Annotated in this window: 41 protein-coding genes, 2 tRNA genes and 1 pseudogene (1 of these 44 cut by a window edge); 22 read left to right on the forward strand and 22 right to left on the reverse strand. The window is 69.5% G+C overall.

Annotated features, from left to right (window positions below; genetic code table 11):
* Nucleotides 1-116: the final stretch of a PLP-dependent aminotransferase family protein gene (locus MKL20_RS12530; RefSeq protein WP_244036924.1), read on the forward strand. Its footprint begins 1276 nt before the window's first position; the window shows 116 of its 1392 coding nt (coding positions 1277-1392); the start codon falls outside the window, past its left edge; the stop codon is at nt 114-116.
* A 3-nt stretch (nt 117-119) separates the two neighbouring features.
* Here the strand turns inward: MKL20_RS12530 and MKL20_RS12535 are convergent, their stop codons facing one another.
* Entirely contained in the window at nt 120-1457 is a 1338-nt protein-coding gene (locus MKL20_RS12535; protein WP_244036925.1) for a sensor histidine kinase, read from the reverse strand.
* Nucleotides 1457-2122 carry a response regulator transcription factor gene (locus tag MKL20_RS12540; protein ID WP_244036926.1) on the reverse strand — a complete coding sequence of 222 codons (666 nt, stop codon included), beginning with the start codon at nt 2120-2122 and terminating at the stop codon, nt 1457-1459. The genes MKL20_RS12535 and MKL20_RS12540 overlap by 1 nt, the downstream gene beginning before the upstream one ends.
* A 255-nt stretch (nt 2123-2377) precedes the next feature.
* Here MKL20_RS12540 and MKL20_RS12545 point away from each other — a divergent pair, with 255 nt between their 5' ends.
* From MKL20_RS12545 to MKL20_RS12555, 3 genes are all read left to right on the forward strand, one after another.
* Nucleotides 2378-3058 (forward strand): DNA-binding protein, encoded by a 681-nt coding sequence (locus tag MKL20_RS12545; protein WP_244036927.1) that lies wholly within the window; start codon nt 2378-2380, stop codon nt 3056-3058.
* A 94-nt stretch (nt 3059-3152) separates the two neighbouring features.
* Nucleotides 3153-3434 carry a hypothetical protein gene (locus MKL20_RS12550; RefSeq protein ID WP_313902719.1) on the forward strand — a complete coding sequence of 94 codons (282 nt, stop codon included), beginning with the start codon at nt 3153-3155 and terminating at the stop codon, nt 3432-3434.
* Between the two features lie 301 nt (nt 3435-3735).
* The gene (locus MKL20_RS12555) at nt 3736-5487 is read left to right on the forward strand and encodes an ABC transporter ATP-binding protein (protein WP_244036928.1); all 1752 of its coding nucleotides are present in this window, start codon (nt 3736-3738) and stop codon (nt 5485-5487) included.
* A gap of 21 nt (nt 5488-5508) precedes the next feature.
* Here MKL20_RS12555 and MKL20_RS12560 read toward each other — a convergent pair whose 3' ends face one another.
* Nucleotides 5509-5982: a DUF4279 domain-containing protein gene (locus MKL20_RS12560; protein ID WP_313902720.1), complete on the reverse strand. Its 474-nt coding sequence runs from the start codon at nt 5980-5982 to the stop codon at nt 5509-5511.
* Entirely contained in the window at nt 5969-6196 is a 228-nt protein-coding gene (locus MKL20_RS12565; RefSeq protein WP_244036929.1) for a hypothetical protein, read from the reverse strand. The genes MKL20_RS12560 and MKL20_RS12565 overlap by 14 nt, the downstream gene beginning before the upstream one ends.
* Before the next feature lie 187 nt (nt 6197-6383).
* Between MKL20_RS12565 and MKL20_RS12570 the strand changes: the two genes are divergently transcribed.
* The 7 genes from MKL20_RS12570 to MKL20_RS12600 all read left to right on the forward strand — a co-directional run bounded on the left by MKL20_RS12570 (nt 6384) and on the right by MKL20_RS12600 (nt 13241).
* The gene (locus MKL20_RS12570; RefSeq protein ID WP_244036930.1) at nt 6384-7259 is read left to right on the forward strand and encodes an aldose 1-epimerase family protein; all 876 of its coding nucleotides are present in this window, start codon (nt 6384-6386) and stop codon (nt 7257-7259) included.
* Between the two features lie 3 nt (nt 7260-7262).
* Nucleotides 7263-7985, forward strand: a complete 723-nt coding sequence (locus MKL20_RS12575) for a uroporphyrinogen-III synthase (RefSeq protein WP_244036931.1) — start codon at nt 7263-7265, stop codon at nt 7983-7985.
* Between the two features lie 95 nt (nt 7986-8080).
* Nucleotides 8081-10312 (forward strand): translation initiation factor 2, encoded by a 2232-nt coding sequence (locus MKL20_RS12580; RefSeq protein WP_244036932.1) that lies wholly within the window; start codon nt 8081-8083, stop codon nt 10310-10312.
* A gap of 120 nt (nt 10313-10432) precedes the next feature.
* A complete protein-coding gene (locus tag MKL20_RS12585) occupies nt 10433-11929 on the forward strand; it encodes a heme biosynthesis protein HemY (RefSeq protein WP_244036933.1) in 1497 nt (498 codons plus the stop codon).
* Nucleotides 11930-12170: 241 nt separating this feature from the next.
* Nucleotides 12171-12626, forward strand: a complete 456-nt coding sequence (locus MKL20_RS12590) for an NUDIX hydrolase (protein ID WP_243963098.1) — start codon at nt 12171-12173, stop codon at nt 12624-12626.
* A gap of 85 nt (nt 12627-12711) precedes the next feature.
* Nucleotides 12712-12786, forward strand: a tRNA-Thr gene (locus MKL20_RS12595).
* A 179-nt stretch (nt 12787-12965) separates the two neighbouring features.
* The gene (locus tag MKL20_RS12600) at nt 12966-13241 is read left to right on the forward strand and encodes a hypothetical protein (RefSeq protein WP_243963099.1); all 276 of its coding nucleotides are present in this window, start codon (nt 12966-12968) and stop codon (nt 13239-13241) included.
* A 51-nt stretch (nt 13242-13292) separates the two neighbouring features.
* On the opposite strand, the gene MKL20_RS12605 is transcribed toward MKL20_RS12600, so the two are convergent.
* Complete coding sequence (locus tag MKL20_RS12605; RefSeq protein WP_243963100.1) at nt 13293-13538, reverse strand: hypothetical protein; 246 nt, start codon at nt 13536-13538, stop codon at nt 13293-13295.
* Nucleotides 13539-13972: 434 nt separating this feature from the next.
* On the opposite strand from MKL20_RS12605, the gene MKL20_RS12610 reads away from it, so the two are divergent.
* Together MKL20_RS12610 and MKL20_RS12615 are read left to right on the forward strand one after the other, a co-directional pair.
* Nucleotides 13973-14353, forward strand: a complete 381-nt coding sequence (locus MKL20_RS12610; RefSeq protein ID WP_244036934.1) for an energy transducer TonB — start codon at nt 13973-13975, stop codon at nt 14351-14353.
* Nucleotides 14354-14491: 138 nt separating this feature from the next.
* Nucleotides 14492-14632 (forward strand): hypothetical protein, encoded by a 141-nt coding sequence (locus MKL20_RS12615; protein WP_243963102.1) that lies wholly within the window; start codon nt 14492-14494, stop codon nt 14630-14632.
* 6 nt (nt 14633-14638) lie between these two features.
* On the opposite strand, the gene MKL20_RS12620 is transcribed toward MKL20_RS12615, so the two are convergent.
* From MKL20_RS12620 to MKL20_RS12630, 3 genes are all read right to left on the reverse strand, one after another.
* A complete protein-coding gene (locus tag MKL20_RS12620) occupies nt 14639-14875 on the reverse strand; it encodes a hypothetical protein (RefSeq protein WP_244036935.1) in 237 nt (78 codons plus the stop codon).
* A 164-nt stretch (nt 14876-15039) separates the two neighbouring features.
* Nucleotides 15040-16029 carry an inorganic phosphate transporter gene (locus tag MKL20_RS12625; RefSeq protein ID WP_244036936.1) on the reverse strand — a complete coding sequence of 330 codons (990 nt, stop codon included), beginning with the start codon at nt 16027-16029 and terminating at the stop codon, nt 15040-15042.
* Nucleotides 16030-16038: 9 nt separating this feature from the next.
* Entirely contained in the window at nt 16039-16680 is a 642-nt protein-coding gene (locus MKL20_RS12630; RefSeq protein ID WP_244036937.1) for a DUF47 domain-containing protein, read from the reverse strand.
* A gap of 275 nt (nt 16681-16955) precedes the next feature.
* Here MKL20_RS12630 and MKL20_RS12635 point away from each other — a divergent pair, with 275 nt between their 5' ends.
* The gene (locus MKL20_RS12635; RefSeq protein WP_244036938.1) at nt 16956-17180 is read left to right on the forward strand and encodes a hypothetical protein; all 225 of its coding nucleotides are present in this window, start codon (nt 16956-16958) and stop codon (nt 17178-17180) included.
* Between the two features lie 90 nt (nt 17181-17270).
* Here the strand turns inward: MKL20_RS12635 and MKL20_RS12640 are convergent, their stop codons facing one another.
* Nucleotides 17271-17984, reverse strand: coding sequence for a Crp/Fnr family transcriptional regulator (locus MKL20_RS12640; protein ID WP_244036939.1), 714 nt, complete (start codon nt 17982-17984; stop codon nt 17271-17273).
* 241 nt (nt 17985-18225) lie between these two features.
* Here MKL20_RS12640 and MKL20_RS12645 point away from each other — a divergent pair, with 241 nt between their 5' ends.
* The 3 genes and pseudogenes from MKL20_RS12645 to MKL20_RS12655 all read left to right on the forward strand — a co-directional run.
* On the forward strand, nt 18226-18936 hold the full coding sequence (locus tag MKL20_RS12645; protein ID WP_244036940.1) for a Crp/Fnr family transcriptional regulator: 711 nt from the start codon (nt 18226-18228) through the stop codon (nt 18934-18936).
* Nucleotides 18937-19540: 604 nt separating this feature from the next.
* Nucleotides 19541-21778 carry a glycoside hydrolase family 16 protein gene (locus MKL20_RS12650; RefSeq protein WP_244036941.1) on the forward strand — a complete coding sequence of 746 codons (2238 nt, stop codon included), beginning with the start codon at nt 19541-19543 and terminating at the stop codon, nt 21776-21778.
* 322 nt (nt 21779-22100) lie between these two features.
* Nucleotides 22101-22581, forward strand: a pseudogene (locus tag MKL20_RS12655) (transposase); the annotation flags it as partial.
* A gap of 185 nt (nt 22582-22766) precedes the next feature.
* On the opposite strand, the gene MKL20_RS12660 reads toward MKL20_RS12655, so the two are convergent.
* From MKL20_RS12660 to MKL20_RS12675, 4 genes are all read right to left on the reverse strand, one after another.
* Nucleotides 22767-22841 (reverse strand) — tRNA-Gln (locus MKL20_RS12660).
* Nucleotides 22842-22971: 130 nt separating this feature from the next.
* Complete coding sequence (locus MKL20_RS12665; RefSeq protein ID WP_244036942.1) at nt 22972-24549, reverse strand: aldehyde dehydrogenase (NADP(+)); 1578 nt, start codon at nt 24547-24549, stop codon at nt 22972-22974.
* Between the two features lie 59 nt (nt 24550-24608).
* Nucleotides 24609-26279, reverse strand: a complete 1671-nt coding sequence (locus tag MKL20_RS12670; RefSeq protein ID WP_244036943.1) for a thiamine pyrophosphate-binding protein — start codon at nt 26277-26279, stop codon at nt 24609-24611.
* A 151-nt stretch (nt 26280-26430) separates the two neighbouring features.
* A complete protein-coding gene (locus MKL20_RS12675; protein WP_244036944.1) occupies nt 26431-27123 on the reverse strand; it encodes a GntR family transcriptional regulator in 693 nt (230 codons plus the stop codon).
* Nucleotides 27124-27311: 188 nt separating this feature from the next.
* Here MKL20_RS12675 and MKL20_RS12680 point away from each other — a divergent pair, with 188 nt between their 5' ends.
* From MKL20_RS12680 to MKL20_RS12695, 4 genes are all read left to right on the forward strand, one after another.
* The gene (locus MKL20_RS12680; RefSeq protein ID WP_244036945.1) at nt 27312-28031 is read left to right on the forward strand and encodes a ribonuclease activity regulator RraA; all 720 of its coding nucleotides are present in this window, start codon (nt 27312-27314) and stop codon (nt 28029-28031) included.
* A 61-nt stretch (nt 28032-28092) separates the two neighbouring features.
* Nucleotides 28093-29460, forward strand: a complete 1368-nt coding sequence (locus MKL20_RS12685; RefSeq protein WP_244036946.1) for an MFS transporter — start codon at nt 28093-28095, stop codon at nt 29458-29460.
* On the forward strand, nt 29460-31190 hold the full coding sequence (gene araD / locus MKL20_RS12690; RefSeq protein WP_244036947.1) for an L-arabinonate dehydratase: 1731 nt from the start codon (nt 29460-29462) through the stop codon (nt 31188-31190). Before MKL20_RS12685 ends, araD begins: the two co-directional genes overlap by 1 nt.
* A 105-nt stretch (nt 31191-31295) precedes the next feature.
* Nucleotides 31296-32300, forward strand: a complete 1005-nt coding sequence (locus MKL20_RS12695) for an SMP-30/gluconolactonase/LRE family protein (RefSeq protein ID WP_244036948.1) — start codon at nt 31296-31298, stop codon at nt 32298-32300.
* Between the two features lie 238 nt (nt 32301-32538).
* Here MKL20_RS12695 and metH read toward each other — a convergent pair whose 3' ends face one another.
* From metH to MKL20_RS12715, 4 genes are all read right to left on the reverse strand, one after another.
* Nucleotides 32539-36291: a methionine synthase gene (metH, locus tag MKL20_RS12700; RefSeq protein ID WP_244036949.1), complete on the reverse strand. Its 3753-nt coding sequence runs from the start codon at nt 36289-36291 to the stop codon at nt 32539-32541.
* 178 nt (nt 36292-36469) lie between these two features.
* A complete protein-coding gene (locus tag MKL20_RS12705) occupies nt 36470-36721 on the reverse strand; it encodes a hypothetical protein (protein ID WP_244036950.1) in 252 nt (83 codons plus the stop codon).
* A gap of 39 nt (nt 36722-36760) precedes the next feature.
* Complete coding sequence (gene metF, locus MKL20_RS12710; protein ID WP_244024995.1) at nt 36761-37681, reverse strand: methylenetetrahydrofolate reductase [NAD(P)H]; 921 nt, start codon at nt 37679-37681, stop codon at nt 36761-36763.
* A gap of 75 nt (nt 37682-37756) precedes the next feature.
* Nucleotides 37757-38782, reverse strand: coding sequence for an ArsR/SmtB family transcription factor (locus tag MKL20_RS12715; RefSeq protein ID WP_244036951.1), 1026 nt, complete (start codon nt 38780-38782; stop codon nt 37757-37759).
* A 138-nt stretch (nt 38783-38920) separates the two neighbouring features.
* On the opposite strand from MKL20_RS12715, the gene MKL20_RS12720 reads away from it, so the two are divergent.
* Nucleotides 38921-39532, forward strand: a complete 612-nt coding sequence (locus MKL20_RS12720; RefSeq protein WP_244036952.1) for a histidine phosphatase family protein — start codon at nt 38921-38923, stop codon at nt 39530-39532.
* On the opposite strand, the gene MKL20_RS12725 is transcribed toward MKL20_RS12720, so the two are convergent.
* The 5 genes from MKL20_RS12725 to MKL20_RS12745 all read right to left on the reverse strand — a co-directional run bounded on the left by MKL20_RS12725 (nt 39533) and on the right by MKL20_RS12745 (nt 45471).
* Nucleotides 39533-39892, reverse strand: a complete 360-nt coding sequence (locus tag MKL20_RS12725; protein WP_244036953.1) for a hypothetical protein — start codon at nt 39890-39892, stop codon at nt 39533-39535.
* A gap of 110 nt (nt 39893-40002) precedes the next feature.
* Nucleotides 40003-40899 carry a bestrophin family protein gene (locus MKL20_RS12730; RefSeq protein ID WP_244036954.1) on the reverse strand — a complete coding sequence of 299 codons (897 nt, stop codon included), beginning with the start codon at nt 40897-40899 and terminating at the stop codon, nt 40003-40005.
* A 142-nt stretch (nt 40900-41041) separates the two neighbouring features.
* Nucleotides 41042-42790, reverse strand: a complete 1749-nt coding sequence (locus MKL20_RS12735) for an enoyl-CoA hydratase-related protein (protein ID WP_244036955.1) — start codon at nt 42788-42790, stop codon at nt 41042-41044.
* A 378-nt stretch (nt 42791-43168) separates the two neighbouring features.
* A complete protein-coding gene (locus tag MKL20_RS12740) occupies nt 43169-44089 on the reverse strand; it encodes an ROK family protein (RefSeq protein ID WP_244036956.1) in 921 nt (306 codons plus the stop codon).
* On the reverse strand, nt 44089-45471 hold the full coding sequence (locus MKL20_RS12745; RefSeq protein ID WP_244036957.1) for a dicarboxylate/amino acid:cation symporter: 1383 nt from the start codon (nt 45469-45471) through the stop codon (nt 44089-44091). The genes MKL20_RS12740 and MKL20_RS12745 overlap by 1 nt, the downstream gene beginning before the upstream one ends.
* Between the last annotated feature and the right edge of the window lie 362 nt (nt 45472-45833).

Genomic DNA, 45833 nt, shown 5'->3' on the forward strand with positions numbered 1-45833 from the left:
TGGCCCCGGGCACGGCGTTCAGCCTGTCCGACGACTGGAACGGCTACATGCGCTTCAACGTCGCCCACTGCATCGACCCGCGCATCCGGCCGATCTTGAGGGCGGCGCTTGCGTGACTCTCACGCCGGCAAGGTCAGCTCCGCCTTCAGGCCTCCGAGATCCGAGCGCCCGAGGGTGAGGCCGCCGCCGTAGAGCTCGGCGAGTTCGAGGGTGATCGGCAGCCCGAAGCCGTGGCCCGGCACGCCCTCGTCGAGGCGGCGCCCGCGGGCCATGACCGCTTCGGCGGCCGCGCCGTCCAGGCCCGGCCCGTCATCCTCGACCCGCACCCCGATTCCACCCGCCTGGCCGGAGGCCGCGACCCGGACCCGGGTGCGGCACCAGCGGCAGGCATTGTCGACCAGATTGCCGAGCATCTCGTCCAGATCCTGCCCCTCGCAGGGCACCGACAGGTCGTCCGGCACGGCGAGCTCGATCGCCACACCCTTCTCGGCATAAAGGCGCACCAGCGCGTCGCGCAGGTCCGAGACCCGGGGGGCCAGGGGCGTGCGCGTCCGGGCCGAACCGGCGAGCGCCGCCGCCCGGGCCCGGCGCAGGTGGTGGCGGACCCGCCGGTCCATGTCGTCGACCTGGAGGCGCAGCGCCCCGCCGGGGTCGCGGGCCGGGTCGGCCAGGGCCATCGACAGGGTCGCGAGCGGCGTCTTGAGGGCGTGGGCCAGGTTGGCGACGTGGCCGCGGGCGCGCTCCAGGTTCTGGGCGTTCTGGTCGAGCAGCGCGTTGAGCTCCGTGACCAACGGCTTGATCTCGGCGGGCTGCTCCTCCGGCACCCGCTCTCGGCGCCCGGCGCGCACGGCCGCGAGGTCGGCCCGCAGGCGTCGCAAAGGCGCCAGGCCGAGGCGGACCTGCAGCGCCAGACCGGCGATCAGGCAGAGGCCGAGCACGCCGAGCGCCAGGGCTAGGCTGGTCAGGGCTTCGCGCAGGGGGCCGTACAGGGCCGCCCGGGGCGCCGCCGCGACGATCGTGGCAGGGGGCGTCCCCGGCACGTCGAGGATGCGCAGGATCAGCCGCTCCCCCCGCGGCCCGGTGCCGTCCGCGGGGTGCGGGTGGTCGGGATCGTCGTCGGGGCCCGGCTCGGTGACGGTGATGTGGCCGCCCCGCAGGGAGCCCGAGCCGAAGGTCTCGGACCCCCGGCGCACCTCCCAGGCCCAGCCGGGGCCGTCCCGGTCGAAGGGCGGCGCGTCGCGGTTCTGGGACAGCAGCCCCGCCTCCAGACCGGCCCGGAGGGCGACGATCTGGGCGTCGAGATGCCCCTCGATCTGCCCGCGGACGAAGCGGTGCAGGATCACCCCGATGGCGAGGCCGGCCACCACCAGGGCGGCAAGCACCAGTACCACGGCGGCGGCCAGCAGGCGGGTCCGCAGGGAGCGGCGGAGCGGTGGTCTTTTCTTCGGCGGCGGCATCAGGCCGGATCCGCGTGCAGGCGGTAGCCGTGGCCGCGCACGCTCTCGATCCGGGCCGGGGCAATCTTCCGGCGCAGGCGGGTGATGATCACCTCCACGGAGTTCGAATCGACATCCGCGTCGCCCTCGTAGACCCGCTCGATCAGGTGCGGGCGCGGCACCACCGCGTCGCGGTTGAGCATCAGGCAGGACAGGACCCGCCATTCGAGGCCCGTGAGCTTGAGCGGCAGGCCCTCGTGCTCGAAGGCGCCGAGCCCCGTGTCGAAGCTCAGGGGGCCGCAGGCGATCCGGCTCGCTCCGCCGCCCTGCGACCGGCGCACCAGGGCGCGCAGGCGGATCACCAGTTCCTCCACCCGGACCGGCTTGACCAGGTAATCGTCCGCCCCCGCCTTGAAGGCCGCGACCTTGTCGCTCCAGCCGTCCCGGGCGGTGAGCACCAGCACCGGCAGGGTCCGCCCCGCCGCCCGCCAGGCCAGCAGCACCGAGACGCCGTCGCCCTTGGGCAGGCCGAGATCGAGCACCACCGCGTCGTAGCCCTCGGTCTCGCCGAGATGCTGGGCGTCCTCGCCGGTGGCGGCCCGGTCGAGGACGAAGTTCTCCGCCCGCAGGACCTTGGCTAGGGCGTCGGCGAGCGCCGCGTCGTCCTCCACCAGCAGGATTTTCAAGAGTTCGCCCTCCCCGTGCCTCGGCCGCCGGACATCACAACGCTGCGGGAAGTTAGGGCCGTCTTCTGACGCTGCCCATCAATCCGGCCTCCCGGATCGGCTGGCGCCGCCAAGTCCTTGATCGCCCGCGCGTCTCGGCCATAGGCGGGCGGGTTTAACCGGGTCTGAACCGGGCGGTTCAGACCGGATTTGAGGGCGCGCCTTAGGAAGGGGCCACGGACCGATCGGGTCCCGAACCTTCAAAGGACGACACCGATGAGCGACGACAACACCATCGACGGCACCGCCCGCGAGATCCGCGAGCCGGCCCCCGCCAAGACAGCCAAAAAGATCCCGGCGCGGAGCTGGGTGGTGGCCGCGATCGCCGCGCCCCTGGCGCTCGGCGCCGCCGGCCTGTCCCTGGCGCAGGGCAATGCGTTCCAGCCGACGCCGGTGGATCCGGTGGCGATCCAGGCGCTCGCCCCGTCGAGCGCCACCGCCATCAAGGGCGAGGTCGCCGAGATTTTTGGCAACAAGTTCGTGGTCCAGGACCCCACCGGCCGGGCGCTGGTCGAGACCGGTCCCGCCGGCGAGGGCGGCAACCTCGTCGCCAAGGGCGAGGCCGTGACCGTGCAGGGCCGCTTCGAGACCGGGTTCCTGCATGCCAGCGTCCTGACCCATGGCGACGGCCGCAAGGTGGTGATCGGCCCGGCCGGCGGGCCGCCGACCGGCAGCCTCGACTGGGCCAAGGACAAGCTCGGCCTCGGGCCCACCCCGGACGTGCCGGCGCTGACCGCCGCCGTCCAGGCCGCCGGCTACGGCGACGTGCGGGTGACCGGCCGCGGCCCGCGCCACCTCGAGGTGGCAGCCAAGGACCGCGACGGGCGCGAGCATCAGCTCCATGTCGGCTTCGACGGCCAAGTCCGCGAGCGGCCGGTCCCGGGCGCCCGGCTCTGACGGCGTGATGCAACCGTTTCGGCCCTGCCGCGTCCTCCTTGTCACTCACCCGGACAGGAGGCGCGCCTTGGAACCGATGAAGCCGATGGAACCCATGAAGCCCATGGAACCGATGAAGCCGATGAAGGGTATGGAGCCCTTCTGGCCCAAGGACCTGGGCGACCCCTCGACCAGCGGCTCCCAGAACGGGATGAAATACGCGTTCTTCCCGGACAAGCACCGGCTCCTGATCGAGCGCGACGGCCAGGTCTCGACCTACGACAGCGGCGACCACCGGATCGGCGGCGTCTCGCAGTCGGACGGCAGCACGAAGTCGCTGACCTTCTCCAGCCAGAACGGCCACGTGGATCTGGGCTCGCTGAAGAAGCTCGACTGACGATCGGGCTGGGCGCCCGCTCTCCCACCCACCCCCCTCATCCTGAGGTGACCGGCGATCGAAGATCGCTGGGCCTTGAAGGAGGGCTCCAGGGATCGCGCGGCCGGCTGGAGGGCTCCTTCGAGCCCTCCGCTTCGCTCCGTCGCCTTAGGATGAGGGAGTGGGTGGGAGGCCGGTGTTCCCGAAGCACCGGAGCGGATCCGCACCGCCCCCTCCTACCCCCAACCACCTTCCCCTCCGGCGCCGAGCCCTCTAAGCCCGGCCCTGCCATGCGAGCCCTCCCGCCGATCCGTCCCGAACCATGCGCGCGCTGATCGAGCTCGTGCGCATCATGCGCGCGCGCGACCGGCGGCGGCTCGCCTTGATCGCGCTGGGGCTGGCGGTCGCGGCCCTGCTGGAGGTGGTCGGCGTCGCCTCGGTGATCCCGTTCCTGACCTTGGTCGGCGATCCGTCGGCGGCGACCCGGGTGCCGTATCTGGCCCAGGCTCGCGAAGCCCTCGGCCTCGCCGACGAGCGCAGTTTCTTGCTGGTCACCGGTGGGGCGGCGCTGCTCGCGATCCTGACCACTGCGGTTGTCAATGCCGGGCTGACCTACGCGCAACTGCTGTTCACGCATCTGGCCGGCTACGGCTTCAGCCGGCGGCTGCTGTTCCGCTATCTCGACCGCGAGCGGCTGTTCTTCGCCCAGGCCAATAGCGCGGAACTCGCCAAGAACGTCCTGTCCGAGACCGACCGGCTGGTGGTCGGCGTGCTGACCCCGGCCACCGTCCTGGCCTCCCGGGCGACCTCCGCGCTCGCGGTGATCGTCTTCCTGCTGGCCTACGCGCCGCAACTCGCCCTGATCCTCGGGGGTGGGTTCGGCGGCCTCTATGTCGGGATCTACCTGATCATGCGGGCCCGGCTCGCCCGGCTGGGCGGCCGCTCGGTGGCCGACAACGAGGCCCGGTTCCGGATCGTGCAGGAGACCTTCGGCGCACTCACCGAACTGAAGCTCTACGGTCGGGCCGAGGCTTTTGCCGGCCGGTTCGACGCCCCGGCCAGGGCCTACGCGGTCGCGACCGCGGCGAGCCTGCTCACCGGCCAGATGCCCCGCTTCGTCATTGAGGCCCTGGCCTTCGGCGGGGTGATCGTGGTGGTGCTGTTCGCCCTGGCCCAGGGGCTCGACGTCGCCGGGATCCTGCCGCTGCTCGGCCTGTTCGCCTTCGCGGGCTACCGGATGCTGCCGGCCTTCCAGAACATTTTCACCTCGCTCTCGCTGATGCGCTTCTACCGGCCGGTGGTGCAGGTGATCGTCGACGAGCTCGCCGACGAGCGCAGCCCCGTGGCCCGCACGTCCGAGCGTCTCCCCTTCGCGCACAAAATCCGGCTGGAGGGGATCGGCTTCGATTACGGCACCGGCCGGCCGGCGCTGGCCGGCATCGACCTGACCATCCCGGTCAACACCACGGTGGGGCTCGCCGGCCGCACCGGCTCGGGCAAGTCGACCCTGGCGGGCCTGCTGCTGGGGGTGCTCACCCCGGGCACGGGCCGGATCACCGTGGACGGGCGGGTGCTCGACGCAAGCACCCTCCCCGCCTGGCAGAACCGCATCGGCTACGTCCCGCAGGATGTCTTTCTCGTGGACGGCACGGTGGCCGAGAACATCGCGCTCGGCCTCGACGCGCCGGACCTCGCGGCCGTCGAGCGCGCGGCCCGGCTCGCCGGCGCCCACGATTTCGTGGCCGCCCTGCCCCGGGGCTACGGCGAACGGGTCGGCGAGCGCGGGGCGCGGCTCTCCGGCGGCCAGCGCCAGCGCGTCGGCATCGCCCGGGCGCTCTATCACGACCCGGACGTGATCGTGTTCGACGAGGCGACCTCGGCGCTCGACGATGAGACGCAAGGAGCGGTGATGCGCGCCCTGCGGGCGCTCTCGGGCCGGCGCACCCTGATCCTGATCGCCCACCGCCTGTCTACCCTGGAGAGCGCCGACGCGGTCCATGTGCTGGAGGCGGGCCGGCTCGTCGCCTCCGGGCCGCCGGAGACCATCCTGCCGGAGCTGGGAACGGTGGCGTGAGGAGTGCGCGACTGGATCGTATCAGGCGGCCCGACCTTCGACCGCTCCGGGGTCACGGCCTTTAGTCGAGAAGTCGGTCTCGATGCCCCCCCGCAGGCTGCCGATCAGATTTTCGAGACGCGAATTCAACGGCGGAGGCGTCGCACCGGCCTGCCCGAACCAGAACAGCGTGAGCAGTGTGCACAAGGCTTCCATCTCGACGACCGCCTTCAGGCGATCGAACCGGGACGCCTCCCCGGCCAGCCTCTCGATGAGAAAATTGGCGTGGTCGTTCAGATCGTGCGTCCCGACCAGGCCCTTGGTGTTCAGGAACCAGTAGCCGGTCTGGCCAACCTTCTCCAATCCCCTCTTGCCCAGCTTGAACAACTCGCCCTTCCTGTAGGCGAGGGTGGGGGGAACCTGCAGGATGTCCGTGACAGCGGATGGGTCGAGCGCGTCGCCCTCGAAGCGGAGCGTTGCGAAGGCTCGGAGCGGGGATGCTTCAGTCCTCATCATAGATGTTGCCGATCTCCTCGCCACGTGCGTCGGTTACGTCCCCGTTGTCATAGATGATGATGCTGTCCGCTCCGCGTAGCCCGGCCGCCGCCTTTATGGCGTGGATGGCGCCGCCGACCGTCTCCTCATCCAGATTCAGCTTCTCACTGACATAGGAAACTGGGCTTCCACCCCTGTTCCAGATGACCCGTCGCCGCGTGTGCTCCTGGATCATCGTGGGGACGTGAACTCCTTCCGGAATTCGTCGACTCGTTCGATCCGGCGTCCGGAAGCGCCGAGTTTATCCCGGACCTGTGAGTTGGCAACCTGAGGCAACGCGCCGCCTATCCGATACACGCGCCCCTTGCGTCCCGGCCCGCGTTCGTTACCTCGGCTGTCCGAGGATCGCCCGGGAGGCCCGCTTGAGCACGCGCATCGACCTGACCGCGCCGGACGGCACCACGGCCACGCTGTCCACCCACGGGGCCGAGCCGGTCTCCTGGCGGGTCGGCGGGACCGAGTATCTGTGGAGCGGCGACCCGGCGCATTGGAACCGGCACGCCCCCTGGCTCTTCCCGGTGGTCGGCGCCTCGGCCGGCGGAAAGGTGAAGGTCGGGTCCGAGAGCTACCCGATGGCCCAGCACGGCTTCGCGCGGGACCTGCCCTTCGCGGTGGTGGAGCGCAGCGCCGACGCGGTGATTCTGCGGCTGACCGACGGGCCGGAGACCCGGGTGCATTACCCCTTCGCCTTCCGGCTCGACATCGCCGCCAGGGTTCGCTTAGCGGGCCTCGACCTCGACGTCACCGTGGCCAACACCGGCGACGCGCCCCTGCCCTACGCGCTCGGGTTCCACCCGGCCTTCCCATGGCCCTTCGCGGGCGGCACGCGGGCCAAGGATGGTGGCTACGCAGTCGAATTCGAGCAGGCAGAGCGTCCGTTCGCGCCCCAGGTCGGCCCCGGCGGCCTGCTGCTGCGCGAGGAGCAGCCGATCCCGATCACGGGCCATACGCTGCCCCTCGACCCAAGCATCTTCACCGAAGCGTTCGTGTTCCGGAACGCGAAGAGCCGCCGGATGCGCTTCACCGGACCCGACAAGGCGATCCGCATGGAGATGGCCGATTTCCCCCATCTCGCCGTCTGGACGAAGCCGACCGCGCCGTTCCTGTCGCTGGAATGCTGGACCGGCTACGCCGACTGGGCGGATTTTTCCGGGCCCCTCGTGGCGCGCGATTCGCAGCGCCTGCTGCCGCCGGGGGCGCAGGCACGTCACGGCGTCCGCCTGACCCTGGAAGCCTAGCGCTTGCGCGTCTGGGTCGCCCGGCCCGAGCCGGGGGCCGCCCGGACCGGTGCGGCCCTTGCGGCGCGCGGGCATACGGCCCTCGTCGCCCCCGTGCTGGCGGTGCGGCCGACCGGTGCGGCGGTGCCCGAGGGACCCTTCGACGGGCTGCTGCTCACCAGCACCAACGCGGTGCCGGCGCTGCGGGACGCGGCCGTCTTGCTGCGCGGCCTGCCGGTCTTCGCGGTCGGGGCCCGAACCGCCGCGCTCGCTCGCGCGGCCGGCCTCGGGCCGGTCCGGGAGGGGCCGGGCGACGCGGCCGGGCTCGCCGCCCTGGTCGCGGCGGCGCTGCCCGCCGGTGGCCGCCTGCTCCACGCCACCGGGACCGCGCGCAAACCCGAGCCTGCAGCGAGCCTGACGGCCGCCGGATTCGCGGTCGTGATCGTCGAGATCTACGCGGCGGCGCCCGTTCTCACCCTGCCCGCTTCCGTGGGCGACGCGCTCGCGGGCGGGGGCCTCGATGCCGTGCTGCACTATTCCCGCCGCAGTGCGGCTGTCGCGCTCGCGCTCGCGGACGGATCGGGACACGGCGGAGCTTTCCGCCGCCTGAGGCATTACTGCCTGTCGGCTGATGTCGCGTTCCCCCTGGAAGCCGCCGGGATCCCGGTCCATGTCGTGGCGGCACGACCGCGAGAAACGGACCTGCTCGATGCCCTCGCGCCGCGCCTCGGTGACGGCGCGCGGTGACAGCGGGACAGAGCCGCCGTATCTCGCCCTCGCGCCCGGTGCCGCCGCGGTGCTACGGGGGCGCGGCGACCGCCGAAGAGTTGGAGGACTTGCCCGTGACGCCACCACCCAGCGACGCCGACAAGCCCGGAACCGGCGGTCCGAAGCCGGGCGGCGCCCCGTCCACGCCCGTGCAGCCCGATCCCGGCCGGACCGAGTCCCGGCCCGGCGCCAAGTCGCCCGCTCCCACGGTGGGCGGCGCCAGGCCTGCGCAGGCCCCTGCGAATCAGCCGGCGACGCCCGGCACGGGATCCCCGTCGGCCAACCCGCCTAATCCGGCGACCGATCCGGTCTCGGCCGCCAAGCCGGGCACGCCCGGTCCGGCCGACGGTAAGCCCGAAGCCGGCAAACCAGTCGGTCCCACGGATCAGTCCAAGCCTTCCGCCGCTGCGCCGGGCCGCCCTGGTGACGGACAGCCTGCGGCGTCGCAGCCCGGCGCGACGGCGTCGTCCGGTCCCGAGGCCGCCAAGCTGGCTTCGGGTGTTGCTGGGACGAAGCCCGAGCCCGGGAAGCCCGAGCCGGGCAAGCCTGACTTCGGCAAGCCTGACGCCGGCAAGACCGAAGCCGGCAAGACCGAGTCGGCCAAGCCGGATCCCACGAAGCCAGATTCCATGAAGCCGGATCCCGCCAAGCCCGGCCAGCCGGGCGCGGGGGCGCAGGCGGGCGGCGGTCCCCGTCCCGGCGCTGCGGCCTCGGGCGCCGCGGCCGCCGCGATGACGGCCGGACCGATCCTCGACCTAAAGGCCAAGCGCATTCCCGATCCGCCGGCGTCCGGCCAGGACGCCGCGAAGGACGCATCCAAGGATGGCGCGAAGGACGCCGCCAAGGAAGCGTCGAAGGGACCCGCGAAGGGACCGGTCCCGACCTCGACGGCCTTGACGGGCGCGACCCCGCCAGGCGGCCGTGCCCGGGCCGGCTTCGGATCCCTGGCGGCGGCCGGACTGCTCGGCGGCCTGATCGGCGCGGGCGCGCTGTTCGGTGCCGAGCGCGCCGGCCTCGGCGGCGGTCTGCGACCGAACGCACCCGACTCGACCCTGTCCGGCCAAGTCGCGTCCCTCGACAAGCGCGTGGATGGGCTCGCCCCGCGCGACGCCGTCACCGATCTCGACAAGCGGGTCGCCGCCGCCGAGGCCGCGGCGCGTCAGGCGTTGGAGAAGGCTCCGGCGCCCGGCGCCGCTGCGCCAGACGGGCAGGCCCCCGCGGCGGCCTCGGCCGTGCCGGCCGATCTCGCGGCGCGCCTCGACAGCCTCGATCAGCGGGTGGCCGCGCTGCAAGAGGAGCCCGGGCGGGATCAGGGGAGCGATTCGAAGCTCGGCGTGGCCCAGGCCGGCGATCCCAAGCCGATCGCCGATCTCGACGCGCGGGTGAAGGCGCTTGAGGCCGATCAGCCCAACAAGGGCGAGGTCGCCGAGGCGTCGAAAAAAGTCGCCGCCCTACAGGGCGAGGTCGAGCAGCGGACAAAGGCCAATGCCGAGGCCGACGCCGCCCTGGGCCAGCGCCTCGACACCCTGCAGCAGGCCCTCGACGCCCGGGTGAAGGCTGCCACCGAGGCGGTCCAGGCGGCCACGCAGGCGAGCCGCACCGCCGCCGAGGCCGGGCAGGCCCAGGCGGCCGAAGCCACGAAGGCGGTCGATCGCCGCCTGCAGGAGCAGGCCGACAAGATCGCCGCCCTGGACAAAGGCCTGGCCCAGCGGGCCGAGGTCTCGACCGTCCAGGCGGCCCTGCGGGTCGTGGTGGCCGATCGCGTCGCCTCGGCGCTGGCGGCCGGCATGCCCTACGCTGAGCCGCTGGCGACCCTGCGCAAGCTCGACCCGGGCGCGGAGTCCCAGGCCGCGGCGCTCGCGCCCTTCGCCGAAAAGGGCGCGCCGACCACGGCCCAACTCGCCAACGCGTTCCGGCCGGTCGCCGAGCAGATCGCCGCCAAGCGCCGGTCGCAGCGGGCCAAGAGCGCGGCCGAGACCGGCGATTTCCGCACCAAGCTCCTGAGCATGGCCGACGGACTGGTGCAGGTGCGCAAGGTCGACGCTGCCGCCCCGGCCCCGGAGGAATCCGACGAACCGGAGGCCAAGGTCCAGGCGGCGCTCGACCGCGGCGACCTGCCGGCGGCGTCTGCGGCCTTCGCGGCCCTGCCGGCCGAGGCGCGGGACCAGGCGGGCGATTTCGCCGCCAAGCTCAAGGCCCGGGCCGCCGCCGAGGAGGCCGTGCGGACGCTGCTCGCCGGCGCCTTCAAGGCCTTGCCGACGGATGCGGCCCCCGGTGCCGCGCCGGCGGCTCCGGCCGCCCGATAGTGACGGCGCCAATCCGCGCATCGCGCGGCTGCATCCCCTCCGGCCGGGCGCCTGGGCGCCCCGCCTCTCCCGCACCCAGCGGCGGCCGCCCGGCGGCCGTCGACAGGAGACACTGACCCCATGTGGCGCGCCCTCGCCTTCCTGGCCCTGCTCGCACTCGCCGCCTTCGGGGCGGTCTGGATCGCCGACCGGCCCGGCACCGTCACCGTCGTCTGGAACGGCTACCAGATCGGCACCAGCCTCGCCGTCGCCCTGGTCGGCGTGATCGCAGCCGCGATCGTCCTCGGCCTGCTCTGGGCGATCGTGCGCGGCGTGATCGGCCTGCCGGACGCGCTGGTGCGCGGCTCGGCCGAGCGTCGCCGGGCGAAGGGCTTCTCGGCCCTGTCGCGCGGGATGGTGGCGGTCGGCTCCGGCGATCCCCTCGCGGCCCGGCGCTACGCCGGGGATGCCGAGCGTCTGCTCGGGCCCGAGCCCTTGACCCTGCTGCTGAAGGCCCAGGCGGCCCAGATCTCCGGCGACCGCGACGCCGCCGAGAGCGCCTTCCAGCGCATGGTCGACGACCCCGAGACCCGGGTGCTCGGCCTGCGCGGCCTGTTCGTGGAGGCGCGCCGCCGCGAGGACGAGACCGCCGCCCGCGCCTACGCGGTCGAGGCGGCCCGCCTCGCCCCGAGCGTCACCTGGGCCAACGAGGCGGTGCTCGAGGCACACTCGGCCGATGGCGACTGGGCCTCGGCCCTGGAGGCCGTCGAGCGGCGCTCCTCGCTCGGGCTCATCGACAAGGCCACCGCCCGGCGCCAGCGGGCCGTGCTGCTGACCGCGATCGCCGGCGAGCGCGAGGCCGGCGAGCCCGAACTCGCCGCGGAGCGGGTGCTGCAGGCGGTGAAACTCGCCCCCGACCTCGTTCCGGCGGCCTGCATCGCGGGGCGGCTGCTCGGCCGCCGGGGTGATCTGCGCAAGGCCGCCAAGGTCGTCGAGGCGGCGTGGAAGGCCAATCCCCATCCCGACTTGGCCACGGTCTATCTCGGCCTGCGGACCGGCGATTCGGTCCGCGACCGCCTGGCCCGGGCCGAGACCCTGGCCAAGCTGTCCTCCTGGGATCCGGAATCCCGTCTCGCCGTGGCGCAGGCGGCCCTCGATGCGCGCGATTACGGCCGAGCCCGTGAGGCCCTGAAGCCGCTGCTCGCCGACCGCCCGACTGTCCGCTCCAGCCTGATGATGGCGGCGATCGAGGAGGCCGAGCACGGCGCGGCGTCGGGCCAGGCCCGAGAGTGGCTGTCCCGGGCGGCCCGGGCGCCGCGCGATCCGGTCTGGATCGCCGACGGCATCGCCTCCGATACCTGGGCGCCGGTCTCGCCGATCACGGGACGTCTCGACGCCTTCGCGTGGCGCGAGCCGCCGAACACGCTGGCGCCGTCCGTGCCCGCGGTGGAGCCGGAGGAACCCGAGGCACCGCAGCACGTTCTGGTCCCGGCCGGTCCGAAACCGCTCGCCCCCCTCCCGACCATCATGCCCACTGGAAACACGCCGCCTGCTCCGGGAGCCGACGCGGTCTCCGCCGGGATGGCTGCCGCCGCGGCGCCGGTCTCCGGGGAGCGTGCGGTGCGGCGGATCGGATGACCGGACGACGGATCCGGCTTTAGCCGAGCAACTAATAGGAGGTGCGGAGATATCAGTCTTGTGTCGAACTTTTCCTTGGCCCGTGCGGTTATGTTGACGGCAGTTGCTGATACTGCGTATTTTGTTGCTGATGCAGCGTTATGCCGACCGAGGATCCGACCATCTGTGCTCCGTTCCACCCCCCTGCCGCGCCGATGATCCGGCGGGGCGCGACCAGGGTTTCGACCCGGCCGGTGCAGCCGTGACGGCCGCGATCCAAGACGAGCCCGAGCCGCGCCGGCAGGTTGGCGTCCTGCCGTTCCAGCAAGGGCGCGACGGCGAGGATCGGATTCTCCTGGTGACCTCGCGCGAGAGCCGGCGCTGGGTGATCCCGAAGGGCTGGCCCATGAAGGGCCGCAAGCCGTTCGAGGCGGCGGCGCGCGAAGCCTACGAGGAGGCCGGCCTGCGCGGCGATGTCGGCAAGCGCCCACTCGGCTACTATGTCTACCAGAAGCGCCTGAAGAACCTCGATGCGGTCCTGTGCCAGGTCAAGGTGTTCCCGCTCAAGGTCCGCAAGCAGCTCAAGACCTTCCCCGAGGTGAACCAGCGCGAGCTGCGCTGGTTCACGCCGGCCGAGGCCGCCGAGGCCGTGTCCGAACCCGGCCTCGCCGCGATCATTCGCGCCACCTGCCGGCAGGTAAAGGCAGCGGACGCGTAACTCACCGTTGCCAAGCCGCCGCCGATCCGTTATTGCCCCCCTCAGCCGGACGGACACGCCCCCGAGCGGGGTCGCCACGGCGCTTGCTGCGGTAGCTCAGTGGTAGAGCACTTCATTGGTAATGAAGAGGTCGACAGTTCAATCCTGTCTCGCAGCACCAGATATCTCGACGCCAGCGTAATCGGATCCAGACTTTCTAGCGCTCTCGCGTGAAGTCTCGTGCTGAGCGTCGATCGTGCGCATCGGATCGCGAGAAAGCCGGTCCCCACGGGTGAGCCTTCCGTCCTGCGCATGACGGCGTGCCGATGCATCCGATGAGGGGATGATGCGGACGTGAATATGACGGCGCTTTTCACGATGCTCGGCATCGTGCTCGGCTGGGCCGTCCTGGCCGGGATCGCGCTGTTTTCCGGTCGGATCGCCAGTTTCGCGTTCCTGGTCCTGACGGTGGTGGCGCTGTTTCTCTACGTTCCCTGGGTCAGGCTCCGCGCTAGCGGGATCGAGGGCTCCAGCCGTCCGGTGCGGTTCTGGACGAATGTCGCGATGCTGGCGGTCAGCCTCGCGGCCTGCCTGGCCTTCGGCGTGATGCTGGCCCGGCGCACGGGTTTCTTGTAGCGAGGGCCGCGCGGCAGCCGCGTGCCCACTCTCCGAGAAACCGCCGCGCGTTCAGTGCTTCGTGAGGCTGTCCACGGTCTCGTTCTGCCCGAGCGTGTCCGAGAACCGCCCGAGGCGGCTGAGGCTCGGTTCGTTCAGGCCGCCGGCATTGGCGAAGGTGGCCAGCGCGACACCTACCAGGAAGCTGGCTTCCTCCGCGGTGACGGCGCGACCGCTCAGGGTGCTGGCCGCGCCGCGCACCGCGAGTACGGCCTGCTGGAACGCCGGGTCGCTCTGCAGCTCGGCCAATCGGGTCATGGGGGCTCTTTCCTGGATCGGGGTGGATGCCGTGGGTCTCGCCGAAGCTTCGAGGCGCCCGCGCAAGGATCTTTCCAGCGCTGCCGCTGCAGCGCCCTGTATGCGGGCGGAAGCCGGCGATCATTCTTTGGGGTCGAAGTCCGACAATCGACCACCATACGCATCAAGCTAGGCGGTTTTCGCATCATGGATCAAGTTTTCCATCCGCTCGCCCCTCGGTCCGGGTGGCGGCGAGAATGCCCCGTCGGGGTCATCCCCGTCATGCGCGAGCGCGCGATCTCGAGGGTGGGCGCCCAGGCATCCAGGCCGCCCCAGCGCCGGTCCGCATCATCCCGGGCGACGCCTCGCCGCAGCCCGGCTTTCGGGTGACGGCCGGTAAACCCTTCGGCGTAAGGATGGATGCGTTCATTCCGCCGTAGGGTCGTTGTTCCAGCATGTCGTCGCGCCTGTTGACCCACGGAACCGTCCTGCTCGGCCTTTTGCTGGCACCCTGGCCGGCGCAGGCGCGGGCGGGCGTCACGCCCGCGGTGCGCAGCTGGCTGTCCGCCCTCGTCATGCGGATCGACGCGGTCGACCGGACCGACCGGCGCGGGAAGACCCGCGGGGCGGCCGGCACCGTGGTGGTGCGCGTCGCGATCGCCCCCGACGGATCGGTGCGGCAGGCCGAGATCGAGAGCAGCTCCGGCTCCCCCGGCCTCGACCAGCGGGCGCTCCGGGCGGTCCGGGGCGCCAGCCCGTTCAAGCCGCCCCCGGCCGAGCTGCTGGCCGAGACCGGTGTGGCCGACCTCAGCGTGCCGGTGGAGTTCGGCCCCTGAGTTGCAACATCCGCGATGGGTGCATTGCCCAAGCCGTCGCCTTCTCAGCGATCTGGCTTGGCGTATCTGCAACCTGAAACTTTCTCCTGAACGTCTCCGTTGAGGCCCGCGGCGCAGGTTGCGCCCGGGAGGCTGCGCGTGAAGGACGCATTCGTGAGACTGCGCCGGGTGGATGGCAGGAAGCCGCCCCTCCCGGTGGTCGTGGCGTCGCTGATCGTCTCGATCGGGATCTGGGTGGTGATCTGTCACTCTGCCGGCCGGATCGTCTGGACCTGGTGAGCGGCTTCACCGGTCGGGATGCGGGCCGGCGCTGAGATAGGCCCCCACCAGGAAGCCGGATTGATGTGCCGCCAGATAGGCGAGCAGAACCAGCACCTTCCCGGCGTCGAGCGTGGCGGCGAGCGCCCAGAGCGGCAGGCAGACCAGGGCGATGAGCATTGAGCTCGCCACCACCATCGGGGCCCGGTAGCGCCAGCCTTCCAAAACCCCGAGCGCGAACAAGAGGGCCGCGATAAGCAACAAGCAGGACCCTATTGGATTAAATAGTAAGGATTACGCTCCAATCCTATACGAGCTGCAATATTAAGAAACCAAAATTTGATGATCTGCGGCGGTTGTGATGTCTGCTCCGCGCCGGCAGGGCCGGGCCGACGGTGTCCCGCCCTGCCCTTCCGACGCCGAACCGGTCACGGCAGCACGAAGCCCGAGACGCCGTAGACCAGGGCCGCCACCAGGGCTGCGGCCGGCATGGTGATCACCCAAGCGACCACGATCCCCTGGGCGACGTTCCAGCGCACCGCCGACACGCGCTTGGCCGCGCCGACGCCGATGATCGCCCCGGTGATCGTGTGGGTTGTCGAGACCGGGATCCCGAACGCAGTGGCGGCGAACAGGGTCACGGCCCCGCCGGTCTCGGCGCAGAAGCCCTGCATGGGCGAGAGCCGGGTGATCTTCGAGCCCATCGTGTGGACGATGCGCCAGCCGCCGAGCAGCGTGCCGAGCGCCATGGCGGTCTGGCAGGAGAGCACCACCCAGAGCGGCACATGGAACGCGCCGCCCCCCTCCCCGTGGGCGTAGAGCAGCACCGCGATGATGCCCATGGTCTTCTGCGCATCGTTGCCGCCATGGCCGAGGGAGTAGAGCGAGGCCGAGACGAACTGCATCCCCCGGAACAGCCGGTCCACGGCGTGGGGTGTCGAGCGCACGAAGATCCACGACACCGCCAGCATCAGCAGCAACCCGAGGCCGAAGCCCAGGGCGGGCGAGAGCACGATGGCGGCGCTGGTGGCGATCACGCCCGGCCAGACGATCGCGCCGAGGCCCGCCTTGGCGATGCCGGCCCCGAGCAGGCCCCCGATCAGCGCATGCGAACTCGAGGACGGGATGCCGGCGTACCAGGTGATCAGGTTCCAGCTGATCGCGCCGCCGAGCGCGCCCAGGATCACCCGGTCTGTCACCATCGTGACGTCGACGATGCCGGACCCCACCGTGCCGGCGACGTGCAGGCCGAAGATCAGGAACGCCACGAAGTTGAAGAACGCCGCCCAGATGACGGCGTAGCGGGGTGCGAGCACCCGGGTCGACACGATGGTGGCGATCGAATTGGCGGCGTCGTGGAGCCCGTTCAGGAAATCGAAGACCAGGGCGACGGCGATGAGGACGATCAGGAGGGTCACGCGGTGGACTCAGACATGCTCGACCACGATGCTGCTGATCTGGTTCGCGACATCCTCGAACCGGTCCATGACCTTTTCCAGGTGATCGTAGAGTTCGGACCCGACCACGAAGGCCATCGGATCCTGGCGCGACGCCTTGAATAGCGCCTTCAGCCCGGCATTGTGCAGGTCGTCGGCCCGGCCTTCGAGCTGAATCACCCGCTCGGTCAGGGTGTTCAGCACGGCGGCGTTCTCGCCGAGCGCCCGCAGCTTCGGCAGCGCCTCGGCGGTGGCGGCGGCCGCCTCCTGGATTACCGCGCCCATCTCGCGCATCGACGGCTCGAAGGCGGTGACCTCGAACAGCTGCACCGTCTTGGCGGTCTTGAGCATCTGGTCGATGGCGTCGTCCAGGGAGCCGACCAGGGCCTGGATGTCGCCTCGGTCGAACGGGGTGATGAAGGTCCGGCGCACGGCGAGCAGGGCCTCGCGGGTGATCGTGTCGGCCTCGTCCTCGTGGGCGGCGATCGCCTGGCAGGCCACCGGCACGTCCTCTGTGCCATCGAGCAGCGCCCGGAGGGCGGCCGCGCCGGCCACGATCGTTGCAGCATGACGCTCGAACAGGTCGAAGAACCGATCTTCCTTCGGCATCAGTGCACGAAACCAGCCCAGCATGCGATGTCTCAGTTCGAGGACTGATATCCGTGCGACTTCGACGGATCCGAGGGGCCTAGCATGGCCGTCGATGAACTGCATCCGGCCCGCAAAGACGACGCGCTGCATGGCCCCATACGGATGGGCGGTTCTCGCCGGCACCGGCTGACGCCATCCAGATCATTGACAGTATCGATTTCCAGTATCGATCCTATCTGTTTGAATCATGACGCAGTGCAGCGCAAATATCACCTCGACACCGGGCTTCGGGCCCGGACAGCGAGAGGCACCCTATCATGACCCTGCGACCCTTCCTGATCGCCACCCTGGCGTCCCTGCCGATGATCGGCTCCGCTCTGGCGGACGAGGCCCTCACCCTGACACCGCCGCTCTACCGCGAGCAGGCCCGCGCGACCTCCGCTCAGCGTCCCGCAACGGAACTGGCGACCACGCCGCGCCTCGTCCCGGCGGTCCCGACCGCGATCCGCGTCGTCACCGCGACCGCACTGCCGACCCGCTGAGGTGGCCGGCCCCTATCGAAGGCGCATCCCGGACCTCACGCCGGGATGCGCCTTCGCATGGAGATCGACGCAGACCAGCCGGGGCGGCGATTACTGGACGAGATAAGCCGGATCGAACTGTGCCAAGTGCTTCAGGCGCGTGCGGTCGATGATCGTCAGCTGGCCGGCCTTGAGGTGGATCAGCCCTTCGGCGCGCAGATGCATGAGCACGCGGTTCACGTGCACGGAGGTCAGGCCCAGCGCATCTGCCAGGTCGTGTTGGGTGATGCGCAATTTGCAGCTGTCTTCGGTCGCCTGTCCGACCTCGGCGAGCCGCCAGCGCAATTCGCAGAACAGATGCGCCGTGCGCTCGATTCCGTCTCGACGGCCGAGGCTGACGATCCACTCGCGGGCGATGGCCTCGTCGCGGCGCAGGCGGCGCTGCAGGGATGTCGCGAGGGCCGGATCGTGTGGCGCCGTGAACCGCGACAGCGGGATTTCGCCGAGCGTGCAGCGGGTCAGCGTACTGACGGCATAGCTGGAGCGCCCCGCCAGGATCGCTTCCAGGTCGCAGATGTCGCCGGGAACCAGGATGGCGGTGATCTGGCGACGGCCATCCTGCAGCATGCGGTAGCGGCAGGTATGGCCGGCCAGCAGCAGGTGAGCGACGTTTGGCGTGGCCCCGGGAACCAGAATCTCGTTCTGCTTCGGAACCGTGCGTTCCCGCAGTGAAAAGCCGAGTTCGTTCGTCAGGCTCCGGGGATGGGTCGCGTAGGCCGCCATCTCGGCCGGCCGAGCAGTGAGCATCCGTGCGTTCCAGTCCATCTGCGGTTCATGCACCGAGTATCGGCTCAGTAAGGATCGACTGATCTATGAAGACAAAGCCTCCAGATGGATTTGGACCAGATTTCGATAGAGATATGTTTCTTGTGTCCGAAATCGTACCCTTATCATGGCGCTGTTTTTCTGTGTAAAATAGTACTATAGCTGTGTGATTGTCCGTCGGAATTATCGGGCGCGGACGACTGGGAGGGCGCGTACTCTTGCCCTGATTGGGAGCAGAGCCATGCTTCAGCTTCAGCAATCCGACAGTCGCAACCGCCTGCTCGGCGCCCTGGCGCCGGGGGACTTCACCCGTCTGGCCCCGGCTCTCGAGCGCTGGCCGCTCCACCTCCACGACACCCTGATCCGCGCCCATGAGCCGCTGTCGCACGCCTATTTCGTCGAGACCGGCCTGGTCTCGCTCGTGGCGGCCACCGAGGGCGGCCGGATCGAGATCGGCCTGGTCGGCCAGGAGGGGTTGGCTGGCGTGCCGCTCGTGCTCGGGACCGATCGCGGTCCCGTCCTGGGGATCGTGCAGGGCGGGGGCGAGGCTCTGCGCATTCCGGCTTCCGCCTTGCGCGAGGCGCTGCAAGCGAGCCCGGGATTGCGGGGCGTTCTGGGCCGCTACGTTCTGAGCCTGATGATCCAGATGGGCTATACGGTCTACGCGAGCGCCGAATTGAACGTCGAGGCGCGGCTCGCCCGCTGGATCCTGATGACCCATGACCGGCTGAACGCCGAAGCGATGCCGCTCACCCACGAATTCATGGCGATGATGCTGGGCGTGCGCCGTACCGGCGTGACCGCCGCCCTGTATGTCCCGACCGGTGCCGGCATGGTCCGGGCGAGCGAGGGGCGCATCACCGTGCTCGACCGCGACAGGCTGAAGGATCTGGCCGGCGACACCTACGGGCCGGCGGAGGGCGAGTACGAGCGCCTGCTGGCGGAAGCCTGAGCGGAATCCGAGGACGCACGCGGCCGGTTCTTGTGTCGAGCCCGTGCGGCCGATCCTGATCCGCGGCCCGGCCTTCGGATGCCAGGGGCTCAAAATTTGGGCGCCCTCTCGGATCTGCCGAGCCGCTTCCCCACCGGGATCGAAAGCCGCGCCGCGACGAAGCAGATCCCTGCGGCGCTCATCCTGCGCGACGATCCGCCAGCGTATGCCGCGACCGGCGCTGGATTTCGGCAGCGAGGCACTGGCTACGACCGAGCGCCGACAGATCCAGGACCGTCCGATGCGCCTTCTCCAACGAGCCCGGGCCGGCCGAAGGACAGGACTATAAAGCTACACGCGGGTGGGGCCTGCCGGACACTGTCAATCCCCGACACGGTGCCTGCAGTGCCTAATCTATATACATCGAAAATAGTAGCTTGAATTCTGAGCCCATACCAATCTTGACAGCAGCGCAACCACGTACGTATTGTTTCCACAGTGTTAAATATAGGAAAACATAGCTGAGCCGGTTGCCCGTCGTCTCGGGGACCTGACGCCACGTAGGCAAGCTTTCTTGTGCTGCGATCGAAGAATCGCGCCTTGCTGCAAGTCTGGGGAAACATTCATGGTCGATCTGACCGGCTACAAGCTGACCTTCGACGACGAATTCAACACGCGCAGCATTTCACAAACCGGAGCAGGCACCACCTGGGCGGATATCCGCGCGCAGGACCGCGGCGATGCGAACGCCGATGTCGGCTTCGGTCACTCGTCCTTCGTGGACAAGGGCTCGGGCTATGACCCGTTCCAGGTTCAGAACGGCGCCCTGTCGATCACCGCGGTGCCGGACAGGACGCCGTCGGGCGTTCCCGGAAGCTGGGAATCCGGCCTGCTGACCACCCAGGGCAACTTCTCCCAGACCTACGGGTATTTCGAGGTCCGGGCCGACTTCTCCGAGCAGGTCGGCGCCTGGGATGCGTTCTGGCTGTTGCCCAACCAGCAGACGCCGGATCCGCACAATGCGGGTCAGCACCAAGAACTCGACGTCGTCGAGCGGTACGGCGGTGGGCCGAAGACCGTCTACAGCACGATCCACACCACGGACCAGACGCCGAATATTCCCTGGCAGCAGAATCGCCAGGTCACCAGCGAGATGCCGAACGAGAACGGCTATCACACCTACGGCATGGACTGGCAGGCCGACCGGCTCAGCTTCTACGTCGACGGTCAGCTGGCCGGCTCGCAGGCCACCCCCTCGGATCTGCACAGCCCGATGTACATGCTGGTCAACCTGGCTACGCAGGGTTCGGGCGGCAACAACGCCGACAGCGCCGGTGTGCCGATCACGTCCAAAATCGACTACGTCCGCGCCTATTCGAAGGATCCGACGGCCGTCGCCGTCAAGCAGGATGCCGTATCGAGCCCGGACGGCAAGGATCCGGGTTTGTACGGCGCCACCCCCGCGGTGGCCGCATCGACAAGTACGACCACCACGGCCAGCGCCACGACCACGAGTGCGGCCCCTTCGAGCAACACGACGGGTGCGGCGAGTTCGACACCGTCGACCACGTCGTCCCAGGGCGCGAGCAGCCCGGCCACCGGTTCTGCGACGACAACCGGCGTGACGACCAAGCCGGCGACCGGTTCGACGACTGGCAACACCTCGGGGGCAAGCAGCTCGACCGCCGGCACGACGACCACGACCCCGAGCTCCACCGTCTCGACCGCTCCGGCCAGCGCCGCTCCCAGCGTGACCGGCGCGACGAATTCGGCGATCGGCAGCACGACGTCGGCTACGCCCCCTGCGGCGGCCGCCAGCGCGACACCCCAGGCGGCAGCCCCGTCGACGGGGTCTGCCGGCACGACAAGCCCAACCGCAAGCGCCACCGTATCGCCTAATTCGGCAAGCGCCGCTCCCAGTGCGACTGGCACTGCCCCGAGCTCGACCAGCACGACGAATGCAGCGAGCGGCACCGCATCGGTCGGGACGCGCCCGGTCACGGCCAGCGCGACGTCCAACGCGGCTGCGATCCCGGCCACGAGTTCCGCCGTCCCGGCCGCGCAGGCCAGTGCCCCCGCGAGCTCGACCGGCACGGTGAGTCCGACCGCGTCCAACGTGGCAAATCCTTCGTCCACCGGCTCGACGAATACGGTCGCCGCGCCCACGCCCGCGAATGGCATGGCCAATACACCAGCCGCAGGATCGAATGCCGCGGGCGCTCCTGCCCTCACACCCGGCTCTTCCGGCACGGCGGCCCCGACCATCCCTGGTTCTGCATCTGCAGGCAGTGCCTCCGCCGTCACGACCGCGCCCGCTAACGCGGTCCCTGCCACGGCGCCCAGCCCCACGAGCCCGGCTCCGACGGGCACGAACGGTGCGGCAACCAGCGCAACCGGCAGCATCCCGACTACCCCGGCCGCGAGCATCAGTCCGACCAACGCGCCGACAAGCCCGGTCCAGCCGGCGGCTGCCACCGTCCCGACCAGCCCAACGGCAGTCGCGACCAACGGCACCGCCAGCACGGCACAGCCGGCGCTCGCCGGCGCGACGCGTTCGCCCACCGTCAGCCCGAGCCCACAAGCGCCGACCGGCAATGCGCCTGTCTCGTCCCCCGCTACCCCGAGCCCGGTCAGCCCGACGAGTTCGTCTCCGCCCGCGACTGCGAGCGGGACAAGCACGCAGGGCTCAGCCGGGACTCCGCCGGTGAGCAAGGCCGCCAACTATCAGACGTTCTCCATTCCCGAGAGCCAGCGAAAGGCTGCGATCGCCGTGATGGAGAAGTTCACCCATGCCGAACCCAGTCACGCCGCGTCGACCAGTTGGTTCGCCAAGCTTTCCAATGTGCTGATGCATCTCTGGTAGGCGCCGGGCGCGTTCGGCCAAAAACTCGGAGCTCCGCCCGGTCGCGACGCGATCGGGCGGAGCTCGGGCATCAGGAAGCCGACCGCCGAGTGGATGGGCTGCCGCTTGTCGTAGCCTTCGAGGTGGATGAACAGATGGCGTCGGGCCTCGCCCCGGGGTGCCCTTCGTCCCCGACGGGGGATTTCGACCTCACCGCAGCAATTGGCCGTGACTCGCCCACAGAGCCATCGCCCTGCATCTGAACTCGGTGATGAACGCCCTGATCCTCCCCCGGCTCCACGGGCACCTCTGATACGCTCCTTGCGGGCGGGGAAGGTGTTTGATGGCGAAGACGAGACGGGAGTTCACGCCCGAGTTCAAACGCGAGGCGGTGGCCCTGCTGGAAAGCAGCGGGCGACCACAGATGCAGATCGCGGCCGAACTTGGGATCCAACCCTCCATGCTGAGGCGGTGGCGCACGGCGCTGATGGGAGGCTCTTCACCACCACCACGGGCAGCAGCATCACCAGGAGCCGCGGCTGCGAGCCCGTTGGCTTCCCCCTCCGACCAAGCCGCCGAGATCGCTCGTCTGCGGCGTGAACTCGATCGGACGCGCATGGAGCGCGACGTCCTAAAAAAGCGATCGGCATTTTTGCGGAGATGCCCAAGTGACGTTCGCTTTCATCGAGCAGCATGCGAGCACCTGGCCGGTGCGTCTCATGTGCCGCGTGCTCGAAGTCTCTCACAATGGCTACTACGACTGGCGATCCCGTCCCGAGAGTGCCCGGTCGGCGTCCAACCGTCGCCGTCTCGACCACGTCCGGACGTCTGAGCAAGCGGAACGGAACGCGAGCTAAACCTCCTGTCCGTGAAGTCGGGGGAGGATCAAACACAGTGTCAACGGCCTGCCCCTGTGGACAAGCGCGTGCAACAGCGCTGCGTACAATCGGCCGTGCCGCGGGAGCGGCTGCGAGCCGATTGCCATCAGATCAATGACTTAACGGAAGCTTGGCTGGGGCGCCAGGATTCGAACCTGGGAATGGCGGTACCAAAAACCGCTGCCTTACCACTTGGCGACGCCCCACCGTGGGCCGGGGCTGTCTAGACGGGCTGCCCCGGCCTGGCAAGCGGTCGATGGGGCTCGAACGACACCGTTTAAGCCGATGGCGCGCGGGTGTGGGCGGCTTGCGCCTGTCCCCGCGCGCCGGGGCGTGTCAGCGGCGTTCGAGGGCGCCGTCGATCCGGCGCGGCAGGCCGAGGGGGTTGGCTTCCTGGAGGGCGGCGGGCAGCAGGGCGTCGGGGAGGTCCTGGTAGCTCACCGGCCGCAGGAACCGGTCGATCGCGAGGCTGCCCACGGAGGTCGTGCGGCCGTCCGAGGTCGCCGGGTATGGGCCGCCATGGACCATGGCGTGGGCCACCTCGACCCCGGTGCCGAAGCCGTCGACCAGGATGCGCCCGACCCGGCGCTCCAGCAGCGGCAGCAGCTCCCGCACCGCCGCGTGGTCCTCGGGCGTGATGTGCAGGGAGGCGGTGAGCTGGCCTTCGAGATGCTCCAGCACCTTGCGGACCGCCGCGAGGTCGGGGCAGCGCACCACCAGGGCGGCGGCGCCGAACATCTCCTCCTGCAACTCAGGCTCCGACAGGAAGGCGTCCGAATCGGTGGCGAACAGGGCCGCCCGGCCCTGGGTGGCGGAGCCTTCGGGGCCTTCGGCGAGGCGCGTGACCGCGGCGTGGCTGGCCAGCCGCGCGACGCCCTCGCAATAGGCCCGGTGGATGCCCGGGGTCAGCATGGTCGCGGCCGGGCTCTCCCGCAGGGCGGCCGTGGCCGCAGCCAGGAACGAGTCGAGGCCGGGGCCGGGCACCGCCAGGATCAGGCCGGGATTGGTGCAGAACTGACCGGCGCCGAGCGTCAGCGAGGCCGCGAAGGCCCGGCCGATCGCCTCGCCCCGGGCCGCCAGGGCGCCCGGGAACAGCAGGACCGGGTTGATGCTGCTCATCTCGGCATAGACCGGGATCGGGCGGGGCCGCTTGGCCGCGATCTCGACCAGGGCGGTGCCGCCCCGGCGCGATCCGGTGAAGCCCACCGCGGCGATGCGGGGATCGGCCACCAGCCCCTGCCCGATCGACTGGCCGGCATCGAACAGCAGCGAGAACACCCCCTCCGGCAGGCCGCTCGCGGCGACCGCCTTCTGGATCGCCCGGCCGACCAGCTCGGAGGTGCCGGGATGGGCCGGGTGCGCCTTGACGATCACCGGGCAGCCGGCGGCCAGCGCCGAGGCGGTGTCGCCCCCGGCCACCGAGAAGGCGAGCGGGAAGTTGCTGGCGCCGAACACCGCCACCGGCCCGAGCGCGACGTTGCGCAGGCGCAGGTCCGGCCGGGGCAGCGGCTTGCGGTCCGGCAAGGCCGGGTCGATGCGGATCTCGAAGGCGCTGCCCTCACGCAGGACGCCGGCGAACAGGCGCAGCTGACCGACGGTGCGGCCGCGCTCGCCCTCGATCCGCGGCCGGGGCAGACCGGTCTCCTGCATGCAGCGGGTGACGAGGTCGTCGCCGATATCGAGGATGTTGGCGGCGATCGTCTCGAGGAAGGCCGCCCGGGCCTCCGGGGTGGTCTCGCGGTAGCTGTCGAAGGCGGAATCCGCCAGGGCGCAGGCCCGGTCGAGATCGTCAAGGCTGGCGCCGGGGAAGTCGGGCTCCAGGTCTTGGCCGGTGGCCGCCTCTATGCCCCGGAACGCGGCCTGCGTGCCTCGCCGGGCCTGAGCGCCGATCAGGTTCTCACCACGCACGGTCATCGTCGACTCCTGTTCAGATGGGGTGCGGGGCCTCCGCACCGGGTCGGTGTTGAGGGCTGTCAGCCCTCGCGGGCCGCCAGGGCCTTCGCGCGGATCGCCGCGAGGGTCATGGTCGGTGTCAGGGCCTCCGGATCGACGAGGCAGTGGATCATCGCCGGAATCCCGGCGGCGAGGCTGCGCTCGAAGGCGGGGGCGAACTCCTCGGTGCGCTCCACGCGCTCGCCGTGGCCGCCGCAGGAGCGGGCCAGGGCGGCGAAGTCGGGATTGCGCAGCTCGGTCGCCGAGACGCGCCCGGGATACTCGCGTTCCTGGTGCATCCGGATCGTGCCGTACATGCCGTTGTCCAGGACGACGACCACGATGGCGATGCCGTATTGCACGGCCGTGGCGAATTCCTGCACGGTCATCATCACGTCGCCGTCGCCCGCGAGCGCCACGACGATCCGATCCGGCTGGCTGCGCTTGGCCATCACGGCGGCCGGCAGGCCGTAGCCCATCGAGCCCGAAGTCGGGGCGAGCTGCGTCCCGAAGGCGCGGAACCGGTAGTAGCGGTGGATCCAGGTGGCGAAGTTGCCGGCGCCGTTGCAGATCACCGCGTCCGCCGGCAGCCGCTCGCGCAGCCAGGCGATCGCCTGGCCGTACTGGAACGCGCCGGGCTTCGGCTCCGGCGTCTCCGACCAGGCACGGTAGGAGGCGTGGGCCTCGGCGGCGCGGCCGGTCCGCGTTGCGTCGTAGGTCGGCAGGGCTGCGCAGAACGCCCTCGGGCTCGCCTGGATCGCCAGCGCCGGCTGGTAGACCCGGCCGAGTTCCTCCGGGTCGGGATGAACGTGGACCAGCGGCAGGCCGGGATCGGGGATGCCGAGCAGGCCGTAGGATTGCGCCGGCATCTCGGAGAGGCGGCCGCCGACCATGAGCAGCAGATCGGAGCCCTTGATCCGGGCCAGAAGATCCGGGTTCGGCCCGATCCCGAGTTCGCCCGCAAAATTCGGGTGGTCGGCATCGAACAGGTTGGCCCGCCGGAACGAGACCGCCACCGGCACGTCGTGGCGCTCAGCCCAGGCGGCCAGGGTGGCGCGGGCGGATTCCGTCCAGCGCGCGCCGCCGAGCAGGACGACCGGCCGCTGCGCCGCGGCCAGCATCGTGCGCAGCCGCTCCACATCCTCCGGCGACGGGGCCGGCTCGGCCGGGACCACCCGCGGCGCGTCGGCCACCGCCGCGACATCGTCGAGCATGTCCTCCGGCAGGGCGATCACCACCGGCCCGGGCCGGCCCTGGAGCGCCACCCGGAAGGCCCGCGCGAGGATCTCCGGGATGCGGGCCGCGTCGTCGATCTCCACCGCCCACTTGGCGAGGCCGCCGAACATCTGCCGGTAATCGACCTCCTGGAACGCCTCGCGGCCGCGCATCGCCCGGCCGATCTGACCGACGAACAGGATCATCGGCGTCGAATCCTGGCGCGCGATATGGACCCCCGCCGAGGCGTTGGTGGCCCCGGGCCCGCGGGTTACGAAGCAGATGCCGGGACGGCCGGTGAGCTTGCCGGCGGCCTCCGCCATGATCGCGGCGCCGCCCTCCTGCCGGCACACGAGTACGTCGATGCCGCTGTCGCGCAGGGCATCGAGGACCGCGAGGTAGCTCTCGCCGGGGACGCAGGTCACCCGCTCGACGCCCTGGATGAGCAATTGATCGACGAGCACCTGCGCGCCGGTGCGTGGGGGCAATCCGCTCAAGCCGTTTCTCCCTGGCGATGACGCCGCCCGGAGGATTCTTCCCAGGGGCGGCGGGCCGATGTTTCCGGCCTCAGCCTTGCCGATGCCATGTCCTGGGATGCGACTGATATGTCAGTCTCAAGATAGGGCCGCGGGTGGCCGGGTCAACCTGTCAGACCAGAGGCCTGCGGTCGAGGGCGCGACGGGTCATCTGGTCGAGGAGGTCGAACAGCGTGCCGATTCCGGAAAGGGCCCGCTCGGCCTCGCGGGCCGCGATGCCGGCCACGATCGTCGCGTGGATCCCGGCACAATCGAGGAAGCTGGCGGTGGGCTCGTAGGTGTACCAGAAGCGCCGGGACTGGGCGTGGAGCGGGCCCATCGTGCTGGTCAGGGTCGGGTTGTGGGCCGCCCCGACCAGGGCCTCGTGCAGGGCGCGTTTCACCCGGAAGTAGACCTCGCGGTCCCGGGCGGCGGCGGCCACGAGCAGGCCCTCGGTGTGGGTCTGCAGGGTCTCGAGATCCTGGTCCGAGGCGCGGGCGATCACGCAACGGGCCACGGTCTCGTCGAGGGGGCGCCGGACTTCGAGCAATTCGAGATGCTTGATAATGTCGACCGGGGTGACCAGCACGCCGCGGCGCGGATGGACCTCGACGAAGCCGATCGTCTTGAGCCGGGCCAGCGCCTCGCGGACCGGGGTTCGCCCGAGCGCCAGTTCCGCCCCGAGCTCGCCCTCCGACACCATCGCGCCCGGAGCGAGACGCCGGCTGATGATCATCTGCTCGATCGCGTCGTAAGCGGTCTCCGCGAGGGATCGCGCCCGCTTCGCGTTGGCTAGGAGTCCGCTCGCGTCGGGACCCGTCGTCAAGATCCTCGCATCGGCCAACCGAATCCTCCGCCTGTGTCGAAGCCGCCCCCTGCTCCAGTTGACAATGGCTCCAAGCGGCGCCCTACTCAAGCCCTGGGATATCAGTGGTCGCCCAGGGCGCATCCGCGCCGGCCGGATCCTTGACGATCCGGGCTCGACGGCGACCGTCTTCATGGGAGGAGTTGCGGATGCCCGGATTGTCTCCTGAAACGCGCGACAAGCTCAAGACCGTCAGCACGGCGACGCTGATGACCGCCCTGTTCAAGCGCGGCCTGCGCAATCAGATGATCCAGGACGTGCGCCCGCTGAAAGCTGGCGGCGCCACCATGGTCGGCGAGGCGTTCACCCTGCGCTACATGCCGGCCCGCGAGGACCTGAACCCGATCACGGTGTTCCGCGACCGGGCCCATCCGCAGCGCAAGGCGGTGGAGGAGTGCCCGCCCGGCGCCGTGTTCGTGATCGACAGTCGCAAGGATGCCCGGGCGGCCTCGGCTGGCTCGATCCTGGCGACCCGCCTGATGGTGCGGGGCTGCGCCGGGCTCGTCACCGATGGCGGCTTCCGCGACGCCGACGAGATCGCCCGGCTCGACATGCCGAGCTACCACGTGCGCCCCTCGGCGCCGACCAACCTCACCCACCACCAGGCCATCGACATCAACGTGCCGATCGGCTGCGGCGACGCCCCGGTCTTCCCGGGCGACGTGATCGTGGGCGACGGCGACGGCGTGGCCGTGATTCCCGCCCACCTCGCCGACGAGATCGCCGACGAGGCCGTCGAGATGACCGCCTACGAGGATTTCGTCACCGAGGAGGTGCGCAAGGGCCGCTCCATCCTCGGCCTCTATCCTGCCACCGACGAGCAGAGTCTCGCCGACTTCGCCGCGTGGCGGAAGCAGACCGGGCGCTGACGGCGTCCGGCACCGATCGGCGAAAAGCCGGCAAGACCGACGTCGAGATTGGGAGAGGGCTATGTCGGGGGGCATACCTGTGGTCGCGCTGCCGGAGATCGAGCGGCGCACGGTCGCCAAGATCTCGTGGCGGCTCCTGCCGCTCATCGTGCTGATCTACTTCATCGCCTACATGGACCGCACGAATGTGGGCTTCGCCTCGTTCGGCCTGAACCGGGAGTTCGGCTTCTCGGCGACCCTCTACGGCTGGGGGGCGGGGATCTTCTTCCTCGGCTACGTCATCTTCGAGATCCCGAGCAACGTCCTCCTGGAGCGCAACGGCGCGCGGCTCTGGATCGCCCGGATCATGGTCACCTGGGGCCTGGTCGCGGGCGGCATGGCCTTCATCACCGGCCCGGTGAGTTTTTTGGCGATGCGCTTCCTGCTCGGGGTGGCCGAAGCCGGCTTCTTCCCGGGCATGATCCTGTACTTCACCTACTGGTTCCCGAGGCGCTACCGCGCCCGGGTGGTGGCGGCCCTGTTCCTGGCGGTGCCGGGCTCGAACGCCCTCACGGCGGTGATCTCGGGGGCGCTGCTCCAGCTCGACGGCGTGCTCGGCCTGCACGGCTGGCAATGGCTGTTCATCCTGGAGGCGGTGCCCTCGATCCTGCTGGCCTTCGTCGTGCTCGCGCTGATGACCGACCGGCCCGCCAAAGCGGCCTGGCTCACGCCCGAAGAGCGAGCCTGGCTGGAAGATACGCTGGAAGCCGAGCGGCGGAGCACGGTCCAGACGCACGGGCATTTCACGCTCAAGCAGGCCCTGACCGATCGCCGCGTGCTCGCCCTCGCATCGATCTATTTCTGCATCGGCACGGCGACCTACGGCATCACCTTCTTCCTGCCGCCGATCCTCAAGAGCCTGAGGCTCACCGACTGGGAGACCGGCCTCGCCACGGCGGTCCCCTACGTCATTGGCACGGTGGGCATGATCGCCTGGAGCTGGTCGTCGGACCGGCGCGACGAGCGGCGCTGGCACTTCGTGGTCGCCGGCCTGATCGCCATGCTGGGCCTCATCGCCGCCGGACCGATGCTGGGCAGCCTCTGGGCGCTCACGGCGATGTCGGTGGCCGCGATCGGCCTCTACGGCACCAAGCCCGCCTTCTGGGCGATGCCGGGGGAGTTCCTGTCGGGACCGGCCGCGGCCGGAGGCATCGCGCTGATCAACGCCGTCGGCAATCTCGGCGGCTTCGTCGGCCCCTACGTCCTGGGCTGGCTGAAGGACGCCACCGGCACCTATGAGGCCGGCCTGTACTTCCTGGCAGCCTGTGCGCTCGCCTCGGCGACGATTACCTTCCTGGCGGTCCGGCCGGCCGTGGCGGCGGATCCGGGCTTCGCGTCGGACCTGCCGGCGGCTGCCGCGACCGAACGCGCGAGACCGGAGACCGTCTGATGACCGCACGCAAGAAAGACATCGGCGATCTGCGCAGCCAGCGCTGGTTCGGCACCACCGACCTGCGCAGCTTCGGCCACCGCTCGCGCATGCTCCAGATGGGCTACGAGCGCGCCGACTTCACCGGCAAGCCGATCGTCGGCATCATCAACACCTGGAGCGACATCAACCCCTGCCACCTCCACTTCCGCGAGCGGGTCGAGCAGGTGAAGCGCGGCGTCTGGCAGGCGGGCGGCTTCCCGATCGAGCTCCCGGCGCTCTCGTTGTCCGAAAACTTCGTCAAGCCGACGACGATGCTCTACCGCAACCTCCTGGCCATGGAGGTGGAGGAGCTGCTGCGCCAGCACCCGGTCGACGGAGCGGTGCTGATGGGCGGTTGCGACAAGACCACGCCGGGCACGGTGATGGGCGGCATCTCGATGAACCTGCCGATGATCTTCCTGCCGGCCGGGCCGATGATGCGCGGGCATTCCGCCGGCAAGATCCTCGGCTCGGGCTCCGACGTGTGGAAATACTGGGCCGAGAAGGAGGCCGGCACCATCACCACGCAGCAGTGGAACGACATGGAGGCGGGGATCGCCCGCACCTTCGGCACCTGCATGACCATGGGCACCGCCTCGACCATGACGTCGATCGCCGAGGCGCTCGGCCTGTCTTTGCCGGGCGCGGCCTCGATCCCGGCGGCCGATGCCGACCATCCCCGCATGGCCAGCGCCTGCGGCCGGCGCATCGTCGAGATGATCTGGGAGGATCTGAAGCCGTCCGACATCCTCGACCGGCGCTCGGTGGAGAACGCCCTCGTGGTCCACAACGCGCTGGCCGGCTCCACCAACGCGATGATCCATCTGGTGGCGATGGCGGGCCGGGCCGGGATCCCGGTCAAGCTCTCCGAGTTCGACGAATTCGCCCAGAAGGTGCCGGTGATCGCCAACCTGCGGCCCTCGGGCCAGTGGCTGATGGAGGATTTCCACATCGCCGGCGGCATCCGGGCGCTGATGGTGCGGCTGTCCCCCCTCCTCCACCTCGACGCCCGCTCGGTCACCGGCGGCACGATCGGCGACGGGCTGGCCGGCATGAGTGTCTACAACGACGACGTGATCCGCCCGCTGGACAAGCCGATCGTCTCCCTCGGCGGTACCGCGATCCTGTACGGCAACCTCGCGCCGCATGGCTGCGTGATCAAGCCGCCGGCCGCGGACCCACGCTTCCTCAAGCATACCGGCCCGGCCCTGGTGTTCGACAATTACGACGCCATGACCGCCGCGGTGAACGACCTCGACCTCGACGTCACCCCGGACCACATCATGGTCCTGCGCAATGCCGGCCCGATCGGCGGCCCGGGCATGCCAGAATGGGGCATGCTGCCGATCCCGAAGGTCCTGCTCCGGCAGGGCGTGCGCGACATGCTGCGGATCTCGGACGCCCGTATGAGCGGCACCAGCTACGGCGCTTGCATCCTGCACGTCTCGCCGGAATCGGCGGCCGGCGGGCCGCTGGCGGCCGTGCGCAACGGCGACCTGATCACGGTCGACGTGTCCGAGCGGCGCATCCACCTGCACCTGGACGACGCCGAGATCGCCGCACGCGTCGCGGCATTCGTGCCGCCGGACCGGGCCTATCCACGAGGCTACAACCGGCTGTTCGCCCAGCACGTGAAGCAAGCGCACGAGGGCTGCGACTTCGATTTCCTGGAGGGCGCCGGCGGCATCCCCGAACCCGAGATCCACTGATCCACGCGCCTCCCGCCGGACGCGATCCCAGCCCGGCGCAAGGAAGCCCGTCGAAAGAGCGGCCCGTCGGCGATGGCCGGCGGCTGATAAGAACCGGGAGGATACATGGCGATGATCGCACGCAGGGGCCTGCTCGCGGGCGCGGCCCTGCTCGGGGCCGCGCGGGCGGCCGGGGCCGGCTGGGAGCCGTCGCAGCGCGTGCCCGACCCGGCCGTGGAAGTGCTCGACCCGGCCTTCGCCAAGTACCGCCTCGCCTCCGCCACGGTGGAACGCGTCGCCACCGGCCTGCGCTGGGCCGAGGGGCCGGTCTGGTTCGGCGACATGGGCGCGCTGCTGTTCAGCGACGTGGTCAACGACCGGATCATGCGCTGGGACGAGGCCTCCGGCGCGCTCACGGTGTTCCGCAAGCCGTCCGCCTATTCCAACGGCAACACCCGGGACCGGCAGGGACGCCTGGTCACCTGCCAGCACAAGACCCGGAGCGTCACCCGGACAGAGCATGACGGCGCGATCACCACGCTGCTCGACCGGTTCGACGGCAAGCCGCTGAATTCGCCCAACGACGTGGTCTGCCATTCCGACGGGGCCGTCTGGTTCACCGACCCGGTCTTCGGGCCGAACCCGCACGAAGCGATGGCGCCGCCGGAGCTTCCGGGCAACGTCTACCGGGTCGACCCGGCGACTGGGCAGGCGAGCGTCGCGGTGGCGGGGATCGCGGGCCCGAACGGGCTGGCCTTCTCGCCGGACGAGTCCAAGCTCTACGTCATCGAGGCGCGCGCCAAGCCGAACCGCCTGATCCGCGTCTACGACGTGGTCGAGAACGGCACCAAGACCGCCAACGGCCGGGTGTTCTACGACGCCGGCACCGGCACGCCGGATGGGTTCCGGGTCGATGTCGACGGCAACCTCTGGTGCGGCTGGGGCATGAGCGAGGCCGAGGACGGCGTGCTCATCCTGTCGCCGCAAGCCAAGCCGATCGGCCGGATCCGCCTACCCGAACGCTGCGCCAACCTCTGCTTCGGCGGCCTCAACCGCAACCTGCTGCTGATGACCGCCTCGCATTCGGTCTACGCGCTCTACGTCAACACCCGCGGCGCCGGGACCTGCTGATCCGGGTCGCTCGGAGTTCCTCCGAAAGAGCCGAAACGCGTCGTCATTCCGGGGCCGCGCAGCGGAGCCCGTAATCCAGAACCGCCGAGCTTGCCGGCTTTGAGCAACCCGCCTCGCATCGTTCGGGCTCGCCTGTGGTTCTGGATTCCGGGCTCTCGCCTGCGGCGAACCCCGGAATGACGACGCGGGTGTTCAGGCGCCGTAAGGCGTCCCTCGCAACTGATGCCTGCCGAGCCCCCTACTCCGCGGCTTCGGCCAGGTACCGCGTCGGGTCGTAGTTCAGGATCGGCCCGAGCCAGCGCTCGACCTCGCGGACATCCATGCCTTTGCGCAGGGCATAGTCCTCGACCTGGTCGCGCTCGACCTTGGCGACGCCGAAATAATGCGCCTGCGGGTGCGCCAGGTAGAGGCCCGAGACTGAGGAGCCCGGCCACATGGCGTAGGACTCGGTGAGCTTCACCCCGATCCGCCGTTCGGCCTTCAGGAGGTCGAACAGCTGCGTCTTCTCGGTGTGATCGGGCTGGGACGGGTAGCCCGGGGCCGGGCGGATGCCGTCATAGGGCTCGCTTGCCAGTGCGGCGGGCGAGTAAGTCTCGTCCGGCGCGTAGCCCCAGAACTCCCGGCGGACGCGCTCGTGCATGCGCTCGGCGAAGGCCTCGGCGATCCGGTCGGCGAGCGCCTTCACCAGGATCGCCCGGTAATCGTCGTTCGCCCGCTCGAACCGCTCGGCGATCCGCACCTCCTCCAGGCCGGCCGTGACCACGAAGCCACCGACGTAATCGGCGATGCCGGTCTCCTTCGGGGCCACGAAGTCCGACAGGCAGGTGTTGGGCCGGCCGTCGCGCTTCGAGAGCTGCTGGCGCAGGCCGTGGAAGGTCGCCAGCCGGTCGCTGCGGCTCTCGCCGGTGTAGAGCACGATGTCGTCGTCGACGCTGTTGGCCGGCCAGAAGCCGATCACGCCCTTCGGGTTGAACCAGCGCTCCGCCACGATCTGCTTGAGCATCTCCTGCGCGTCCTCGTAGAGGGCGCGGGCGGCGGGACCCTGGTCCGGGTCGTCGAGGATCGCCGGGAAGCGGCCCTTGAACTCGTAGGTCTGCAGGAACGGCGTCCAGTCGATATACGGCACGAGGTCGGCGACCTCGTAGGAGCCGAACACCCGGGCATCCGTGAAGGCCGGCTTCTTCGGCGCGTAGCCCGACCAGTCGATCTTGAAGGCGTTGGCCCGGGCCTTGGTGAGGGGCAGCCGCTGCTTGTCGAGCTCCGACCTGGCATGGGCGGCCGAGACCTTGGCATACTCGGCGCGCACGGTCGCGATGGTCGTGTCGCGGGTGTCCTTGGACAGCAGGCTCGACACCACGCCGACCGCGCGGCTGGCGTCCGTCACGTAGACCGCTTGGCCCTTGGCGTAGGCCGGGTGGATCTTCACCGCCGTGTGCACGCGGCTGGTGGTGGCGCCGCCGATCAGCAGCGGCACGGAGAAGCCTTCGCGCTCCATCTCGCCCGCGACATGGACCATCTCGTCGAGGGACGGGGTAATCAGGCCGGACAGGCCGACGATGTCGACGTTCTCCTTGCGCGCCACGTCGAGGATCTTCGCGGCCGGGACCATGACGCCGAGATCGATGATCTCGTAGTTGTTGCAGGCCAACACGACGCCGACGATGTTCTTGCCGATGTCGTGGACGTCGCCCTTCACGGTGGCCATCAGCACCTTGCCGGCGGCCTGGCGCTTGCCGTCGCCGCCATTGGCGCGCTTCTCCTCCTCCATGTACGGCTCGAGATAGGCGACTGCCTGCTTCATCACCCGGGCGGACTTCACCACCTGGGGCAGGAACATCTTGCCGGCGCCGAACAGGTCGCCGACCACGTTCATGCCGGCCATCAGCGGGCCCTCGATGACGTGGAGCGGCCGCTCGACGCCCTGCCGTGCCTCCTCGGTGTCGGCGATGATATACTCGGTGATGCCGTTGACCAGGGCATGCTCGATGCGCTTGGCGACCGGGGCCTCGCGCCAGGTCAGGTCGGCGGTCTTGGCCTGGGCCGAGGCGCCGGTCTTGAAGCGCTCGGCCGATTCCAGCAGCCGCTCGGTGGAATCGTCGCGGCGGTTGAGGACCACGTCCTCGCAGAGCGCGCGCAGCTCCGCCGGGATCTCGTCGTAGACGGCGAGCTGGCCGGCATTGACGATGCCCATATCCATCCCGGCCTGGATGCAGTGATACAGGAACACCGCGTGCATCGCCTCGCGCACCGGCTCGTTGCCGCGGAACGCGAAGCTGAGGTTCGAGACGCCGCCCGAGATGTGGGCGTGCGGCAGGGTCTCGCGGATCGTCCGGGTCGCTTCGATGAAGGCGACGCCGTAGCCGTTATGCTCCTCGATGCCGGTGGCGACCGCGAAGATGTTCGGATCGAAGATGATGTCTTCCGGCGGGTAGCCGACCTGCTCCGTCAGGATCCGGTAGGCCTTGGTGCAGATCTCGACCTTGCGCTCGTAGGTATCCGCCTGGCCCTGCTCGTCGAAGGCCATTACCACCACGGCGGCGCCGTAGGAGCGGCAGACGCGGGCCGCCTCGATGAACTTCTCCTCGCCCTCCTTCATGGAGATCGAGTTCACGATCGCCTTGCCCTGAATGCACTTCAGGCCAGCCTCGATCACCTCGAACTTCGAGGAATCGACCATCACCGGCACCCGGGCGATGTCGGGCTCGGCGGCGACCAGGTTGAGGAACTCGACCATCGCCTTCTGCGAATCGAGCAGACCCTCGTCCATGTTGATGTCGATCACCTGGGCGCCGGCGGCGACCTGATCGCGGGCGACGTCCAGGGCGGCGGCGTAGTCGCCGTTGGTGATGAGCTTCCTGAACTTGGCCGACCCGGTGACGTTGGTGCGCTCACCGACGTTCACGAACGGGATTTCCTTGGTGAGCACGAAGGGCTCCAGGCCCGAGAGCCGCATCAGGCGCGGGATCTCCGGGATCTGCCGGGGCGTCTTGCCGGCGACCGACTCAGCGATCGCACGGATATGGTCCGGGGTGGTGCCGCAGCAGCCGCCGACCATGTTGACCAAGCCAGATTCGGCGAATTCGCCGACGAGCTTGCCCATGGCCTCCGGGCTCTCGTCGTAGAGTCCGAACTCGTTGGGCAGGCCGGCATTCGGATAGGCGCAGACCAGGGTATCGCAGATCCGCGACAGCTCGGCGATGTGGCCGCGCATTTCGCGGGCGCCGAGCGCGCAGTTGAGGCCGAAGGTCAGCGGGTCGGAATGGCGCAGCGCATTCCAGAACGCCGCCGGGGTCTGGCCCGACAGGGTCCGGCCCGACAGGTCGGTGATCGTGCCGGAGATCTGGATCGGCAGGCGGATGCCGGTCTCCTCGAACACCGCCCAGCAGGCGGCCACCGCCGCCTTGGCGTTGAGCGTGTCGAAGATCGTCTCGATCAGGATCAGCTCGGCCCCGCCGGCGATCAGGCCGCGGACCTGCTCCATGTAGGCAGTCTTGACCTGATCGAAAGTGACGGCGCGGTAGCCGGGATTGTTCACGTCCGGCGAGATCGAGAGCGTGCGGTTCGTCGGGCCGATGGCGCCGGCCACGAAGCGGCGGCGGCCATCCTGTTTCTCGGCGAGTTGCGCCGCCTCGCGGGCGAGCCGCGCGCCCTCCCGGTTCAGGTCGTGGATGATCGATTCGAGGCCGTAATCTCCTTGCGCAATGGTGGTGCCGGAGAACGTGTTGGTCTCGCAGACGTCGGCACCGGCCAAAAAATAATCCAGGTGGATCTGCCGGATCGCGTCCGGCTGGGTCAGGATCAGGAGGTCGTTGTTGCCCTTCTGGTCGTTCGGATGATCCTTGAAGCGGTCGCCCCGGAAATCCGCCTCGGTCAGCCCGAGCCGCTGGATCACCGTGCCCATCGCCCCGTCGAGGACGAGGATCTTTTCCGCCGCGCGCCTGCGCAGGGCGGTGGCGATCTCAGTGCCGTCGACGGGGGCAAAATCGGTCATCGTGCGTCCTGTCAGATCACCTCATCCTGAGGTGACGGAGCGAAGCGGAGGCCTCGAAGGAGCCCTCCAGATGTCGAGGCGAGCCCTGGAGCCCTCCTTCGAGGCCGCTTTCGCGGCACCTCAGGATGAGGTGGAGGGTGGGATTCTCGGTTTTGGACCGGCCCGGAGATCGTCCGGGTCAGCCCGCTTTTTCCAGGGCGGCGAGCCGCCCCTCAATCGCGGAGAGACGCTTCCCGACCCCCGCGGCCGCGTAGCGACCGAGCACCGATTCGCCCGTCATGGCTTTCCGGAGATCGTCGCACTGGCGCTCCAACCTGTCGAAGCGCGCATCAACCGCATCGAACTGCCGGCAAACATCGGAGAAGCCCGTCTGCATCTCGGTCCGCATCTCCCGAAGAAGCGGAAGAATTAGATCCTGCGGTTCGGCCATCGTCCTGCCCCCTGCTGCGCCGTGCGGGCGCAGCTGAATTTAGGCCGCCGCCTTTTCCGCCGCCAGCTTCGGCGCCTGCGCGCGCAGGCCCAGCAGGTGGCAGATCGCGTAGACGAGGTCCGAGCGGTTCATCGAGTAGAAGTGGAAGTCCTGGACGCCCTCGTCCACCAGGTCGAGCACCTGCTCGGCCGCCACGGCGGCGGCGACGAGGCGGCGGGTCTCCACGTCGTTGTCCAGACCCTCGAACCGGGCGGCCAGCCAGTACGGCACCGAGGCACCGGTGCGGCGGGCGAAGTTGGCCGACTGCTTGAAGTTCTGGACCGTCAGGATGCCCGGAATGATCGGGATCGTGATCCCGGCCGCCCGGACCTTCTCGAGGTAGCGCAGGTAGACCTCGTTCTCGAAGAAGAACTGGGTGATCGCCTGGTCGGCGCCGGCATCGACCTTGGCCTTCAGGGCGTCGATGTCGGCATCGAGGGAGGCGGCCTCCGGGTGCTTCTCGGGATAGGCCGAGACCGAGACCTTGAAGTCGCCGATGCGCTTGATCCCCTCGACCAGCTCGGCGGTCGTGGCATAGCCCTCGGGATGCGGCTTGTAGGCGTGGCCGACGCCGTCGGCCGGATCGCCGCGCAGGGCCACGATGTGGCGCACGCCGACATCCCAGTAGGCCTGGACCACCGCGTCGATCTCCGCGCGGCTGGCGTCCACGCAGGTGAGGTGCGCGGCCGGCTTGAGGGTCGTCTCGCGGATCATCCGGGCGACCGTGTTGTGGGTGCGCTCCCGGGTCGAGCCGCCGGCCCCGTAGGTCACGGAGACGAATTTCGGCTGGAGCGGGGCAAGCCGCTCGATCGAGGACCACAGGACCTTTTCCATCTCGTCGGTCTTGGGCGGGAAGAACTCGATCGAGACGCGGATCGGGTGGTAGCCGTCGCGGCTGGCGCGGTGGGTGGAGCGGCGCATCGGGTCTCGTCCTCTATGTCGATCGGTTCAGACGATGAAGGGGGACTGGGTGTGCGGAGGTCGCCGGACCCAGGGTCAGGCGACCGCCCGCTGGAGCGGTTCGGCGTCGCGGCTGAGGCCCGCCTGCTGATGGCCGGCCTCCTGGGCAAGCCAGAGCGTGACGGTGAGCTGGCCGGCCTCCCGGGGCACCAGGTCGGAAGTCGCGACCGTGGCGAGCCCGGCCTCGGCCAGCCAGTGGGAGACTTGGTCGGCCGAAAAACCGAGCCGGCGGTGCGCCTGGCTCGTCCGCAGGAATTCGAGATCGTGCGGCGCGAAATCAACCACCAGAAGCCTTCCGCCGGGCGCTACGAGGCGCGCGGCGCCCCGAAGGGCGCGGGCCGGATCGTCGAGATAGTGGAGCACCTGATGCACCACCACCAGGTCGAAGCTCGCCCGGGCGAAAGGCGGCGCGTGGATGTCCCCCTGGCGCAGGTCCACCCGCGACAGGCCCTGCCGCTCCAGATTGGCCCGGGCGACGGACAGCATGGCGTGGCTCGAATCGAGCCCCGTAGCCCGGGCGGCCCGGGGGGCGAGCAGGCCGAGCATCTTGCCCGTGCCGGTGCCGAGATCGATCAGGCTGCCGAGGGGGCGCTCGCCCAGGGCGTCGAGCACCGCCGCCTCGACGGTGGCTTCGGGGACGTGCAGGGAGCGCAGCTCGTCCCATTTCGGTGCGAGCCGGGCGAAGAAAGTCTGGGCCGCCTCGGCCCTCTGGGTGCGCACCGCATCGAGGCGGGCGCGATCCTCCGAAAGCGGCGGCGTGCTTCGGTCGAGCCCGGACAGGAGCGGGTCTGCGAGGCCGGCGCGGGCCTCGGACAGGCGGAAGAACGCCCAGGCGCCCTCACGATGGCGCTCGACAAGTCCGGCTTCGACCAGAAGCTTCAGATGGCGCGAGATGCGCGGCTGGGACTGACCGAGGATGTCGGTGAGGTCTGAGACCGACAGTTCCCCATCCGTGAGCAGCGCCAGGATACGCAGGCGCGTCTCCTCGGCCGCCGCCCGCAGGACACCCAGGGCTTCCGGAAAGGGGATCGATCCCGCCGTTCGACTCTCAGCGATAGACATAAAGATATGTTTATGTCCGTTTCGCCGGTGACGCAAGCGCGATGTTGCGGCGCCCGCGTATTGTCTTGTTGTCTTGGCGCTCGGTGCCCGGTGCCGGATCGGCCTCGGTGCGTTGATGGCAGGCAGCCGGAGGCGTGCATGTCCGAGACCAAACATCCGCAGATCACCCTGGTCCGCCACGGCGAGACCGCCTGGAGCCTGTCCGGCCAACATACCGGGCGCAGCGATATCCCGCTGACGCCGGTGGGCGAGGCGGCGGCCCGTGCCCTCGCGCCGCGCCTGGCGGCCGGATCCTATGCGGCGGTCTGGTCGAGCCCGTCGAGCCGGGCGGTCACCACCTGCGACCTGGCGGGATTCGGGGAAAACCGCATCATCGATCCGGACCTCGCCGAGTGGGATTACGGCGCCTACGAGGGCCGGACCACGAAAGAGATCCTGGCCGAGCGTCCGGGTTGGCGGTTGTTCCGCGACGGATGCCCCGGCGGCGAGAATGCGGCCGCTGTCGCCGCCCGGGCGGACCGGGTCATCGCGCGGATCCGCGCCGTGGATGCCGACCTGATCCTGTTCTCCAGCGCGCATGTTCTGCGCGTGCTCGCGGCCCGCTGGATCGGCCTGCCGCCGGAGGGCGGCGCGCTGCTGGTGCTCGGCACCGCAAGCGTCAGCGTCCTTGGCTATGAGCACGACCGGAGCGAGCCGGTGCTCCGCGCATGGAATATCTCATCATATAACGAAGGATCGCTTCGTCTTTGATTAATCCATTTCCAGCTTGTGAGCGTCCACGTAGTCGATCAGCCAATTGCTCGCTTGCATATGCCCAATGAAATGATCCGGCAAGGGAGCACAATAATTTTTAACATAGTAAGATAAATCCGCCGGCCAAGCGTATATTCCATCGGTAAATATTGCTAGAGGCCCAATTATTTTTCTCTGTTTGTCCAAAATATCGCGGGATGGTCCTGGAGAAACAATAAAAGGCACGCCGGCGTCCAAATAAAGAAGTACTTTATATTTATCTGAACATCTACCTATGCCGACATGGTCTTTGATTGCAATCTCAAAAGTGTCGCCATAAGCGAGATCTCTAAAAAATCCGACTTTCTTCAGTTCCATTGTGCTACTCGTAAAATATAAAGCGATTTGTTTGAAAATTTACACAACTAATATTTACGGCAATGGAAATCGATTTTTGTCTTATTTGCGTTTGATCGGCTCCAAATAATCTACCGCAGCCAGTACCCGTCCGGCGCCAGCGGGACCGGCATCGGTTCGTCGAGCGCGTGATGCACGATGCGGTCGACGGCGCGGACCATCGCGTCGAGGGGCAGGTCGTTCGGCTCGGTTCCGAAGGGCTCTTCCAATTCGTCGCCCAGGGCGTCGAGACCGAAGAAGGTGTAGCCGACGAGCGCCACCACGACCGGTGTCGCCCAGCCGAGCGAGCCCGTGAGACCCACCGGCAGCAGCAGGCAGTAGAGCCAGGCGGTGCGGTAGACGAGCAGCGTGTAGGCGAAGGGCAGCGGCGTGTTGGCGATCCGCTCGCAGGCGGTGTGCACCCCGGACAAGGCCTCGATTCGCGCTTCCAGGAGGCCGAACTGGATGTCGGTGAGGCGCCCGGCTCGCATCAGCCCGGCGAGGTCGCGGGTCAGGGCGGCCAGGACCGAATCGGTGGGGTTCGGGCCGCAGAGGTCCGACCCCGGCGCCCTCCCCTGCACCGCCATGGCCTCGTCGAGGCCGCGCAGGCGCGCGTGCAGGCCGTGCGCAAAGGCCGACAGGCGGCGCAGCTGCGGCACCGCCTCGGCGGCCGGCAGCAGGGCCGGCAGCAGGCGGGTGAGGTTGCGCGTCTCGCCGATCAAGCTGCCCCAGGCTTTGCGGGCCTCCCACCAGCGCTCATAGCAGGCGTTGTTGCGAAAACTCAGGAAGATCGACAGGGCGAGGCCGACCAGCGTGAACGGCGCGACCCCGGCGGTCACCGGAAAATAGGCCGGCCAGCGCGCCTCCGCCCAGACCACCAGGCAGGCGACCGCGACGATCCCGACGAGTTTCGGGGCCACCCGCGGCAGAATCGAGCCCTGCATCGTGAACAGCAGGGTGAACAGGTTGGGCCGGGTACGGACGATCATCGGGGCTTCGCGGCGAGGAGTTGGCCCTCCTGCCCTGCCCGTCCGGCCCCGGCAAGGGGCCTGCCGGACACGCTCCCGTGCAGCGTGCCGCCGCCTACGCCAGCAGGCCGCTAGAGTGGGCTCCCGGTGGCTCGGCCGCCTCCTAAAATGCCGCTCCCCGAACAACATCCGGCGACCCGTTCGTCTCGAGCCGTTTCAGCGCGGTCAGCATACGCACCGAGACCGGCGACCAGCAGGCGGGGCGCTTGTGGACGAAGGCGCTGCGGGCACGATGATACGGGGCGTCCGGCTGGTGGAAGTTCCGGTCCATCTGCGTCAGCTCGTGCCGGCGATAGGCATCGAGCGGCCGGCGATCCTCGTCCTCGGCGCGCTGCAGGCGCTTGCGGTCCGTGAGCGCGGCGTGCCGCTCCGCCTGCCCGGCGGCGAAGGCCTGGACGGCCCGGGCGAATTGCTCGGCGTCGCCGGAAATCGCCTCGTCGGCGAGCCCGATATCGGCGGCCCGCCGGCCGCTGATCGGCAGGCACGCTTCGGTCAGCTGGACGGCGCGCTCCCAGCCGACCCGGCGGGGCAGCAGATAGGTCCAGTATTCCGAGCCGTAGAGCCAGCCCATGTTGCGGTAATGCGGGTTGAGCACCACGCTGTCCCGGACCAGCACGAAATCGGCGGCCAGCGGCAGGATCGCGCCGCCCGCGCCGGCGTTACGGCCGAAAGCTGCGACGACGATCGTGTCGGTCGCGGTTATGATCTCGCGCACCAGATCGTCCATCGCAACGATGTTGGCCCAGGATTCCGCGGCCGAGTCGGCGCTCGCCTCGATCTCATTGAGATGGATGCCGTTCGAGAACAGGTCGTCACCGCCCGCCAGCACGATGACCTTGGCGGTTGTCTCCACCGCCTGGCGGAACGCCGCCTGGAGCCGACGGCACTGCACCGTGCTCATCGCGCCGTTGTGGAAATCGAAGTGCAGATGGACGATGTCGCCGGCGCGCTCGAGCCTCACTTCCTCGACCGGGTTGGGATGCACGAGCCCGACCGGAGCGGCGACGGGCAGGTCGGCCGGGATCCGATCGCCGAGGGTGTCCGCGGCGCTGCGCTTGATCCCGCCGCCGCCCTCCAGCTTCGGCTTCAGCCGGCCGATCCAGACCGCGCCGTCGACCGTCGCGCGGCAGATCGCGCCGCTATCGGACTGGGCAATCACCTGCCCCGGCGCGCCGCGCAGGTCCGGCTCCGCGCAGGCGGCATGGAGATAGACCGGCAGGCCGTAGATCTCGTCGAGCACGCCCGGCACGCCGTCGGCCGCGTGGATCCGGGCCAGGACGTCGGTCGTCTCGCACCGGCTCCAGTCGATCCGGCGATCCGCCTGCTTCATCGACGGCCGCAGGCGACCGAGGGCGGTCGGGGCGGCGTAATCGAGGGGCCGGGGCCGGAAGCCCGGCGTCTGGACATTGGCGAGGGCCTCCCACAGGCAGGATACGGCGGCGTCGATCGCCTCGCGCCGATAGATGCTGCTCTTGGGCGCCTGGCGCAGGGGGAAATTGCGCGTCGCCCAGATCGGGCCGGCATCCATCTCGGCTTCCGCCTGCAGCAGGGTCACGCCCCACTGGTCCCATTTCTCCTGGATCGCCCAGTCGAGGGCGGAGGCGCCGCGGTCACCCTCGATGCCCGGATGCACGATCAGCGTCAGATATTCGCGCCAGAGCCGCTCCGGGATCGCGCGGGTCAGGAACGGGGCGATGGTCAGGTCCGGCCGGAACGCGGCGAATGCCTCTTCCAGGCGCTGCTCGTCGCCGCCGAAGATCTCGACCGCGACCTCGTATCCGGCATCGGACAGCTCGACGAAGAACCGCTGCGTCATGCTGTTGAACGCAGACGAAACCAGGAGGACACGCATTACGGATATCCAAGACATCGAAGGCTGATTCGAGTCCCGTCTCGGATGTTCTTCCCTGTATCCGCCTCGATATCGGACGATTTGTCTTATAATTTTTTGTATTTGCGATCTTATTTCAGAGAAAATTGGCCCAAAATTGCGGACGTGGGTTCATAAAATTGGATTGATTCTCTGTCGCATGCCAGATCTATGCTTGGGATTGACTTGAGGCAAGCTGCAACGCGGGCGTCGGCCGCGCGTCGAATGCATGCGCGGTGCGTCGAGCGAAGGGCCGGATGGCCGATATCGGCTTACGGTTGTGCGGGTCGGATTTCGCGCCCGCGCGGGATGAGTTCCCGCAGCTCTCGCGCGATCGGGGCCGTGCCGCCCGTCAGGCGCTCAATCCGCGTCCCAGAGCCAAGCCGCGCCGCGCACGCCCGAGGCGTCGCCGTGCAGGCTCGCCCGCACCGGCGTGTCGAAGGCGTCGGAGAAGACGTGGGGGGCGATCGCTCCGGGCAGGCCGGCGATGAGCTCCGGGATCCGCGACAGGCCGCCGCCGATCACGATGACGTCCGGATCGAGCAGGTTGACCACCTGGGCGGCGGCGCGCCCGAGCCGGTCGAGATGCGTCGCGAGCGTGTCGCGGGCCTCCGCATCGCCGGCGCGTGCGGCCGCGACGATGGCCTCGGCGGTGAAGGTGCCGCCGTGCCGCCGGGCGTGGTCGGCCGCGAGCCCCGGGCCGGACAGCCAGGTCTCGACGCAGCCCCGGCGGCCGCAATAGCAATCCGGCCCGGGCTGCTCGTCCGCCTGGGCTCCGGCCAGGGGACCGTGGCCCCACTCACCCGCGATCGCGTTGCGGCCGGTGAGCACGCGGCCGTCGATGGCGATGCCCGATCCGACCCCGGTGCCGAGGATCACCGCCCAGACCACCCGGGCGCCGGCACCGGCGCCGTCGACCGCCTCCGAGACCGCCAGGCAATTGGCGTCGTTCTCGATCCGCACCGGCCGGTCGAGGCGGCGCGCGAGGTCGGCTCCGAACGGATGGCCGTTGAGCCAGTGGGAATTGGCGTTGCGCACGCGCCCTGTCGCCGGCGACAGGCTGCCCGGCATGCCGATGCCGACGCTGCACGGCGCGCCAGCCTCCGCCTCCAGCCGGGCCACGAGCGCGGCCAGGGCCTCGAGCGTGGCGCCGTAATTGCCCCGCGGCGCCGGTATCCGGGCCTCGGCCAGGGTCGCGCCGTTCGATTCGAGCACGATCCCGGCGATCTTGGTGCCGCCGAGATCTATGCCGAGGCGCGCCCGTCCGGTGGGCGCCGCCATCACTCCGCCGCGGCGACCTTGGTGACCTTGCTGTCGGTCCCCATCGGCTGCGGCGCGTGGTCGGAGATGTCGGTGCCGATCGAGACCGGGTGCGCCATGACCTCGTTGAGCTTGACCATGTCGAGCTCGCCCTCCCAGCGGCTGACCACCACGCAGGCGACGCCGTTGCCCACGAGGTTGGTGAGCGCGCGGCACTCGGACATGAACTTGTCGATGCCGAGCACCAGGGTCATGGCGGCCACCGGGACCGGGCTGTTGGGGATCGCCGAAAGGGTGGCCGCCAGGGTGATGAAGCCGGCGCCCGTGACGCCCGAAGCGCCCTTCGAGGTCAGCATCGCCACCAGGATGATCGTCGCGTATTGCGCGAAGGTCAGGTCCGCTCCCACCGCCTGCGCCAGGAACAGCGTGGCCAGCGTCATGTAGATGTTGGTGCCGTCAAGGTTGAACGAGTAGCCGGTCGGGACCACGAGGCCGACCACCGAATCGGAGGCGCCGAGCCGGCGCATCTTGGTCATCAGCTGCGGCAGCACCGTCTCCGACGAGGAGGTGCCGACCACGATCAGCAACTCGTCCTTGATGTAGGCGAGGAAGCGGAAGATCGAGAAGCCCGCGACCTTGGCGATGCTCCCCAGCACCACGATCACGAACAGGATCGCGGTGACGTAGAAGGTGCCGACCAGCCAGGCGAGGTCGTAGACCTTCTGGATGCCGTACTCGCCGATCGTGAACGCCATCGCCCCGAAGGCGCCGACGGGGGCGAGCTTCACCACGATGCCGATGATCTTGAAGAAGATCTGCCCGGCGGTGTCGATCGCGCTGTTCACCGCGGCGGCGCGCTCGCCGAGGCTCGTCACCACGACGCCGGTGAGGATCGAGATCAGCAGCACCTGCAGCAGGTCGCCGGTGGCGAAGGGATCGAAGAAGCTTTTCGGGATGATCCCCAGGATATGGGCGACGGTGGAATCGGCCGCCGCCTTGTTGGCGTAGGTCGCGACCTTGCTGGCGTCGAGCTTCGACGGGTCGGCGTTGAAGCCGGCGCCGGGCCGGATCACCTCGCCGACCAGCACGCCGATCAGCAGCGCCAGGGTGGAGACCACCTCGAAATAGACCAGCGCCTTCACGCCGACGCGGCCGACCTTCTTGAGGTCGCCGACCGACGCGATGCCGTGCACGATGGTGCAGAAGATGATTGGCGCGATCATCATCTTGATCAGGGCGATGAAGGCGTCGCCGAGCCACTTCATCGCCTTGCCGGTGGCCGGGTCGTACCAGCCGAGCAGAACGCCGAGCACGATGGCGATCAGGACCTGGATGTACAGGACCTTGTACCAGGGCTCGCGGGGGGCGCCGGGCGCAGTCGTCGCGTGGGTTGCGTTTGCCATATCCATCCCGTGCACGGTTGCCGTGCATCCTCCCGATCTGCCGGCACGCTAACGACAATCGTCCCTCGCCTCAACGGCGGCCCGGTCTTCCTCCGCGAACCAAGTGTGACAAAACCCGGTCGATCCCCGGCCGAATGCTTTTTTGTATCGGATATACAGCCCGATCCTGTTCGACGCAGTTGGTCTGGCGGGAAGCCGGATTTCACGCTCCGTCTCCGGCAACGCGTCATCGTCCCCACCCGCCTCAAGGCGCCGGGGGCATGGCCCAAGAAGACCCAGCACGAGGGACGCGGGACGCCGCGGGGACCCAGGTGTCGGCCAAGTACGCGCGGGATCCGATCCCCGCGGCGACCCGCGGCACC

This window comes from Methylobacterium sp. E-066 (genome assembly GCF_022829635.1).
In the GTDB taxonomy this organism is placed as follows: domain Bacteria; phylum Pseudomonadota; class Alphaproteobacteria; order Rhizobiales; family Beijerinckiaceae; genus Methylobacterium.

Bases quoted from the DNA above. Each gene is read 5' to 3' on its own strand.
- MKL20_RS12725 (WP_244036953.1), bottom strand. From the start codon at position 39,892: ATGGAACTGAAGAAAGTCGGATTTTTTAGAGATCTCGCTTATGGCGAC.
- MKL20_RS12545 (WP_244036927.1), top strand. From the start codon at position 2,378: ATGAGCGACGACAACACCATCGACGGCACCGCCCGCGAGATCCGCGAG.
- MKL20_RS12730 (WP_244036954.1), bottom strand. From the start codon at position 40,899: ATGATCGTCCGTACCCGGCCCAACCTGTTCACCCTGCTGTTCACGATG.
- MKL20_RS12565 (WP_244036929.1), bottom strand. From the start codon at position 6,196: ATGATCCAGGAGCACACGCGGCGACGGGTCATCTGGAACAGGGGTGGA.
- MKL20_RS12650 (WP_244036941.1), top strand. From the start codon at position 19,541: ATGGTCGATCTGACCGGCTACAAGCTGACCTTCGACGACGAATTCAAC.
- MKL20_RS12560 (WP_313902720.1), bottom strand. From the start codon at position 5,982: ATGATGAGGACTGAAGCATCCCCGCTCCGAGCCTTCGCAACGCTCCGC.
- MKL20_RS12665 (WP_244036942.1), bottom strand. From the start codon at position 24,549: ATGACCGTGCGTGGTGAGAACCTGATCGGCGCTCAGGCCCGGCGAGGC.
- MKL20_RS12630 (WP_244036937.1), bottom strand. From the start codon at position 16,680: ATGCTGGGCTGGTTTCGTGCACTGATGCCGAAGGAAGATCGGTTCTTC.
- MKL20_RS12640 (WP_244036939.1), bottom strand. From the start codon at position 17,984: ATGGACTGGAACGCACGGATGCTCACTGCTCGGCCGGCCGAGATGGCG.
- MKL20_RS12550 (WP_313902719.1), top strand. From the start codon at position 3,153: ATGAAGCCCATGGAACCGATGAAGCCGATGAAGGGTATGGAGCCCTTC.
- MKL20_RS12745 (WP_244036957.1), bottom strand. From the start codon at position 45,471: ATGGCAAACGCAACCCACGCGACGACTGCGCCCGGCGCCCCCCGCGAG.
- metF (WP_244024995.1), bottom strand. From the start codon at position 37,681: ATGCGCCGCTCCACCCACCGCGCCAGCCGCGACGGCTACCACCCGATC.
- MKL20_RS12535 (WP_244036925.1), bottom strand. From the start codon at position 1,457: ATGCCGCCGCCGAAGAAAAGACCACCGCTCCGCCGCTCCCTGCGGACC.
- MKL20_RS12720 (WP_244036952.1), top strand. From the start codon at position 38,921: ATGTCCGAGACCAAACATCCGCAGATCACCCTGGTCCGCCACGGCGAG.
- MKL20_RS12645 (WP_244036940.1), top strand. From the start codon at position 18,226: ATGCTTCAGCTTCAGCAATCCGACAGTCGCAACCGCCTGCTCGGCGCC.
- MKL20_RS12705 (WP_244036950.1), bottom strand. From the start codon at position 36,721: ATGGCCGAACCGCAGGATCTAATTCTTCCGCTTCTTCGGGAGATGCGG.
- MKL20_RS12610 (WP_244036934.1), top strand. From the start codon at position 13,973: ATGTCGTCGCGCCTGTTGACCCACGGAACCGTCCTGCTCGGCCTTTTG.
- MKL20_RS12695 (WP_244036948.1), top strand. From the start codon at position 31,296: ATGGCGATGATCGCACGCAGGGGCCTGCTCGCGGGCGCGGCCCTGCTC.
- MKL20_RS12605 (WP_243963100.1), bottom strand. From the start codon at position 13,538: ATGACCCGATTGGCCGAGCTGCAGAGCGACCCGGCGTTCCAGCAGGCC.
- MKL20_RS12600 (WP_243963099.1), top strand. From the start codon at position 12,966: ATGACGGCGCTTTTCACGATGCTCGGCATCGTGCTCGGCTGGGCCGTC.
- MKL20_RS12635 (WP_244036938.1), top strand. From the start codon at position 16,956: ATGACCCTGCGACCCTTCCTGATCGCCACCCTGGCGTCCCTGCCGATG.
- MKL20_RS12685 (WP_244036946.1), top strand. From the start codon at position 28,093: ATGTCGGGGGGCATACCTGTGGTCGCGCTGCCGGAGATCGAGCGGCGC.
- MKL20_RS12740 (WP_244036956.1), bottom strand. From the start codon at position 44,089: ATGGCGGCGCCCACCGGACGGGCGCGCCTCGGCATAGATCTCGGCGGC.
- araD (WP_244036947.1), top strand. From the start codon at position 29,460: ATGACCGCACGCAAGAAAGACATCGGCGATCTGCGCAGCCAGCGCTGG.
- MKL20_RS12555 (WP_244036928.1), top strand. From the start codon at position 3,736: ATGCGCGCGCTGATCGAGCTCGTGCGCATCATGCGCGCGCGCGACCGG.
- metH (WP_244036949.1), bottom strand. From the start codon at position 36,291: ATGACCGATTTTGCCCCCGTCGACGGCACTGAGATCGCCACCGCCCTG.
- MKL20_RS12735 (WP_244036955.1), bottom strand. From the start codon at position 42,790: ATGCGTGTCCTCCTGGTTTCGTCTGCGTTCAACAGCATGACGCAGCGG.
- MKL20_RS12680 (WP_244036945.1), top strand. From the start codon at position 27,312: ATGCCCGGATTGTCTCCTGAAACGCGCGACAAGCTCAAGACCGTCAGC.
- MKL20_RS12715 (WP_244036951.1), bottom strand. From the start codon at position 38,782: ATGTCTATCGCTGAGAGTCGAACGGCGGGATCGATCCCCTTTCCGGAA.
- MKL20_RS12585 (WP_244036933.1), top strand. From the start codon at position 10,433: ATGTGGCGCGCCCTCGCCTTCCTGGCCCTGCTCGCACTCGCCGCCTTC.